Origin of the sequence: Microcoleus sp. Pol1C5 (genome assembly GCF_036701115.1) — a bacterium.
Lineage (GTDB): Bacteria > Cyanobacteriota > Cyanobacteriia > Cyanobacteriales > Microcoleaceae > Microcoleus.
In genome coordinates this window covers 125,899-183,569 of the sequence record NZ_JAUBQE010000006.1, presented here as the reverse complement: position 1 = coordinate 183,569, position 57,671 = coordinate 125,899, and the positions used below count along the sequence as shown (strand labels likewise).

The 57,671-nt window shown below is 42.5% G+C and carries 28 protein-coding genes and 1 pseudogene (2 of these 29 only partly in view); 8 read left to right on the top strand and 21 right to left on the bottom strand.

Going from position 1 to position 57,671, the window contains the following annotated elements:
* The 20 genes and pseudogenes from QUA23_RS05555 to QUA23_RS05460 form a co-directional block, all read right to left on the bottom strand.
* Positions 1-214, bottom strand: a pseudogene (locus QUA23_RS05555) (IS5 family transposase) (it extends 1,280 nt beyond the left edge of the window).
* Between the two features lie 217 nt (positions 215-431).
* Positions 432-4,514 (bottom strand): amino acid adenylation domain-containing protein, encoded by a 4,083-nt coding sequence (locus tag QUA23_RS05550; protein ID WP_333074639.1) that lies wholly within the window; start codon positions 4,512-4,514, stop codon positions 432-434.
* A gap of 174 nt (positions 4,515-4,688) precedes the next feature.
* The gene (locus QUA23_RS05545; protein ID WP_333074637.1) at positions 4,689-7,964 is read right to left on the bottom strand and encodes a beta-ketoacyl synthase N-terminal-like domain-containing protein; all 3,276 of its coding nucleotides are present in this window, start codon (positions 7,962-7,964) and stop codon (positions 4,689-4,691) included.
* 52 nt (positions 7,965-8,016) lie between these two features.
* Positions 8,017-8,790 (bottom strand): class I SAM-dependent methyltransferase, encoded by a 774-nt coding sequence (locus QUA23_RS05540; RefSeq protein ID WP_333074635.1) that lies wholly within the window; start codon positions 8,788-8,790, stop codon positions 8,017-8,019.
* 43 nt (positions 8,791-8,833) lie between these two features.
* Entirely contained in the window at positions 8,834-10,507 is a 1,674-nt protein-coding gene (gene panP / locus QUA23_RS05535) for a pyridoxal-dependent aspartate 1-decarboxylase PanP (RefSeq protein WP_333074634.1), read from the bottom strand.
* A 57-nt stretch (positions 10,508-10,564) separates the two neighbouring features.
* On the bottom strand, positions 10,565-15,835 hold the full coding sequence (locus QUA23_RS05530) for an amino acid adenylation domain-containing protein (protein WP_333074633.1): 5,271 nt from the start codon (positions 15,833-15,835) through the stop codon (positions 10,565-10,567).
* Between the two features lie 53 nt (positions 15,836-15,888).
* The gene (locus QUA23_RS05525) at positions 15,889-18,780 is read right to left on the bottom strand and encodes a type I polyketide synthase (RefSeq protein WP_333074632.1); all 2,892 of its coding nucleotides are present in this window, start codon (positions 18,778-18,780) and stop codon (positions 15,889-15,891) included.
* A 32-nt stretch (positions 18,781-18,812) separates the two neighbouring features.
* Complete coding sequence (locus QUA23_RS05520; RefSeq protein WP_333074630.1) at positions 18,813-22,187, bottom strand: amino acid adenylation domain-containing protein; 3,375 nt, start codon at positions 22,185-22,187, stop codon at positions 18,813-18,815.
* A gap of 52 nt (positions 22,188-22,239) precedes the next feature.
* Entirely contained in the window at positions 22,240-23,310 is a 1,071-nt protein-coding gene (locus QUA23_RS05515) for an HAD-IIIC family phosphatase (protein WP_333074628.1), read from the bottom strand.
* A 4-nt stretch (positions 23,311-23,314) separates the two neighbouring features.
* Positions 23,315-24,499, bottom strand: coding sequence for an acyl-CoA dehydrogenase family protein (locus QUA23_RS05510; RefSeq protein ID WP_333074627.1), 1,185 nt, complete (start codon positions 24,497-24,499; stop codon positions 23,315-23,317).
* Between the two features lie 46 nt (positions 24,500-24,545).
* The gene (locus QUA23_RS05505) at positions 24,546-24,797 is read right to left on the bottom strand and encodes a phosphopantetheine-binding protein (RefSeq protein ID WP_333074626.1); all 252 of its coding nucleotides are present in this window, start codon (positions 24,795-24,797) and stop codon (positions 24,546-24,548) included.
* Between the two features lie 19 nt (positions 24,798-24,816).
* Positions 24,817-25,692 carry a 3-hydroxyacyl-CoA dehydrogenase NAD-binding domain-containing protein gene (locus tag QUA23_RS05500; protein ID WP_333110314.1) on the bottom strand — a complete coding sequence of 292 codons (876 nt, stop codon included), beginning with the start codon at positions 25,690-25,692 and terminating at the stop codon, positions 24,817-24,819.
* A 17-nt stretch (positions 25,693-25,709) separates the two neighbouring features.
* Positions 25,710-30,386 carry an SDR family NAD(P)-dependent oxidoreductase gene (locus tag QUA23_RS05495; RefSeq protein ID WP_333074623.1) on the bottom strand — a complete coding sequence of 1,559 codons (4,677 nt, stop codon included), beginning with the start codon at positions 30,384-30,386 and terminating at the stop codon, positions 25,710-25,712.
* Positions 30,387-30,448: 62 nt separating this feature from the next.
* Positions 30,449-34,729 (bottom strand): amino acid adenylation domain-containing protein, encoded by a 4,281-nt coding sequence (locus tag QUA23_RS05490; protein WP_333074622.1) that lies wholly within the window; start codon positions 34,727-34,729, stop codon positions 30,449-30,451.
* Positions 34,726-39,516 (bottom strand): SDR family oxidoreductase, encoded by a 4,791-nt coding sequence (locus QUA23_RS05485; protein WP_333074621.1) that lies wholly within the window; start codon positions 39,514-39,516, stop codon positions 34,726-34,728. The genes QUA23_RS05490 and QUA23_RS05485 overlap by 4 nt, the downstream gene beginning before the upstream one ends.
* Before the next feature lie 37 nt (positions 39,517-39,553).
* Positions 39,554-43,015 (bottom strand): amino acid adenylation domain-containing protein, encoded by a 3,462-nt coding sequence (locus QUA23_RS05480; RefSeq protein ID WP_333074620.1) that lies wholly within the window; start codon positions 43,013-43,015, stop codon positions 39,554-39,556.
* Positions 43,016-43,073: 58 nt separating this feature from the next.
* The gene (locus tag QUA23_RS05475; protein WP_333074619.1) at positions 43,074-44,588 is read right to left on the bottom strand and encodes a 3-oxoacyl-[acyl-carrier-protein] synthase III C-terminal domain-containing protein; all 1,515 of its coding nucleotides are present in this window, start codon (positions 44,586-44,588) and stop codon (positions 43,074-43,076) included.
* 64 nt (positions 44,589-44,652) lie between these two features.
* Positions 44,653-46,011, bottom strand: coding sequence for a salicylate synthase (locus QUA23_RS05470; protein WP_333074618.1), 1,359 nt, complete (start codon positions 46,009-46,011; stop codon positions 44,653-44,655).
* Positions 46,011-47,552 (bottom strand): benzoate-CoA ligase family protein, encoded by a 1,542-nt coding sequence (locus QUA23_RS05465; protein WP_333074617.1) that lies wholly within the window; start codon positions 47,550-47,552, stop codon positions 46,011-46,013. The genes QUA23_RS05470 and QUA23_RS05465 overlap by 1 nt, the downstream gene beginning before the upstream one ends.
* Entirely contained in the window at positions 47,549-47,797 is a 249-nt protein-coding gene (locus tag QUA23_RS05460) for a phosphopantetheine-binding protein (protein WP_333074616.1), read from the bottom strand. The genes QUA23_RS05465 and QUA23_RS05460 overlap by 4 nt, the downstream gene beginning before the upstream one ends.
* A gap of 604 nt (positions 47,798-48,401) precedes the next feature.
* Here QUA23_RS05460 and QUA23_RS05455 point away from each other — a divergent pair.
* Positions 48,402-49,190: a thioesterase II family protein gene (locus QUA23_RS05455; protein WP_333074615.1), complete on the top strand. Its 789-nt coding sequence runs from the start codon at positions 48,402-48,404 to the stop codon at positions 49,188-49,190.
* Between the two features lie 2 nt (positions 49,191-49,192).
* Here the strand turns inward: QUA23_RS05455 and QUA23_RS05450 are convergent, their stop codons facing one another.
* A complete protein-coding gene (locus tag QUA23_RS05450; RefSeq protein WP_333074614.1) occupies positions 49,193-50,161 on the bottom strand; it encodes a DUF3102 domain-containing protein in 969 nt (322 codons plus the stop codon).
* A 555-nt stretch (positions 50,162-50,716) separates the two neighbouring features.
* Here QUA23_RS05450 and QUA23_RS05445 point away from each other — a divergent pair.
* From QUA23_RS05445 to QUA23_RS05415, 7 genes are all read left to right on the top strand, one after another.
* Positions 50,717-51,442 carry a VOC family protein gene (locus QUA23_RS05445; RefSeq protein WP_333074613.1) on the top strand — a complete coding sequence of 242 codons (726 nt, stop codon included), beginning with the start codon at positions 50,717-50,719 and terminating at the stop codon, positions 51,440-51,442.
* A gap of 254 nt (positions 51,443-51,696) precedes the next feature.
* Entirely contained in the window at positions 51,697-52,923 is a 1,227-nt protein-coding gene (locus QUA23_RS05440; protein ID WP_333110312.1) for an MFS transporter, read from the top strand.
* Between the two features lie 100 nt (positions 52,924-53,023).
* Positions 53,024-54,406, top strand: coding sequence for a cytochrome P450 (locus QUA23_RS05435; protein WP_333074610.1), 1,383 nt, complete (start codon positions 53,024-53,026; stop codon positions 54,404-54,406).
* Positions 54,407-54,448: 42 nt separating this feature from the next.
* Entirely contained in the window at positions 54,449-55,021 is a 573-nt protein-coding gene (locus QUA23_RS05430; protein WP_333074608.1) for a cytochrome P450, read from the top strand.
* A 36-nt stretch (positions 55,022-55,057) separates the two neighbouring features.
* A complete protein-coding gene (locus QUA23_RS05425) occupies positions 55,058-55,291 on the top strand; it encodes a cytochrome P450 (protein ID WP_445243467.1) in 234 nt (77 codons plus the stop codon).
* A gap of 53 nt (positions 55,292-55,344) precedes the next feature.
* Positions 55,345-56,712 (top strand): MATE family efflux transporter, encoded by a 1,368-nt coding sequence (locus QUA23_RS05420; RefSeq protein ID WP_333074607.1) that lies wholly within the window; start codon positions 55,345-55,347, stop codon positions 56,710-56,712.
* A 797-nt stretch (positions 56,713-57,509) separates the two neighbouring features.
* Positions 57,510-57,671: the 5' portion of a hypothetical protein gene (locus QUA23_RS05415; protein ID WP_333074606.1), read on the top strand. 78 nt of this gene lie beyond the right edge of the window; the window shows 162 of its 240 coding nt (coding positions 1-162); the start codon lies at positions 57,510-57,512; the stop codon falls past the right edge of the window.

Below are 57,671 nucleotides of genomic sequence, written 5' to 3'. Positions count from 1 at the left end.
TTTCTTTAATAATTAATGCCCCCAATGCCATCCTAAAGGATTTAGCAGGGGCCCCCCTTTCTGTGGGGAAGTTTTTAGCATATTCTGTTTCAAATTCTGACCACGGGATTAGTTCGGCCATTTTTACCCAACGGTTAAGGAGTGACAATTTTCCACATGAGGGGAGTTCAAAGTCGGAAGGTGAGGGGTGAGCAAGCTCAGATTTTTTGTACACGATCGCAGGTGGTGATGCACGGGTGTTGACCTATTTTACCTGTTAATCTTGCACTTTTTTCTCGCTCGCGCGATCGAAAACCCAGACCACGCAATATGCGAGCGATTATTCAGCAAACCCTAGCTAAAAATCATACTTAACGGGAAAAGTAAGGATTGCTTCCCCCACCGAAGGCATCCCTTTATTTTGGCACTCATAACACCTTTAGGTTAATTTGTCAATCCGTAACTCCTACATTTATTTGAGCGAGATAACATTTCAACTGTTGGGCTAATGTTTGCACGTGAGGTTCAGCGAACATCGAGAAATGATTTCCCGGAACTTCAATAACTTCGATCGCTTGCTGGGAACATTTGCCCCAACCTAACAATAAGTCATCGCTATGGAACTCCGAACTCTCAAAATCATGAGCAATTTTATCACTAGCTCGAAACAGCGTAATTTTGTGGGGATAAACCTGGGGAACGTAATCTCGCATGGCTTGAACGTGAGATTTAAAAACCTTGTAATCGCGAATATACTGCGACATCTCAGTGTCGCTGACGATGAAGTTGGCCTTTCTATTTAATAACTGAAATTGCTCATCCAACGGTAGCGATCGCATTTCGTCGTAGGAGACTGAAAAATCGATGCCGAACCAGTTTTTAATTGACTCAGCTAACCGGAGTAAAAATTTAGCATCATCATCCTTTGTTGGTTGAATAACTGTTTCTGGTAATATGGCATCAATTACCACTAGCAAGTCTACTTTTTGACCTTGTTTTTGTAGTTGTTGTGCCATCTCAAAAGCAACCACACCGCCAAAACACCAACCTCCTAAAAGATACGGTCCTTCCGGTTGCACTGCGCGAATTTCTTGGAGGTAATAAGCTGCTGTTTCTTCTACTGACTTAGCTTCAGTTTCTACGGAGCTGGGAGACTGTTCCAAGGCGTAAAATGGTTGCTCTCCACCAATTTTGTTTGCCAAGTTTATGTAAGCGAGAATGTCTCCTCCGGCGGCGTGTACGCAAAAGAAAGGAGTCCTCGAACCAGAAGAATTCAGGGCTACCAGCGGGGAACCAGAACTCAAATTTGTTGGCTGGCTGACAATTTTAGCGAGTTTTTCAATTGTCGGGTTTTCAAATAAAATAGATAAGGGAAGGTTGTGTCCGAACAACTCGTAAATTTGAGCCATTAAGCGTACAGCTAAAAAGGAGTGACCTCCCAACTCGAAGAAGTTATCTGTAACTCCAATTGAGTTAATAGCTAGAAGATTTTCCCAAATTTTTACCAAACCTAATTCGGAAATATTTCTGGGCGAAACGAAGGATTTTGTGGAATTCGATCGGATCAGATTATCAGTTGGAAGCGATCGCTTATCTACCTTGCCATTTGGTGTTAGCGGTATTGCATCTAGCATCACAAAAGCAGACGGTATCATGTAATCCGGTAGTTTATTTTGCAAATAACCATGCAATTGTGAAATTAAGTTTGGTTCATCTGTTACTATGTAAGCGATCGGATGCCGATCGCCTTGTGTATCATCGCGGATAATGACAACAGATTCTCGAATATCGGGATGTTGCAAGAGCGCACTTTCAATTTCGGCCAATTCTACTCGGAAACCTCGAATTTTTACTTGTTCGTCACGGCGACCTAAATATTCGAGATTGCCATCGTGCAAATAACGCGCTAGATCGCCAGTCTTATAGAGTTTTGACTTGGGAGTGAAAATAAACCGTTCATCAGTTAGTTCGGGACGGTTAAAATAACCTTTCGCCAATCCATCGCCACCGATGTACAATTCACCGCAGACTCCTACGGGAGTTGGTTGTAAATGACGATCGAATATGTAAACTTGAGTGTTATCAATTGGATGACCGATCGGAACGCTAGTTGCTTTTTCTGGTAATAAAGTCGTATCGTAGTAAGTAGCATTAGCAGAAACTTCAGATGAACCGTAAAGGTTAATCAATTTGGCAGATGGCAGCAATTTTTGGAACGATCGCGCTAAGCCGAGAGGTAGTGCTTCTCCACTGGTTATCCAAAGTTTCAACTTCGACAATTTCTTGGTTAAATTACCGTAAGTATCTAGAATTAAGCGCAGCAAGGAAGGAACAAGTATGACTCGCGTAACGTGATGGCGATCGAGGGTTTCTAGAAATAGTTTAGTGTCTTTGACAACTAGATCGGGAATGATAACGGTGGGAATTCCTTGGAGTAAGGGAGCAAAAACTTCCCAGACTGAATCTACAAAACTAATAGCTGTTTTCTGACAACAAATGTCTTCTCTTTCAAAGGGATAAGCTTTCCACAACCAGTGTAACCCATTAACTGTACCTCGGTGAGTGCCGAGAACGCCTTTGGGAGTTCCCGTCGAACCAGAAGTGTAGATCACATAAGCAAGATTGTCACTTCTCAATGTGTTGGCAGGATTTTCTTGACTTTCTCGATCGATAATTTCCCATTCTTCATCTAGACAAATAACCTGTATTTGTTGAAAGCGATCGCGTAATGATGAATGACTGATGACTAATGAAACTTGGGAATTAGAAACCATGAAAGAAAGACGATCGGTTGGATAATTTGGGTCGAGAGGAATGTAAGCACCGCCAGCTTTCAGGATCGCCAGAATTCCAACTATCATTTCCACCGATCGATCCAGACAAATCCCCACGAAACTTTCGGTTGTTACTCCCAATTTTTGTAAATAATGGGCAAGTTGATTGACCTTTTGGTTGAGTTCTCGATAGGTTACTTTTTCGGAGCGATCGATTAATGCTAAACTATTGGGAAAATGCTCTACTTGCCGTTCAAATAATTGATAAAGAGAGGTATCTTGCGGGTAAGTGGTTTGAGTATTATTCCACTCCAATAACAGTTGTTCTCGCTGTTTGGCAGTTAGAATGGGTAATTCAGAAATTTGGCAATCGGGATTAGCAACGATGCTTTCGAGTAAGGTTTGGAAATTATCGATGAGTCCTGTAATTGTTGCCGCATCAAATAAGTCGGTACTGTACTCTAAAAATCCAGTTAATCCTGCTTTGGATTCGCTGATTGACAGAAAAATGTCGAACTGAGATGTACCACTATCGAACTCCAAACTACGCAAAGTTAACCCCGCAATCTCTCGATCGGACTTAGGCGTATTTTGCAGTACAAACATGACCTGAAACAAAGGATTTCGGCTTAAATCTCGATCGGGTTGCAATTCCTCTACTAGCTTCTCGAAAGGCAAATCCTGATGTGCGTAAGCGTCGAGAGTCACCCCGCGTACCCGACTCAAAAGCGTCCGAAAACTTGGGTCACCGCTGAGGTCATTTCGCATCACCAATGTATTGACAAATAAGCCAAGGACTCCTTCTAGTTCTGCTTGATTTCGATTAGCAATTGAAGAACCTATAAGGATGTCTTCTTGCTCTGTATAGCGGTAAAGTAAAGTATTAAAACCCGCCAGTAAAGTCATAAATAAAGTGACTTCTTCCTCCTGACCTAATTTACTGAGTGCCTCTGTTAGGGTTTTGGGAAAAGTAAAGTATTGCTTTGCACCATTAAATGTGGTAATAGTCGGTCTGGAACGATCGACAGGCAGTTGCAATACAGGTAAATCACCGCCTAGTTGTTGCTTCCAGTAATTAAGTTGGGTAGCGAGTATTTCACCTTGCAAGCGATCGCGCTGCCAAATTGCAAAATCTGCATATTGGATGGGGAGTTCCGGTAATGACGGAGATTGACCTGTGGAGAACGCCGCGTACAGCGCTGCCAATTCCCCTGCGAACACTCCTATAGACCATCCATCGGAGACGATGTGGTGCATAGTCAAAAGGAAAATATGTTCTGTTTCGCCTAGACGCAGCAAAGTTGCCCGTACCAGAGGCGCTTGGGATAAATCAAAGGGTTTTTTAGATTCCTCGATCGCTATTTGTTGAACTTCAACATCCCAATTTTTTCCCGACAAATGTTCGAGGTTGACGATCGGTAATTCCCAGCTTGCTTCCGATGCGATCGCCTGAAACGGTTGCTTATCTACTATTACAAAACTCGTCCGCCAAGCTTCGTGACGCTTCATAATTTCGTTAAGACTTTGCTTAAGCGCCGTCACATCAAGCATTCCCTTTAAATGAATCGCTGTCGGAATATTATAGAAGGAACTTCCTTGATAAAGTCGATCGATAAACCAGAGTCTTTGCTGGGAAAAAGATAAGGGAATACGATTGGAGTGTGGTCGCTTAGGAATAGCAGAACTTTTAAATTTTCCTGTCTTCCATTTTTCCAGAAGGGCTTTTTTTGTTGCTGATAGATTAGAGGTTGAGTTTTCCATGATTTTAATTTAACCGTAGATAAAGAATAGATGAACGCAGATGTTTAGAAAGGTACGTAGTTGGGCTTTAGCCCTCTTATCCTGCTCATGCAGTAAATGAGGTAAGCGCCTAACAACTTCAATTACGAATTTACCAGTCATACCTTATATACCTGAGAAGGGCTGTATAGACTGTTATTGATTAGCCAAAAAAGCTTCAACTTCTTCGTCAGATAATTCGGCAATTTTTTCGAGGAGAAGTTGGTCGATCGTTTCGGCTTGTTTGGCGACAGTGGATGCTTGAAGTAGAAGGTCGCGCAGTGGTAGTTCAACTGGGAAGTTCGATCGCAATCGCGAAACTAATTGGGTGGCGATCAGTGAATCTCCTCCTAACTCAAAGAAATTATCGTGAATCCCGACTTGTTTAATACCGATAACTTCTTGCCACATTTCGACAATTTGTTCTTCTAATTCATTAGTGGGAGGAACATATGAATTACTGAGGCTGGGTCTTAAATAGCGTGGGGAGGGGTCTGTTTGCTGGGATGGTTTTGTATCAGGTATTAGTTCTGCCAGCAAAGCATCAATATCGTCTTGGTTTTGGGGATTAAGGGTATAAATTTCAGCGCTGAGTTTAGCAAATTGTTCTCCTAACTTTAACGTAATTACATTTTGACCTTTTTGTTCCAATTTATTAAGCAATTGGGAACCTGCACCAGATTCATCAACAAACACTAACCATCGATCTTTTTTGTCGGATGTTGTTGAGTTGTTACTCCCAGATAAGGATGGCGATTTGACATCAATCCAGTAACGTTGGCGCTCGAAAGGATAGGTCGGTAGGGGGAGACGATGACGCAATTCGTGGGTGGAAAAACCCGACCAATCTATCTTTACACCTGCCATCCAAAGCCGACCTAATGCGTTTAATAATAGGGCAACATCGGATTGTTGTTCTTGAGGATGGCGTAAGGAAGTTAGCACCAGATGTTTGGCACCTGGTTCTAAATGCCGCTTAGTTAACGAGCTTAACGTCCGTCCCGGCCCAACTTCCAAAAATATTGCTTCCGACTGTTTCAATAACTCGGAAATTCCGGCAGAAAATCTCACTGTTTGGCGCAGATGTTTGCTCCAATAGCTGGGATTTGTGGCTTCACTTTGTGTAATCCAGGTGCCAGTGGCGTTGGAAATAAAGGGAATTTGAGGCAGATTCAGCTTCACTTTTTTAATAGCAAGTGCAAACTGTTCCACAATCGGTTGCATCATCTCAGAATGGAAGGCATGAGATGTATGTAGGCGGCGACAGTCTCTAGCTTGGGAATTTAACTGATTTTGCAAGTTTTCGATCGCTTCTGTCGAGCCTGAAACGACGCACGAGGATGGCGCGTTAATTGCAGCTAAAGAAAGTTCTTTGCCCAAAAATGGCTGAACTTCCTGTTCTGAGAGGGGTACCGCAAGCATACTTCCAGAGGGCAATTTCTGCATCAATTGACCTCTAATTGCTACTAAAAACAAGGCATCTTCTAGGGAGAAAACACCTGCTAAAGTAGCAGCTACATACTCACCAATACTGTGTCCAATTAGCGCTACGGGATGCACTCCCCATTCTATCCACAACTTAGCGATCGCATATTCAACAACAAATATAGCTGGTTGGGTAATTGCTGTTTGTTGCAATTGCTGAGAAGCTGCTGCGGTTTGTGCTTCGCTGGGATAGAGAATTGAACGCAGATCGATACCTAAATGAGGTTTGAGAATTTCCGAACAGATATCTATTTGTTCTCTAAATGTTGGCTCAAGTTCGTAGAGTTCTCGCCCCATATTTACATATTGTGCACCTTGTCCAGAAAACATGAATACGATCGGACGGTGAGAGGGCTTTTGGTAGTGCGTAAAAGCTCGTTGCGAATCTAAATTAGTTAGCGCATTAAGGGCATCTTTAATATCATGACAAACTACCATTCGGCGATGTTCAAAAGTCCGACGACCGACTTGCAATGTGTAAGCAACATCAGCGATATTTAAATTGGGATGCTGTTGTAAATGTTTGGCTAAATTTACAGTTGCAGTTTCTAATGCTGTATTGGTTTTTGCTGAGAGTAGCAATAACTGCCAAGGACGTGAGGCACTAGAGACTTCAACATCCGGAGTTTCTTCGAGAATTACATGAGCATTTGTTCCACCAATTCCGAAAGAACTGACTCCAGCACGACGCGGATTGCCGTTAGTTTTCCATTCCGACAACGTAGTATTAACGTAAAAGGGACTATTGGCAAAATCTATCTGGGGATTGGGTTGTTGAAAATGCAAACTGGGAGGTATTTGTTTGTGTTTAAGTGCTTGGATAGTTTTGATTAAACCTGTTATCCCAGCGGCTGTATTCAAATGTCCAACATTAGTTTTAACTGAAGCGATCGCACAAAAACCATTCCGATTAGTTCTGGTACGAAAAGCTTGGGTGAGAGCTGCAATTTCGATCGGATCTCCCAATGAAGTTCCCGTTCCATGCGCCTCAATATAACTAATAGTTTCGGACTCCACTCCAGCTAAAGCAAGTGCTTCTAAAATCACCTCCCTTTGACCTTCTACGCTGGGGGCTGTGTAACCAACTTTTAAAGAACCGTCATTATTAATTGCGGAACCTTTAATGACCGCATGAATACAATCCCCGTCGGCTACAGCATCTTCTAAGCGTTTCAATACGACAATACCCAAACCGCTACCAAAAATTGTTCCTTGAGCATTTACATCGAAAGCTCGGCAATGTCCGTCAGGGGAATTTATTCCTCCTTCTTGATAGCGATAACCTGTTTTTTGTGGTACTTGAATTGAAACACCACCAGCCAACGCGATATCGCTTTCGCCATTCAGCAAACTTTGGCAAGCTAAGTGAACTGCAACTAATGATGTGGAACAGGTGGTTTGAACGTTAATGCTCGGTCCTTTGAGGTTTAATTTGTAAGAAGTTTGCGTGCAAAGGTGGTCTTTATCATTGCCAATTAACACTTGGAACGGATCGACCGATTCTATTAAATGGCGATTAGGATACAGGTTAGAAAATAAATAACTGCTCAGAGTTACACCTGCAAACAAACTGATTTGACCGGGGTAAGTTTCCGCATCGTAGCCAGCATTTTCTAGTGCTTCCCAAGCACATTCTAGAAAAAGACGCTGTTGGGGATCTGCGATTTCAGCTTCTCTGGGTGTAAAGCCGAAAAATGCCGCATCAAATAGTTCTATGTCTTCCAGTACGGTGCCTGCTTTGACATATTTGGGGTCATTGAATACGGCTGGGTCTGTACCTGTAGAGATGAGTTCTTCGTCTGTGAAAAAAGAAATTGATTCTACGCCATCTCGCAAGTTTTGCCAAAAATCATCAACATTTTTAGCACCAGGAAAACGCCCCGCCATGCCGACGACAGCGATTTCATCCTTTCCATCAAAACGATTAAATTCAGTTGAACTATTCATCGGCATTACTGTTCCTCATTATCCAAGTAAACTTGGCAAACATGGCCTGAAGCTAGGGCTTACGAAAAACGTAGACTATCCTTGAGTCTTGGACTATATCTATTGGAATGTCTTTGGTTACATCGTAGATTGTAACTTTTTTAAACCCTACCTTTTCTAGAGCTGATTGAACTTCGGAGCGAGAATAACCTCGTTGTGCAAAATTTACCTGTGAACGTTCCCAGTTTCCATTCAGTAATCGGAATGTGACGTGCTTGACTTGGCATGATTTACCATCGTTCGAATGACTGGAATGCTGAAGCCAAACATAATCATCTGCTATTTCGCCAGTAAATTCATCTTCAACTGAATTACTAGGGTTTGAAGCTCGTTCTCCCTCACTCAAATCGAACCCAAACCAGCCGTTTTTTCCAAGTGACGAAAAAACGTTTTGGAAAGCCTTTGTCAAATCTTCCAGAGTCAATATGTAGCTGAATACATTATTTGATGAAACAACTGCATCAAAGTTAGAGGGCAATTTACAGAAGCGGATGTCATCTCGGATAAATTGACCATTAGGTACATTCTCGCGAGCATAACGTAACATTTCCTCGGAGATATCTAATCCGGTTACTTGATAACCTTTTTCAATCAGAATTTTTACTATTTCTCCCTTTCCACAGCCAATGTCTAAAAGGTGCGCTTCCTGTGGAAGATGCTTGAGGATATGTTCCTGCATAAAATCTAGCCAAAGTTCTATCCCCTCTTTGCTTACTGGGTAAGCAAAAGCCCAACTATTATAAAGAGAGCGAGAATTTTCTGCCAAAGATGAACTTGCTGAAGACATAAGTTGATTGGTGTTCTATTTGGAATGAATTTTCAAACAATTTCTAGGCTACATTTTCTGTACTTTCTAGAGAATTAGACATCGAAATCTCTAAAGCAATCTCGATCTGGTCGTTTAAAACAGCATCGATATCATCTTCAGTGGTAAGTGGATTAGCAATCACCGCCCTCAATGCGATCATCGGAATTTCTTTTCCAGAACAAATTGTGCTTTTAGTTGTCCGCGAAATAAAAGTACGACCTGCTTGGCGCTGGGCTTTTTGAAGTCGTTCGTTAAATCGATCGATCAGTTGATTTTCACTTTCAGTTAACTGATTTTTAGCCACACTCTCTCTCAATGACTCCGGTATATAACGGTAAATTAACAGGTTAATATCCGGTTCTGCTAACAACTCAAATTCAGCTAGACTGCGGATGCGGTCGGCCATATATTGAGTTTTCCGAATTCCTTCATCAATCAAGAATTCATATCCTTTTACCCCAATTAAGTTGAGCCCAGCATGAAGGAATAATGCCATTCCCGGTCGGGAACCTTCCAAAGCGCGTTTACCTAAATCGAAAGAACCTTTACGCATGGTATAACTGGCATTTTTTTCGATTGCTTGTGCCATGATCGGATCGCGCAAAAAGAGCATCCCAATCCCCATTGGCAAGTACATTTGTTTATGTCCATCAATCGTCACTGAATCAGCGCGTTCGATCCCAACAATTTTAGATCGATGCTGTTGGGAAAAGATCAGTGGCCCACCCCAAGCGGCATCGACATGGAAGTGAACGTTCGCTTCTTTTGCAATGTCCGCCATATCGGAAAGAGAATCGACTCCACCTGAGTCTGTAGTACCAGCAACGCCCACGATCGCGATAATATGTTTGTTTTGGTCGCGACAATCTGCGACAGCTTGACGAAGCGCACAGATGTCTATCCGATTGTTGCGATCGCTCTTAATTTTAATCAAACCTCGCGTACCAATACCTAACAAGTCGGTGGCTTTTTCAAATGAGTAGTGCATTAAGTCCGAACCGATTACTACCGCACCTTTGTAGCCATAATAATCTAAGGCGGCTGTTAAACCTTCCTTTTCTATACCGGGAAAGTCATCTTTTGGCCCTAATGAAGTATTTCTGGCACACCAAAGTGCCGTGATATTCGCTGTAGTACCTCCAGAAACCAAAATTCCTAATGTACTCTCGCTGTTTTGAATATGCTGGGCGTAAAAGCGATCGCCCAAGTTGTAAATTAGTTGATGAATCATCGCCAAAGCTTGACGTTCATAAGGACTGAAAGCTTTAGCAGTTTCTATTTTAACGGCGTTTTGATTCATCGCCGTCATCAGTTTAGCTAGAGGCTGCACGAAATGGGGAAGTGCGGCGGTCATGTGACCGATAAATCGTGGCGATGATGTGTGGATAGAATGGCTAATTACGTTGCTGGATAAATATTCCAGGTAGCTTTCAAAATTAGCGGGTTCAATGGGAATTTTACTCTCACAAAAGTTTTTTGTTAACGCTTGAAAATCAATGTCGCTGCTGGTTTTTATGTTTGCTAAGAAATCGCGAGTTACAGCGTTAATTTGCATCTCTATCGTTTCTTCTAGAGAGGCAGTGTGAGTGGATGGAGCAAATAGCTCGATTGTTTTTTGTTCAATAGTATATTGGCTCGTGTTGTCGGAGTTGAATGAAGTTTTAATTTTCAGCATTTCTTGTTGGTTTAACATCATTTTTCCTACTTTATTGGGGTTGAAAGATATTGGAAATCCGCCATCTAAAATTAGCTGTTAAGGCTGCTCTCTTCTTTGTCTTGCCGCTCGATGTTCTTGTCTGACTTGTCGGCGGCGGTTGATGGAATCTGTCGGGGTTATTGATGGTTGAGAATGATTTGCATACGATCGCTGCTTGTTTTCCTCCTGAATTAAATATTCAGCTAAGTAGCCGATGGTTGGATATTGAAACATTCCAACTAAAGAAAACTCCCGCTGAAATATTTTTTGCATTTGGCTGTGAACGCGAACTAAGAGCAATGAATCACCACCCAAATCGAAGAAGTTATCGTGAATACCTACTTCCTCTAAATGAAGGTATTCTTGCCAAATAGCACCAATGGTTTGCTCTATTTCCGTTCGGGGTGCTTGATAGGCTGCTTCCAATTTGGGACGCGCTTGTTCTGGTGCTGGTAGCGATCGACGGTCTACTTTACCATTGGGTAACAATGGCAGAGTTTCTAACATCACAAAGGCGGATGGTATCATATAGTTAGGCAGCTTTTCTTGCAGCAGGCGATGAAGTTCGCTGGCTGCGATCTTCTGTTCTGAATCGGATACGATATAAGCCACCAATTGCGGATTATTTGGTTCATTTTCCTTACCCAAAACTATTACTTGTCGCACAGATGGATGTTGAGCTAGTACCGCTTCAATTTCTCCTAATTCTATTCGGAAACCGCGAATTTTGACTTGATTATCGATCCGTCCGAGAAATTCCAAATTGCCATCTGGTAAATAGCGAACTAAATCACCAGTTTTGTATAGTTTTGTCGATCGTTCGCGATCGACGAGCGCTAATGGATTAGAAATGAATTTCTCAGATGTTAATTCGGGACGATTGAGATAACCTCGCGCCAATCCTGCGCCACCGACGTACAATTCACCAGGTACGCCAATGGGAACAGGTTGTAAGTTTCGGTCGAGGACGTAGATTTGAGTGTTAGCGATCGCACGGCCGATAGAAACGTGCGAATTAGCTCGATCTTGCGGGCTGCTACTGTAGCAAGTGACATCAGCAGAAACTTCTGAGGAACCGTAAAGATTTAACAGCATACTATCAGGTAAAATCTGCCGAAACTGTTGCAGTAAATCTACCGAAAGCGCTTCTCCACTTGTTACCCAAAACTTCAAGGTCGGTAGCCGTTTTTGCAAGTCAGCAAACGTATCTAAAAGTAATCGCAGCAAAGAGGGAACCAAGACAAGTCGCGTCACTTTATTGTTCGCGAGAGTTTCGACGAACTGGTGAGGGTCTTTGAGAATGCGATCGGGTACAATAATCGTCGGTATTCCTTGCAGTAACGGCCCAAAAATCTCCCAAACAGAATCTACAAAGTTTAACGAGGTTTTCTGACAACAAACTTCTTCTCCTTTAAAAGGATAAGTTTGCCACATCCACTGAAAGCGATTGACAGCGCCTCTATGCAGACCCAAAACTCCTTTAGGTTTCCCCGTCGAACCAGAGGTATAAATGACATAAGCGACATTATCAATTGTAGAATGACTTACAGGATTTTCTCGGTTTTCTTTCGGGATAATTTCCCAATCAGTATCCAAGCAGATAACCGTCATTTGTGCAAAGTTTTTCAATAATGACGAATGAGTAATCACCACGGACAATTGAGTATCCGATAACATGAAAGCCAGTCGTTCTTGGGGATAATTTGGATCGAGGGGTAGGTATGTGCCACCTGCTTTGAGAATACCCAAAATCCCGACGATCGGATCGAGCGATCGCTCTAAACAAATCCCCACCATTACTTCTGAATTTACCCCCAATTTTTGCAGGTGATGCGCTAGTTGATTAGCTTTAGTATTGAGTTCCAGATAAGTCAAATTCTGGTCTCCAAACATCACAGCCACAGCATGCGGCGTGCGTTCCACTTGCGCTTCAAAAAGTTCGTGAATGCAGTGATACTGAGAATAGTCAGTTTGGGTATCATTCCATTCCACCAACAACTGTTTTAGTTCGGCTGACTTTAGTAAAGGTAAATCCCAAACTCGCTGTTCTGGATTAGCAATAATGCTTTCTAACAAAGTTTGCCAATGTTTCATCCACCGTTCAATAGTTTGCGAGTCAAATAAGTCGGTGTTGTATTCACAATCGACTACAAGTTCGTCATTTTGTTGGTGAATATCCAGAAAAATATCCGAGATGGAAGAATTGGTGGGATTTCTGACCAATTCGAATTTTTGGCTAAAAGACTCTGAGGTAGCCAGAGGTCTGTCCAAATTAAACAGTATTGTCACTAAAGGTGGACGACTGGTATCTCTTGGCAGGTTTAAGTTCTTAACCAACCTAATAAACGGATAAATTTGATGATCGTAAGCATCGGATAACACCTGTTTTATTGAACTTAAATATTCTGTGAATGTTTGGTTTTTCACAACTTGACTGCGGATTGGCAATAAATTCACATAGTGACCGACAAGATATTCACCTTCGACAGACAATTGTCCGGCTGAAGGGATACCAATCACGATATCTTCCTGACCCGTCAATCGGTGCAGTAATGCCAAAAATCCAGCCAAAGCTGTTGTAAATAAGGTGCTTTTAAACTTGATACTTGCGTTTTTCAAAGCGCCATAAAAAGATGTATCCAGTATGAAACTTTGTCTAGTACCGACATAGCGATTAACTGATGGTCGCGGACGATCGGTTGGCAATTCTAATACCGGAACTGAACTGGAAAATTGCTGCAACCAATAAGCCTCAGCTTTTGCCATTTCTGGACTTTCCTGCTGGCTTGCTTCCCATTGAACGTATTCGCTTAACTGCATTGGTTGTGGGAGTTGATGCTCGATCGCTTGACATTCGGCTGTGTAAATTGCAGCTAGTTCTTGTTGCAAAACTCCTAAAGACCAACCATCAGCAATAATATGATGAACTGTAAGAACTAAAAGATGATGTTGTTCTTCTAATTTGACGATATGGGTGCGGACTAAAGGCCCCGTTTCAAAATTGAAAGTTTCTCGTGCTTCTCTTGCTAAAAATTCCGCTAAATGTGTTTCGCGAGCGCTGTTATCTAAAGTCGAGAAATCCACTACCGGAATGTTGATAGTCAGAGTCGAATTAATTTGTTGATAATCTCCGGACGGACTAAAGGTTGCTCGCAATGCTTCGTGGCGATCGACTACTTCTTGAATTGCTTTACGCGCTGCTGCCAAATTGAACGAACCGCGCAGATGAATTGTCGTTGATTGGTTATAGGCGCGGGAGACATTTTCTCCCATTTGTGCCATTACCCAAAGTTCTTTTTGCGCTTCTGTTAGAGGAACTGAAGACTGGCGATCGGCGATCGGCGATCGGGAAGATTTTTCTCCATTACCCACTCCAGACTCCCCTGGTAAAAACCCACCTTCTTGCATTTCGCTGATACTTTCCTTGACTGCTTGAATCATCCGATCGATATCTGCATCAGTATGAGCGGTAGATAAGAAAAGTCTCCGGTTTTCTAAAGCAAAGATTCCCTTTTCTAACAGGTGATAGAAAAATAAATCCATCCAATTGAGGGTGGGAGAATAAGCAAAGCGGAATAGAGAACCAAAATGAACTACCTGAATCGGTAACTGTTTTTGCTCGAAGTAAGTATTGAGCGTATTGGCTAATTTTGTAGTTTTAACCGTTAACTCTTCTTGCAGTTTCTCGCCGCTATTCTTAATGTGGGTGAGTGCCGCCAAAGTAGCAGCCATCACGAGAGGATGCTTGAAAAAAGTACCTGCAAAGTGAGTAACTTCAACTTCAGGATAAGACGCATCTCCATACCTCCAAAATCCACCATCTAATGCGTCCAGAAAAGCAGCCTTACCAGCGATTACTCCGATCGGGAAACCACCACCAACTGCTTTACCGTAAGTTGTGATATCGGCTCGAATATTCCACAAAGATTGCATCCCGCCGTGGTGCATCCGAAATCCGGTAATCACTTCATCAAAAATTAAAACAATTCCCGTTTCTTGAGTTAATTGTCTCAATTCATGCAAGAATTCTTTAGGTTGCAAATCCGGTTTGGCGCTTTGGATGGGCTCTACCAAAACAGCAGCTAATTCACTAGCGTGAGCTCTGATAATATCTAGCGATTTGGGATTTCCGTAATCTAGAACTATTACTTGTTCGACTTTATGTTGCGGAATACCAGGAGCGATCGCGATCGAACGCAAATTTCCCTCTTCACTCGGTACTCCGGCAACCAAAACTTCATCCAAAGTTCCGTGATAGGAACCTGCAAAAAAAGCAATCTTTTCGCGCCCTGTAATGGCGCGAGCGATGCGAATTGCTCCCATTACCGCTTCGCTGCCGTCATTACAAAAAGAAGCCCTTTCTTGACCTGTTAATTCGCAAACTAACTGAGCAGCTTTACCGGCCATCGCTGATTGCGGACCATGTTGTATTCCTTGGTGAACCTGGTCTTGAATTGCATCAATAATAAAAGATGGAGAATGACCGAATAAAAGTGCGCCAAATCCCATTGACATATCTATATATTCATTACCATCAATATCCCAAATTCTCGCACCCGAACTTTTTTGGGGATAGATGGGATATACCATTTCTTTGATTGAGGGACGAAATCCCAATACCGATCTGGGATTAGCATGATGAATGCGATCGTTTTGCGTCAAGTTTTTCGATGCTTGAGTGCGTTTGATAACTCGTGCCATTAATGCGTCTAAATGTTCTTGTTGGCGTGGAGTTAAATTGGCGGAACTGGGGGATTTTTGGATTTTGGATTTTGGATTTTGGATGGGAATTTCTTCCAGGCGTTCCTGTTCGATCGTTTCGGTAGGTATGCGTGTAGGTTGTTTCTGCTTTGGTGAAATGTTTTCGCGCAGAAAGTCCAGTTGTTTGGACATCACCTCAAGTTGCTGCGCCATCAAACGTTTGATAGCTGTATTATCGGTTTGTCGATCGAGATGATTTTCTGGCAATAGCGACTCTTTTTTCTTAGGTTTTGAGTTATTTGTTTCGGGCCGAGCCGGGGTTAATGTTGGCTCTATCGGCGGGATTTGCTGAGATATGTATACGGCTAATTCGTTAATCGTAGAGCTATTTTCAATTAATAATTTTAAAGAAATATTGAGACCAAATGCTTTTTTAATTGCGCCATTTATTTGGAGTAATTGCACGGACTCAAAACCGAGTTCTAGAAAATTATTTTTATCGTCTATTTCAGAGGAGCTTACTCCCATTGCTTTACCGACAATTTCTTTTAAAACTGACAGGATTTTGTCAGTCTGCGAGGGATGTATTGATAAATTCAGTTTTTGGTTTAGTTGAGAGTCAAACATTGGAATTTCCTTAATTATTAGTCATTACTTAGATAAACAATGAAGCATGAAAGCTAGCCATACATTCTCAGTATCTCCAATTGTTGAGACATGATCTCCATTTGTTGAGCCATGATCTCTTCAATCTCGCGATCTGCTACATTTTCCTCCTCGATTGTGTTATCTATTTCTGTGAATTTATTGTCATGAACTGCTGGATTAGAATGTTCAATCCAATATCTTTTTCGCTCAAAAGGATAAGTGGGTAAAGGAATGCGATCGCGTCGCTCGTGACGATAAAATTCCGACCAATTAACCGACACGCCAGCTAGCCAAAGTCTTCCCAATGCTTTCAGCAAGAATTCTATATCCGACAGTCGATCTTTCGGGTGACGCAACGAAGAAAGTACAATTGTTTGAGTATTTTCCTCCAAACAATCTCTAGCAAAGGTACTCAAAGTGCGTCCAGGGCCAACTTCCAACAGGATTCGCTTTGGTTCTTTTAGCAACTCAGCAATCCCGTCAGCAAAACGCACCGTTTGGCGTAGATGTTTCCCCCAATAATTCGGATCTGTTGCTTCCATTTCAGTAATCCAAGTGCCAGTTACATTGGATATGAAAGGAATTTGAGGAGCCTTTAGCTTGACTTTTCTAACTTCAGCGATGAAAGGCTCAATAATGGGTTCCATCATGTCAGAATGAAAAGCATGAGAAGTATGCAAACGACGACAATCTAAACCTGTCTCCATCAAACGCTTTTGCAGCTCGTCAACAGCTTTTATAGAGCCAGAAACTACACACAAAGATGGTGCATTAATTACAGCCAGAGAAAGTTCTTCACTTAGTTCGATTTCCTTTTCCGATAGAGGTACAGCCAGCATTGCACCAGGAGGAAGTTGCTGCATCAATCTGCCGCGAGTAGCAACTAATATCAACGCATCTTCCAGGGAAAACACACCAGCAAGAGTTGCTGCAACGTACTCTCCAATACTGTGACCGATCGCAGCTTCAGGAAGTACGCCCCAGGACATCCACAACTGAGCTAAAGCGTACTCAATTATAAATAATACTGGCTGAGTAATATAAGTTTGTTTCAGTTGTTGTGCGGCTTCTTCTTCCCCTACTTCACTTGGATACAAAACGGTACGCAAGTCTATTCCCAAGTGCGGTATTAGGAGTTCGCAACAATCATCAATAGCACGAGTAAAAGTAGATTCAGTCTGGTAAAGTTCCTGCGCCATGTTCGCGTACTGCACCCCTTGACCGGAAAACATAAACACGACAGGGCGATTACCAGACTCCTCATGATGAGAGTGGCTAATGTCGGTAATTAATATTTTTTTATTTCCGTTTTCCTCACTTTTTATAGCCAGCGCTTGTACAGCATCGTCAATATTTTGACATACTAACATTCGGCGATAATCGAATACTTTACGACCGACTTGCAGGGTGTAAGCCACATCAGCTAAATTGAGTTCGGGATGCTGTTTTAAATGTGCAGCTAAATTTGCTGTTGCTGTTTCTAAAGCCGAACTTGTTTTAGCAGAAAGAACCAACAATTGATACTTTCTCTCTTTCTCTCCTGCTACCTTTCTCCCTCGCTCTAGATTTGGAGCTTCTTCCAAAACAACATGAGCATTAGTACCGCCAATTCCGAAAGAACTGACTCCCGCACGACGTGGCATTCCCTCTGTTTTCCATTCACGGAGGGTGGTATTGACATAAAACGGACTATTGGAAAAATCAATTTCGGGATTGGGTTTTTCAAAGTGCAAACTGGCTGGTATTTTCTGATGTTTTAGCGCCAAAATTGTTTTGATTAATCCCGTTATTCCGGCGGCTGTATTCAAATGACTGACATTAGTTTTTACAGACCCGATCGCACAAAAACCCTTTTTCTTAGTTTGCGATTCAAACACTTCTTGCAGGGCTCTAATTTCGATCGGATCTCCCAAAGAAGTACCAGTTCCGTGAGTTTCGATATAGGTGATGGTTTCAGGAGCGAAATGAGCGATCGCTTGCGCCTGAGCAATTACCTTAGCTTGACCCGACACACTGGGTGCTGTATAGCTAACTTTCGCCGAACCATCATTATTAATAGCTGAACCTTTAATAACCGCATAAATGCGATCACCATCCGCCAAAGCATCTTCTAATCTTTTAAGCACAACAATACCCAGCCCATTGCCAAAAGTAGTTCCTCCTGCTTTGGCATCAAAAGCACGAGTGCGAGCATCGGGAGAAAATATCCCACTTTCTTGATAAAAATAACCTTGTTTTTGAGGAACTTGAATTGAAACACCACCAGCTAGAGCTAAATCGCATTCGTAACTCAACAATCCCCGACAAGCCGAATGAACGGCAACTAATGATGTAGAACAAGCCGTATTAACATTAATACTCGGTCCTTGCAAATTCAATTTATAAGAAATTCGAGTCGCTAAAAAATCTTGATTATTGCCAATTCCAATCGGTAAATAACCCAATGATTGCAATAAATCCCGATTAGAAATAATATTATTCAGCAGGTACGTACTCAGGTTAGCACCCGCATAAACACCAGCCAAACCTGCGTATCGTTCCGGGTCATACCCCGCATTTTCCAAAGCTTCCCAAGCACACTCTAAGAAAAGACGATGTTGCGGATCTGTAATTTCAGCTTCTTTTGCCAGCATACCAAAAAACGAAGCATCAAACATATCGATATCATCCAATACGAACCCAGCTTTCACATAGTTCGAGTCATTTAGCGAACTCCCTTCTATCCCCTCATCCATCAATTCTTCATCACTAAACGATGAAATAGACTCCACTCCATCACACAAATTTCGCCAAAACTCATCAACATTTTTAGCCCCAGGAAAACGACCAGCCATTCCAATAATAGCAATTGGTTCTAACACACTTTCTCCTTCCCATTTATCTATTTGCATTTCTCCTAACAATCCATCTATATCTGTGTTCATTTGTCTTTTATATGGTAAACAAAATATTTATATTACCGATTCCTAGCTTGTTTAAACATTTCTTTTTGTCTGGCTACCGCTTCTTCCTGCTTTCTGACATAGCGATTAACTTCTTCAAACATCGGTTGCTCCCCATCGTGTTTTCGAGTCAAATATTCCGCCAACATTTTTATACTAGGGTACTTAAATAATTCGATTGCAGAAATATCGCGATCGAATACATCATGCAATTTTGCTTGCACCTTCACCAAAAGTAAAGAATGCCCGCCTATTTCAAAAAAGTTATCATTAATACCCACTTTTTCCAATTGCAATATCTCTTGCCAAACCTCAGCAATCAGTTGCTCTGCTTCAGTTTGAGGCATCACGTAATCCAGTTTCAAATCACGGCGATTTTCCGGGACTGGTAGGGCGCGATAGTCTACTTTACCGTTAGGTGTTAAAGGTAATGCCTCCAACTGTACAAAAACTGATGGCACCATATAATCTGGCAACTTTTCTGTTACAAAACTGCGTAGTTCAAGGCTCATATTATCTGAGACAATATAAGCAACTAAGCGCTTCTTATCTACTTCATCTTCTCTAAGAATAACCACAGCTTGCTTTACTGCTGGATGTTGGTTAAGTACATTTTCAATCTCCCCTAATTCAATGCGAAAACCGCGAAGTTTGATTTGGCGATCGCTACGTCCCAAATACTCAATCTCCCCATTAAATCGATAACGACCGATGTCTCCACTCCGATAAAGATAAGCGCCATCTTCACTGCTAAAAGGATTGGGAATAAACTTTTCGGCTGTTAGTTCTGGGCGATTGAGATAGCCTCGTGCTAAACCATCGCCGCCAATACAAAGTTCGCCGGGAACGCCGATCGGAACGGGTTGCAGGTGCGCGTCCAGCACGTATACTTGCATATTGGAAATGGGACGACCGATCGGAATTGAAGAAAGAGATTGGTTTTTGCTCGTCTCGTACCAAGTCACATCTGCGGATACTTCGGAGGAGCCATAAAGGTTAATTAAAATACTTTGAGGCATCCTTTCTTGGAAGCGCTGACATAGTTCCACGGATAAAGTTTCTCCACTGCTAACCCAATACTTGAGTTTGGGAAGTCGGCTTTGTAAATCGGGAAAAGTTTCTAATAACACGCGCAACAATGATGGGACTAACACAAGGCGCGTAATCTGTTGCTGAGATAAAGTTTTAACCAACCGATAAGGGTCTTTTACTATTTCATCAGAAATGATTACAGTTCGCAGTCCGTGCAGCAATGGGGCAAAAATTTCCCAAACTGAATCTATAAAATTTAATGATGTTTTTTGACAGCAAATCTCTCCTTGTTCAAAAGGATAAGGATTCCAATTCAAGCGATTAACCGCGCTGCGATGACGACCCAGTACGCCTTTGGGTGTCCCGGTAGAACCTGAAGTGTAGAGGACGTAGGCGAGGTGGTCAGACAATTTTGGATTTTGGATTTTGGATTTTGGATTAGAGCTCGTGTCCCATTCGCGATCGAAATAAACAACTACTGGAGTTACGTTTGCACTCAAAGCTGGTAGTTCTTTAATTAAAGTTTCGCGAGTTAATAATACTGAAACTTGAGCGTCAGATAATATGAAAGCCAGACGCTCTTGGGGATAGGCGGGATCTAACGGTACGTAAGCTCCACCAGCCTTGAGAATGCCTAAAAGTCCGACTACCATTTCGATCGATCGCTCTACACAAATTCCTACCAAAACTTCCGATCGCACTCCTAACTGTCTCAGATAATCCGCCAATCTATCGGCTTGTTGATTTAATTCTTGATACGTTAGCTGTCGATCTTCAAATACGATCGCTACAGCATCTGGACTTTTTTCTACTTGCGCTTCAAATAGCTGGTGAATACAAACATCTTTGGGGTAATCTGTTTGAGTGCAACTCCAATCTAACAACTGCTGTTTTTCAGATGATGTTAATAGTGGTAATTCATTCACTCGCCGATCGGGATTGGCGACAATTCCTGCGAGTAACTGCTGGAAATGCTCGCTGGTTCTGGCGATCGTAGCTGCCTCGAATATGTCTGTATTATATTCTATAGTTGCGATCGGTTCTTCTCCTCTTTCTTCGATATACAAACTCAAATCAAATTTCGCAGTATTGTTGTTGCTCTCTAGGCTACTTACGGTCAACCCCGATAACTCTAACGCTGGCATTGGAGTATTTTGAAGTGCAAACATTACCTGAAATAAAGGCGTGTAACTCAAAGATCGTTGCGGTTGCAGTGTCTCTACCAACTTTTCAAATGGCACATCGCAATGAGCGTATGCTCCTACACACACTTGACGTACTCGACTTAACAATTCCCGAAAAGTAGGATTGCCAGATAAGTCAGTTCGCAGCACTAAAGTATTAACAAAACAACCAATTAATTGTTCTATTTCGCTCATGTTGCGGTTAGCAATGGGGGAACCGATCGCGATATCTTCAATTCCTGTGTAGCGATAGAGCAAGATTTTGAAAGCTGCTAACAAGGTCATGAAAAAAGTCGCATTTTCGTTCTGACTTAGCGCTTTGAGCGCTTTAGTTAATTCCGCCGTCAGAGAGAAGCTTTTCCTCGCACCTCTGAAGGTTTGTACGGCTGGTCGAGGATAATCTGTTGGTAATTGTAGCACGGGAGGAGTTTTACCCAACTGCTGCTTCCAATAGGCGATTTGTGTTTCCAGCGCCTCTCCTTTTAGGGACTGTTGCTGCCATAAAGCAAAGTCGGCATACTGGATGGGTAATTCGCTAAGAGGGGATGATTTGCTATTAGAAAATGCTTCGTAAAGTGCTGCTAATTCGCGCATCAGTACGCCATAAGACCAGCCATCATAAATAATGTGGTGCATGGTAACTAGCAGCACGTAGTCTTGTTGACCAATTTGTAATAGCATCCAACGCAATAATGGCCCTTGAGCTAAGTCAAAGGGTGATTGGGTTTGTTCTAGCGCAACTCGCTGGATTTGGTTTTTTTGTTCTGATAAAGGCAAGTCGGATAAATTGACTGTTGGTAACTTTATAGTTAGAGATGGACAAATGATTTGGACTGGTTGTCCTTCAATCATTTTGAAAGTAGTTCGCAGGGATTCGTGCCGTTCTATAATTTCGTTTAGACTGCGCTCTAGTGCTGCTACATTAAGTGAACCTGTCAGTTGTATTGCTCCGTGTTCGTTGTAAGCAGAATTGTCGCGATCGATTTGTTGGAGTAACCACAGCCTTTGTTGAGGAAAGGATAGCGGTGCAGAGTCGGTACTGTCGCGTCTGGGAATAAGGTTTATGGGGGAATTAGACTGAATTTCACCCCGCAACCGTTTGGCGAGAAGTGCTTGTTTGCTGGGGGAAAGTTGATAGCGTCTTGCTAGTATTTGTTGTTTGTTTAAATCCATTTTTTATAATCTCCTGGTATACTTTTTTGACCGCAGATGAATGTTGATTTTTCTAATTGATGATTTCGATGTTCATATACTTGGGGTAAGGTTGAATTGTTTTTAGATCGTTTTCGAGAATTACCAGAGCGCCGTTGTTGTCTATTTCTTTGAATCCAGAAAATTTATAAGCGATGTACATCATTCGATTTCGATTGTTTGAAAGGAATTCTGCACGCAATCGAACGTTATTGTCTTTAGCGAGTTCGAGCAGATAATTTAGCATAACTGTGCCGACACCTCTAGACATGACGCGACAAGACATCAGGAAGAGTTTTAGAGTCCAGAAGCTGTCGGAATATTCGACCAGAGCTAAGCCGATTTTCCCATAATTTCCATACTTATCATTTAAACTGGCGATTAGCAGTTTGTGTTTATCCGAGCGACTAAATATACTCAGTTCGTCATAGGAATATGTATAACCTGTTGTGTTTAGTTGATTGGTGCGTACTGTTAGTTCTTCGGCTCGCTGTAAATCTTCTTCTTTAGCTGAAGAAATTGTCAAGTGCATATTTAGGGTAGCTAAGAATTCTTCTTGCGAACCGATGAATTCTGATTCAGCTTGATTTCGCTGGATATCGCTGATATACATCTGCCTTCTTTTTTGAGAATCCTCTGTGATGAAACGAGGATTCATTTCTGGCATTTCTAGTAGATCTTCTAGGCGATCGACATTAATACAAAGGACTTCAGGAAGTGAAAAATTTACTTCTTCGAGTTCAAAAATTTGGTCGTCAACGAAAGCGATCGCATCCGTGCCAATATTAATTGATTTTGCAATTTCTTTAATCGAAGAAACCTTAGAATTCCAATGGATCTGAGGATAGATAAAATACTCGCGCAATCCTAGTTCTTCAAGTTTCTCGATCGCACTACTATATTCATTCTTGCTAGCGATGGATTGTAAGATTCCGCGACTATCCAAAGTTTTGATGATGTCGAGTATATCGGGTCGCAAGCAAACTCGATCTCCTTCTAACAATATGCCGTTCCAAATGGTGTTATCTAAATCCCAAACGACACATTTGATGGAGCGTGTTTTTTCTTTTTTGTTGTCCGTTGGCGCAGAATTTAAACTAATCATTTTTTCACGTCCTTGCTACTAATTCTTGAGCTATTGAACTGCGATTTTGTGAGAATTTATATTCCTGATAACCGTACTCAGCGATGGTTATTTGTTGAATTTGGGTAGTACCTTCGATGATTTCCATGATTTTTGCATCCCGTAAATACCGTTGAACTGGGTATTCGTTGCTGCAACCATTTCCCCCGTGAATTTGGACGGCATCATTGGCTACTTTGGTTGCGATCGTAGAAGCAAAATATTTGGCTATCGAGGTTTCCATAATTGAGTTGGGGTCGCCAATATCTTTGAGATAACCTGCTTGATAACATAGTAATCTGGCGGCTTTGATATTCGCGATCGCCTCAGTAATCATTTGTCGAATTAGTTGATGCTCTTTGAGATAAACATCAAATTGCTTGCGTTTACTTGTATATTCAATGCAGGCTTCTAAGCAAGCTTGAGCGATTCCTACACAACCGCAGGCGACACTGTATCGTCCCAAATCAAGTGCAGAAGATGCTACGTGAGAGAAACCAAAACCTTGCCTGCATACTAGATTTTCTTGGGGAATTCGACAATTATTTAGGTGCAGTTCTGCTAACATCGAACCTCTGACACCTAACATTCCAAAAATTGGTTTAATGGAGAGTCCCGGACTGTTTTTTTCCACTAAAAAAGCAGAGGGTTTACCTTCCCACTTGGCAAAAACTAAGAAAACATCGGCAATTTGTCCGTAAGTAATCCATTTTTTTTGCCCGTTTAAGATATAAGAGTTGCCAGAAAGTGTTGCTGTCGTCTCTACGGCTTTGGCATCGCTACCTACGTTAGGTTCGCTCAATGCGAAGGCTGCGATCACATCGCCGGATGCTAATTTAGTCAGCCAATGCTCTTTTTGAAATTTACTTCCCCATTTGAGAATAGCATGAGCGACCATAGAATGAACTGTTAGCAAACACCTTAGCGAAGAACATCCCCGTCCGATTTCCTCGTTTAGGAGACCGTAGGCGATCGCATCTATGCCCATACCGCCCCAATCTTTGGGTAAGACAGCTCCTAAATATCCTTTTTGAGCTAACTTGTGGATGATTTCGGGCGGCGTTCTTTCTTCGCGATCGATGCGATCGGCATGAGGAACTATTTCTTCATCTACGAAAGCTCTAAAAGTGGATTGATTGTCTTTTTGCTGAAAACTTAATTCTAGTTTCATTGTATCACTTAATTACTCCAAATTTTGACATTAAATCCCAATTTTTTTACTCTTTCGCCAGTACGGTAGTTTTCCGTTCTACTAACGACACCATAGAGTTGATACTCCTGAAATTGGCAAATTCCAGGTCTTCGTTTTCGATCGTGATTTCAAACTCTTTTTCTATAAACAACACCAATTGCATGGCAAACATGGAATTGACGAATCCCAAAGCAAAGATGTCTTCATCATCCTGCAAGTCATAGTTGCCGAAAAACTGAGAAAGAAATTTTTTGATTTTGTCTTTAGCTGCTTTCATGTTCTGTAATTTATAATGACTAATGATTGTAGGTATAGAAACCTTTTCCGCTTTTTCGCCCGTGCAATCCAGCATCTACCATTTTTTTGAGTAAAGGACAGGGGCGATATTTACTGTCATTGAAGCTTTCGTACAAGACTTCGATCGAGAAAAGAATTGTATCTAAACCGATTAAATCTGCTGTTTCTAATGGCCCCATTTTGTGACCGAAACAGGATTTAAAAATTTTATCAACCTGTTCGGCTGAAGCTACTCCATCTTGCAGCAGAAATATTGCTTCGTTAACGGTTAACATTAGCACCCGATTGGAAACAAAACCAGGTGAATCGTTAACTAAGATAGATTCTTTTCCCATCTGAGTTAATAATTCATTTGCGGTTTGGATCGTCGGCTCAGAAGTATGATATCCGCGAATCATTTCCACCATCGGCTTCATCGGTACTGGGTTCATGAAATGAATGCCAATCACTCGATCGGCCCTCTTGGTAGCAGAAGCGATCCGAGTAATGGAAATGGCGGATGTGTTGGCGGCAAAAATAGTTTCTGGCGGGCAAATCGCGTCTATTTTACTGTATACCTCCTTTTTAATATCCCATTTTTCAGTAACATTTTCAACTACGAACTCCGCTTTTTCGAGTAACTGATAGTTACTGGAAAAAGTAATTTTATCCAAAATATCATTTGGACTATCGGCTTTCTCATTTTTGTTGAAAAACCCTTGAAAACGGATATTATTTTTGATTTCCTGTTTCGCTCGTTCCAGAATATCATCTGAAATATCTAAAAGCACCGCATGATGTCCGGTTTGGGCTAGATTTTGCGCTACCCCAACTCCCATAACACCTGCTCCGATTACACCGACTGTTTGAATGTTCATACTTAATCCATTGGTCATTGGTCATTGGTCATTGGTCATATCATGGAATTAACTGGTACAAGTTCGCGAACTTCATCTTCAGTTAATCTCTCTAATTCGTTGATGATGATTTCCTCAATAACAAAAGCTAATTCAGCTACAGATGGTGACTGAAAAAGGGAAGGAATAGATAGTTCTATCTGGAAGTCTTGGCGAAGCCGAGAAATTAACTGAATCCCGATCAAAGAGTTACCGCCTAAGTCGAAAAAGCTGTCATTTATGCCTACGCGATCGATTCCCAGCAACTCTTGATAAATGCCAGCAATTCTGTACTCAGTATCATTGCTAGGTTCGACGTAGGCAGTTTTTAGAAGCGGTCGTTTGTGCGTTGATTTGGTACGAGAAGTTTCTAACTTTTCCAGTACATTTGCTAGCGTTGAAATCTGGTCGTGTTCGATAACAGTTTGAAGATTTCGCGTTGAGACAATGACTTGAGGAAATGTATTAGACAAAATATAGTCTAACGCTTTTACACCTTCTTGAGAGGTAATGCTGTATTTCTCTCGCGCCTGCTTAATCTGAAGTTGTACTTCTGGAGGCAATGATGAAAGCCATTCATCTTGCAAGTTATTTTCTTGCCAACCATCCCAATTAATAGAAACTGTCAGCATTTCGCGCCTGAAAAAATTATAATGGGCAAAAGCATCGAGAAAAGAACTTGCTGCACAGTAATCGGCCTGACCTAATCCACCAACAATTGAAGAAATTGAAGAAAATAGAACTAAAAAATCTAGCTTTTCATCCTTCAACACCTCATTTATTACTAATGTTCCTTTCACTTTAGGTGCAAAAACACTTTTGGCTGCTTCGGGATTTTTCTGCTGAATAAAACTGGCACTGGCAGTTCCGGCGGCGTGAATTACTCCATTAATTTTACCAAATCGATCGCGTACCTGATTCACCATCGCTTGCATTTGTTCAAAGTTGGAAACATCTGCTTTGATCGTGAGAATTTCTGCGCCCAATTTTTCTAAAAACTTAACCTTTTCAACCTTCAATCTGTTTTGTTCGTCATGTTGCCATTCAGCTTTTGAGGGTAATTCCGAGCGACCAATTAATACTAACTTAGCTTGGGCGGTTTTTGCCAAGTATTCTGCTACAATTAGTCCGAGTTTTCCCAATCCTCCTGTGATTACATATACTCCTCCTTTCCGTAATCTAACTGTAGGTAGAGTTTGACTTTTCATAGGTACAGCTTTAAAGTCTTGTACCCAGCGATGATTGCCGCGATAAGCGATAACGCGATCGGGAGTTTCCGCAGTCAATTCTACTAACAATTGGTTTATTAATTGCTGCCATTTCCGAGTTTCCGTTCCGGGAAGCGTGATGTCAATGCTACGACAGGTAAGGTTTGAATATTCCTGGGAAATTACTTTGCATATTCCTAAACTCGTCGCTTTTTCAGGATACAACTCCTCTTCGTCAAATACCTCCTGCATATTATTGGAAATCGCATAAAGTTGCAGAGAGTCAGTCAGATTACGTTCTCCCAGTGCTTTTGCCAAAAACAGCAAACTATAGAAACCAAACTTTTGAAAGTTATCAAACTCATCAAGTCTTTTAGGGATGCGATCGCTCGGTGTTACGTTCCATAAATGAGCAATATTTTGCGGAAGTTCACCCAAGCTTTGAATCTCATTCAATAAAGTATCATAATCTTCTTTCTTTTCAGGGTTAATCGTGTATTCGCGATCGCCTATCTTATCGAATTGCTCGCCACTTCTTACCATTATTACATCTTGATTCTGGCGCTCAAGTCTTTCTACGAGTTGAGAGCCTACCCCACAGCGATCGATAAACACCAGCCACGATTGTTTTTGAGCAATCAATTTATCGGTTTGCAACGAGATCGATAACGGAGATTGTTTCCAAGATGGAATATAAAACCAATCGGAAATATCAAGTTTGTGTTCTAAATCTTTCCGAACGTGATGGAGATTTGGCGTATTTTTGGGAGGTTCAATCCAGTAACGCTGACGCTCGAACGGATAAGTCGGTAACGGAATCCGATTATGGCGATCGTGGGTATAAAATCCCGACCAATCTATCTTGATTCCTGAAAGCCAAAGCTGACCCAAAGTGTTGAACAAGAAAGCCAAATCAGACTGTTGATTGTAAGCATCTCGCAGCGAAGCTAACGCGACTTTATCCGCGATCGCAACATTTTCTAAACACTGTAATCCTAAGCTACACAAGGTCTGTCCCGGCCCAACTTCTAATAGAATCGGTTTGTGCTTTTTCCACAACTCTTGCATCCCATCAGCAAATAACACGGGTTGACACAAATGCTTCGTCCAATAATTAGGATCGGTAGCTTGTTCGACGGTAATCCAAGTTCCAGTGACGTTTGATATATAAGGAATCTTTGGTGCTTGAAGATTGACGGTTTTCACTAATTCGGTGAAAGATTCAGCGATCGCTTCCATCATCTGAGAATGAAAAGCATGAGAACTTTGCAAGCGCCGACAAGCTAAACCTTTTTCAGTTAGTTGAGCAGCCAATTCATCTACAGCGTTTGTCGTTCCCGCTACTACGCAAAAAGCCGAACCATTAATTGCAGATAAAGAGAGGTTTTTATTCAGCAAAGGACGCACCTTTTCCTCACCCAAAGGAACCGCTAACATGGCTCCATTTGGTAACTCTTGAATCATCTGCGCTCTTTTGGCGACGAGAGTCAGTGCATCTTCCAGAGATAACACTTCTGCTAGCGTTGCGGCGACATATTCACCGATGCTGTAACCGATGGTCGCTACAGGATGAATTCCCCAGGAAATCCACAACTTAGCTAAAGCATATTCAATAACAAAAATAGCGGGTTGGGTGAGACAAGTTTGATTCAGTTTTTGAGTTGTTTCATCCGCCTGTTGTTCGCCGCGACCGAGCATTTTTCGCAGATCTAAACCTGATGGAGAGGCGGTTTGCGGAGCGTTGCGATCGCCATACATTACATCTCGCAGATCCAAACCCAGCAGAGGTTGGAGGATTTCGCAACAGCGATCGACTGTCTGTTGAAATGTCGGTTCAACTTGGTATAATTCCCAACCCATGTTGACATATTGAGTTCCCAGTCCTGTAAACATAAAAGCGACGGGACGTTCGATTCCATCCTGAATATTATTGAGAACTCGTTTGGGATTTTGAAGCGCAGCGATCGCATCTTGAATATCTTTGCACACCACCGTTCGGCGATGCTCAAAAGATCGACGGCCAACTTGCAAGGTGTAAGCGACATCAGCTAAGTTGAGGTCGGGATGCTGTTGTAAATGTTGGGCTAAATTTGCCGTCGCCGTTTCCAAAGCCGAGTTAGTTTTGGCAGATAACATTAGTAATTGCCAAGTACGAGAGGTTTCAGAAGTTTGAGCAGGCGGCGCTTCTTCGAGAATTACATGAGCATTCGTCCCTCCAATTCCTAAAGAACTAACCCCAGCACGGCGAGGATTTTGGTGCGTTTCCCACGGTAAAAGTTTGGTATTGACGTAAAACGGACTGTTAGCAAAATCAATCTTGGAATTTGGTTCTTCAAAATGCAAACTCGGTGGAATTAATTGATGTTTGATAGCTAAAACTGTTTTAATTAAACCTGCTACGCCAGCAGCAGCACCGAGATGTCCGAAATTAGTTTTAACGGAACCAACTGCACAGAAAGCTTTTTGAGCAGTACGACTTTGAAAAACTTGAGTCAGCGCGGCAATTTCGATCGGATCTCCTAAAGGTGTTCCGCTTCCGTGAGCTTCAATATAATTTATTGTTTCAGGTTCAATTCCCGCGATCGCTTGAGCTTCAGAAATCACGGCTGATTGACCATCTGGACTGGGAGCAGTATAACCAGCTTTCAACGCGCCGTCATTATTAATTGCCGAACCTTTGATAATTGCTTGAATGGAATCTCCATCTGCGATCGCATCTGTTAATCGCTTGAGAACCACCACTCCTACACCGCTACCGAAAATACTTCCCCGCGCTTTAGCATCAAAGGATCGGCAATGTCCGTCGGGAGAAGCAAATCCCTCTTGAGACAAATACCCAACCTTCTGTGGAACGCGAACTGCAACACCACCAGCCAAAGATATATCGCATTCGCCATTCAATAAACTTTGGCAAGCGATATGAATAGCCACCAGTGAAGTAGAACAGGCGGTTTGAACGCTGACACTCGGCCCTTTGAGGTTCAACTTATAAGAAACTCTGGAAGATAGATAATCTTTATCATTTCCTAGCAGCGTTTGTAAATCTGATAGACCAAAATTAGGATAGATATTGTTGAGCAGATAAGTGTTAGTTTCTACACCCGCATATACACCGATCGAACCTTGGTAAGTTTCCGAATCGTAACCTGCATTTTCGAGTGCTTCCCAAGCAGATTCCAGAAATAATCGATGTTGCGGATCTAAAATTTCAGCTTCTTTCGGACTGAAGCCGAAGAACTCAGCGTCAAATCGATCTGCGTCTGACAGGACGGCATTAGCTTTGACGTAATTAGGGTTGTTCAACAAAGTTGAGTCTACACCTGAAGAGAGTAGTTCTTCATATGAAAAAAATGCAATTGACTCTACACCGTCTCGCAGATTATGCCAGAAAACCTCGATATCTTTTGCGCCAGGGAAACGACCTGCCATTCCGATAATGGCTATTTCCGACCCATTCATATCATTCTGTAAATCCACTGCGCTCATCTAATTCAAACTCCTTTGATTATTGACAATTAGTTAGTAATTTAAAATCCCAACTTCAAAATCTAAAATTTCTTCCCCCGATGCTTCTGTCTTGATTGTTGTTGTTGACCTCGTAACGTTTGGCGGTCGCTCCGTATTGAGCCTCGCTCTTGACCTTGTTCGGTCGAGGTTTTTGTAGTTTCATTTTGATTTAAATATTTGAGCAAAGAAGAAATAGTTGGGGCTTTAAACATATCAACTATCGGTATTTTTTTACCCAATATTTCTTGCAATTTGAGTTGTGTCTTGACCATGAGTAACGAATTACCCCCCAACTCAAAGAAATTGTCATGAATTCCCACTTTTTCGAGTTGAAGTACCTGTTGCCAAACCCCTGCAATTAGTTGTTCGGAATCTGTAACTGGCTCAACGTAAGCCGCACTCTGCTCGGGAAGCAGACTTTCTAGCGCAGACAAGGCAAGGCGATCGATCTTACCATTCCGTGTTAATGGTAAAGCGTCTAGTAGCACATAAGCAGAAGGCACCATATATTCGGGAAGTTTCTGCTGTAAGAAATCGCGTAACTCATCATTTAGTGATTCTGACTGATGATTCTGAAATGTTGCAAGTTTTTCCTCCAACCACTGCTTAGTCCAATTTGGATCTATTGCTCCGCCTACCATGTTGTGAAGTAAAATTTGACTGGATTCGAGTGCAAATAAATCTCGCAATTGTTCAAATTCTATCGAACCTATAGGACACAAACCAATTTCATATTTTGGCGCGGTTTCCATCAGTAACTGACTGATATAACCCGCTTCCAACATACAAAAATCTCGCGTTACTTCTCCATACATCGGAGCTATCGCACTCAGTTGACCAATTAGAAATAGAGAAAAAGCCGATTCCTCAAAAATTAGGTGATTTTTTTGATATATCCTGCTGTTAATTTCACTACCAGCACTCAGAAACACCAAACGGTGGTAAGTAGGATTGTAATAGTAAAATCCACTTTCTAACCCTTCCACTCGGTTGGGCTTAATATACAAATATGCCTGCACGGGGTAGAGACCACCAGCGGAAGCATAGCGATATTTAGGTAACGGGGAACTATCCAGCGTTATTGGTAGCAGGCAACTTAAAAACTCACCTAACTGTTTCAAAGAAATGGCTCTATCTAAAAATTGCCGATAACTCTGACGCTGCAAATAAGCCTGGTTCATAATTTCATCAAACTCAGGTTTTGGCAACTCAATACTGGTTTGAGTGGGTTGAAGCTGTCGCAATCCTAGTTGTTTGAACTTAAATTCAATGCGTTCTACAGGATCGATTAACACTCCTTCAAGTTGACCAGGTTCATAAGCTTCAGCCAGCTTATTTTCGTCGGTAGAAATTTTATGTTTGGGAACGATGTAAGCCACCAAGCGCTGTTGGTTAGACTCGTTACCCACAACTGTAACTACAGAAGCTTTTACATTGGGATGTTGGGTTAATGCTGCTTCGATTTCTCCGGTTTCAATGCGCTGTCCTCGAATCTTAATTTGAAAGTCTACTCGTCCTAAAAACTCAATGTTGCTATCTGGTAAATAGCGACCTAAATCTCCCGTGCGGTAAATCCGTTCTCCCGTGCGCGGATGAGTGATGAAATTAGCTTTAGTCTTTTCTTCATCCTGCCAGTAACCTTTGGCTAATTGTACGCCAGCGCAGTACATTTGACCGGGAACCCACACCGGACAATCTTCTAAAGATTCGTTCAAAATGTAATATTTGGCGTTAACCATCGGTTGACCGTAAGGAATACTCTTCCAGTTTGGATCGAATTCTTCTATGAGATAACCGATGTTCCAAATTGTAGTTTCAGTCGGGCCGCCAATACTGAGGATTTGGATATTTGGCAGTAAAGATTTTAGTCGAGCGGGCAAAGAAGTCGGTAGCCAATCTCCACCTAAAATTGCCAAACGCAAACTTAAAGGAATAGTTGCCGATTGGTGTTCAACATAACTAACTAACATCTCCATCATCGCCGGGACTGAATTCCATAAAGTCACTTTTTCTCGCACCATCAAATCTACCCAGTGCGATGGATCTTTGACAGCTTCAGCATCTGGCATAACAATGCTACCGCCAGCACTTAAAATTCCAAAAATGTCGTAAACAGATAAGTCGTGATTGAGCGCGGTTACAGCTAGGATAGAGTCTTGGTAACTGACATTAAAGCGTCTATTGGTGTGGATAACCACATTCACCACGTTGCGATGAGTAATCATCACGCCTTTGGGTTTGCCTGTGGAACCAGAGGTGTAAATTACATAAGCTAAATCGTCTGGTTTTTGAACTGGATCTAATGCTTCTTTGCTTTCTTGTACTAAGTCTTCATTATCTAAACATAGTAGTTGAATTCCTTCACAGCCAGCAAGTTTTTCTTTTAACCGAGATTGAGTCAAAACAATTTCAACTTGGCTGTTTTCTAAGAGATAAAACAAGCGTTCTTCAGGCAATCCTGGGTCAATGGGAACGTAAGCAGCACCGGCAGCTAAAATACCCATAACTGCAACAATTTGTTCCCATCCTTTGTCCATTACTATGGCGACTAACCGATCGGGAAGAACTCCTAATTGGCGCAGTCGATGACCGACTTGATTGGAGCGATCGAATAATTCCTGGTAGGTTAAGCTGCTAGTGGAAGTTACCACAGCCGTTTTTTCCGGTCGCTGTTTAACTTGAGTTGCAAACAAACTGTGAAGTAACGTATCTGATATTTCAGCCGCAGTATTGTTGATGGCTGCGCGTTGTTCTAATTGTGCGGATGGTATTAATTGTGGCGCTGTTTCTTGCCAAGTATTTTCTTCATCAGCTAAGCGTTGCAGGAGACTACAAGCTGCGTCGAACATATCATTTATCATCCCTGCTGGGAATAGTTCGTCAACGACTTGCCAAGTGTAGGTTAAAGAGCCATCCGACTCCACAAAATAAATATTATCTATCCAAATTTGCGGGGTTTGGTAGACGTTATAAACCACTTTTCCCAGAGGTATATCTCCGATCGCATTACTACCATCCACATTTTGAGGAGTTGTCGTAAATACGATCGGCATTGTGGCTCCTCCCGCCTTGCCTTGAACTTTAGCTAATTCGCGCAGGACTCGCACTCCAGTTACATAGTCGTGTTCTAAATCCTGCCAAAGTTGCGACTGAATGTGCTGCGATCGCGCTTCAAATGATTCCTTTCCTGAGTTGTCTATTTCTAGAAGAGTAAATGATACTAATTCTCCCATAATGTCGTTGACTTGAGGATGTAATGGTAGGCGATTGAATCGCGGCACATTGATAGTAAATTTCTGGTTCTTACTCCACCGTCCTATCACTTCTGCATAGACAGCAAGCAAGGTTCCAGCTAAGGTTAAACTTCCTTTAGCGGCTCTATTTGTTAGCCTTTGTACCGTTTGAGGTTCTAATTTGTATTTTAGACTAACAAATCGAGGGTTTTTGAGATTGCTGGGATTTTGTGCCAGGGGTAATTCCGGTGCTGGTGGCAATGTAGGGATACGAGATAGCCAATACTTTAAACATTTTTGATAGAGAGGTGAATTTTCGAGATCTACCACAGCTAGAACGTAGTCTCGGAATGAAAGTTCTAAGGTTGGGAGGAAGCGATCCGGATATTCGTAGAGTTCTTTTAACTCTCGGAATAAAAGCTGCAAACTTCTACCATCAAGACACCAGCCATCGATGCTAATATAAAGCCTGCTGCTATTTCCATCTAAATGAGATGCGATGATTTCAAATTGAGGCCACTGTTCGAGAGGTAACATTTGGTGCGAGAGGCGATCGCGAATTATTTCTATTTGAAAAGCTACAGCGTCAGCGTCTTTTCCCCGCAGATCTAATACCTGAATTTCATAAGGCGGTACTTGCGGCAAAATTTGCTGCTGTCCATCTGGCAAAACGATCGCTCGCAACATATCGTGACGGTTAATTAACTTCTGCCAAGCTAAGTTTAGTCGGTCTATATTTAGATCGGTAATCTCGATTTCTGTATAGCTGTGGATGGACACATTCCCCATATCAAAAGAATCCGTTCTGCCGATCCAGTAAGCCTGCTGCATATCGTTGAGCGGGAAAGGCTGATACCGATTTTTTAGGTCTGGTGAAATTAAAGGCAATGTTTGGTCTTGAATACTAGAATGTTCGCTAAATTTATTGAGAAATGCCAAGATTTCAGTTTTGCGCTCGCTCAATTGTTCGCGCAATGAATCTGTCAAAATTTCCTTGGGAGCATTGCAGCGCAGGCGAGCGTTATCTACCCAAAGTTTGATACCGAGTTCGCTGAGGTTGAATAAAAATTCATCAATAGATAGTTTCATAATTCGATCTCCGTTCTGTCATCTAATTTGGTGTTAACAGGCGCTTGGAATTGTTGAGTAGTCAAACGAATCTTCTCGATGTACTGGGAAATTTCGGCTACAGTCGGTGTATCAAACAGGATGCTTAACGGCAAATCCATCTCGATAGCTAGGCGCATCTGAGCAATAATTTGGGTGGCTAATAAGGAATGTCCGCCTAATTCAAAAAAGTTGTCATGTATACCCACTTGCTTAACACCTAGAAACTTTTGCCAAATGTTAGCGATTGTTTTTTCTATCTCGTTGAGAGGAGCAATATAAGCATTACTCAGTTCTGGTCGAGGGTGTGCTGCTTGGGATAAATTAGTCTTTTGTCCGGTTTCTGAGAAATTTAGTAGGCTATCCGAATTATCGCGTTCGATTAAGCTTGTAAAATCGTGAGTTGATACTAAAACTTGGGGCAATTTACTCTCTAAAATCCGTCTGAAAACCTTGAGACCTTCTGAGGGTAATAATCCATCTTTGAGGATTTTTTTTGATGAGAATCCTTGTGCAGGTAACTGGGGATTGGGAGGAGCTAATACGTTATATTTTTCCTTTCCTGCTAAGCTAGGAGAGGAGATAGTTAAAGAGACGTTTTGGCTTTCCGAACTTGCAGAACTTTGGTTGTGCCGATCGCTCTTTATCATATCATTTTTTGTTGTTTCAAACAAAGGCTGTTCTACCGAACTTAATTTTTCTTGAGCAATATCGGGAGTTATACCGAACTGCTCGATCGCTGACGCTGCCATTCCCACTTCTTGCCAAGCATCCCAGTTAATACAAGTAGTGAACGTGCTATTTGTAGAGCTTTTATAGTGAGAAAAAGCATCCATAAAAGCATTAGCTCCAGCATAATCTACTTGTCCAACTCCGCCTATCACCGAAGCGAGAGAAGAGAACAAGACAAAGAAATCTAACTCGACATCTTTGAGTATAAAATCAAGCACCAAAGTACCTGTTACTTTAGGAGCTAAAATACGTTCAGCTTCCTCCCGCGTTTTGCGTTGAATTACACCGCCTCCAGGAACCCCAGCAGCGTGAATCACGCCATCTATCTGACCGAATTGTTTCTGAGCAAGAGCGATCGCAACCTGCATTTGTTCTAAATTAGTAACATCAGCGGTAGCTACTAAAACCTCTGCACCTGACTCTTCTATTTCGAGTAGTTTGCGGATCTTACGACTGACACTATCTTGCTCATTGTGAGTAGCTAACCATTGCGATCGCTCGTTGCGATCGGGAAACGCAGAACGTCCTACTAAAACCAGTTTTGCTCTGACAGTTTTAGCCAAATTTTCTGCTAAAACCAGACCAATTCCCCCCATTCCACCTGTTATTAAATAAACTCCTCCTTCCCTCAAAACTGGTGTTTCTTCCAGCGCTTCATTTAGTTGAACTGGCTCAAAAGTTTGTAACCAGCGATTATTCCCACGGTAAGCCACGATCGCATCATTCGATTTTGGATTGTCAGCTACGATCTCTGTCAATAGTTGGTCTAGGAGTTTTTCTGACCAACTTCCAGAAGCTGGAAGCACAACATCAATGCTGCGACAATTGATATTTGGATATTCTTGCGCGATCGCTTTCACAGTTCCCAGCAAAGTTGCTTTTTCGGGACAGAGTAATTCCTCTCCAGTTACTTCTTGTATGTTATTAGAAATAACCACAATTTGCAACTCATCATTTAAATTATTCTCCCCCAATGCTTGCGCCAGAAATAGTAGACTATAAAATCCTGTTTCTTGCGATCTGTCAATCCATTCCCAGCCATATTTTTGAGTTTCGCCCGTAACAGTCCACAAATGCGCGATCGTGTTTGGAATCTTCTCTCGGTCAAAAAGTGCTTTAACCAAAGCTTTGTAGTCCTCGGGTTGTTGAGGATTGACAGTATAAACATCTTCCCCAATTTTTGCAAATTCTGACCCGATTTTGACGGTAATCACTTCTTGATTTTGCCGTTCCAATCGTTTCAATAATTCGAGTCCCAAACCGCATTCATCGATAAATACCAGATAACATGACTCAACTTGTATGGTATTCGATTTAGGCGTTGAGAGAATAGAACGTTTCCACGATGGAATATAAAACCAATCTGCAATATCTGGTTTTCGCTCCAATGCTACTTGACGATTACTAGCTGATTCCTGTGGTGGATCGATCCAATAACGTTGGCGCTCAAAGGCATAAGTTGGTAGGGGGATGCGATCGCGTTTTTCATCTGCATAAAATCCCGACCAATCTACCCGCACTCCTGCTAGCCAAAGTTTACCCAGAGTATTCAGTGAAAATCCTGAATCTGACTCTTTATCTTTGGGATGAGGTAGCGAAGAAAGTACGATTCGTTCGGATGCTTGCTGTTTAGTCAGCGTAGTTAATGTTCTTCCAGGCCCAACTTCGAGGAAAATGAGTTGAGAATCTTTAACTAACTCGGAAATTCCTTCAGAAAATCGCACGCGCTCGCGCAAATGTCGCGCCCAATAATTTGGATCGGTAGCTTCATCAGCGGTAATCCAAGTACCAGTAAGGTTGGAGATCAAGGGAATTTGAGGAGGATTGAGTTTTACTTGTTTAAGTTCTAGCAAAAACGGTTTGATAATCGAATCCATCATTGCGGAATGAAACGCATGAGAGGTATGCAATTGGCGATATTCTATCCCCTTTTCTGCTAGTTGCCGCTCGAGGTTTTCTACCGCTTCTCTCGTTCCTGAAACTACACTCAGAGATGGACTATTACTTGCTGCTAGAGAGAGATTTTCATTCAAAAATAATTGTACTTCTTCCGCCGATAAACTGATGGAAATCATCGTCCCCGAAGGTAGTTGCTGCATCATTTTTCCGCGAGTAGCTACCAGCGACAAAGCATCTTCGAGAGAGAACACGCCAGCGAGACAAGCTGCTACATATTCGCCAATGCTGTGACCGATTATCGATTGGGGTTGTACTCCCCAGGATATCAGTAATTTAGCGATCGCATATTCAATAACAAATAGTGCTGGTTGAGTAATAGCAGTTTGCTGTAATTGTTGGGTTGCTTTTTCGGTTCCTTCGTTACTTGGATAAATCAACGAGCACAAATCTAACCCTAAATGGGATTGAAGTAATTTAAAACAGCGATTGCACTCTTCTCGAAATATTGATTCGCTTTGATAAAGTTCCCGCGCCATATTCACATATTGCGATCCTTGTCCTGTAAACATGAAAACTACGGGGCGATCGTTTGATTCGATAAAATTAGTAAATACTCTTTGGGGATTGCCTGATTTGAGATTTTTTACTGCATCCTCTAGGTTGTCTGCTACAATCATCCGGCGATAATTAAATCCTCGACGACCAACTTGCATAGTGTAAGCTACATCGGCAAGATTGACATCGGAATGCTGCTCTAAATAGTTCACTAAATTAGCGGTAGCTGTGTCTAATCCCGAATTAGTTTTGGCTGAAAGTATTAATAATTGTTTGGCGCCAGCAAGACTAGACGCTTCGGGTGTAGGAGCTTCTTCGAGAATTAGATGAGCATTAGTACCGCCAATCCCAAAAGAACTCACTCCAGCACGGCGAGGATTACCGTTAGCTTTCCATTCCGAAAGTTCACTGTTGACATAAAACGGACTATTCTCAAAATCTATCTGCGGATTGGGTGTCTCGAAATTGATACTGGGAGGTAGTAATTTGTGGTGGAGTGATAGAACTGTTTTGATTAAACCCGTAATTCCAGCAGCAGCATCTAAATGCCCGACATTTGTTTTGACCGAGCCGATCGCACAATAACATTTTTTATCAGTATTGACTCGAAAAGCTTGTGTCAGCGCAGCGATTTCGATCGGATCGCCTAAAGGAGTTCCGGTTCCGTGAGCTTCTATATAACTGATTGTTTCTGGCTCAACTTCTGCCATAATTTGAGCCGCTCGAATTACTCTCGCTTGACCCTCTTCACTGGGAGCAGTATAGCCAATTTTTAATCCACCATCATTATTAATAGCCGATCCTTTAATAACAGCATAAATGCAATCTCTATCCGCGATCGCATCATCCAACCGCTTGAGAACAACCACTCCTATTCCGTTACCGCCAATTGTGCCGTTTGCTTTCGCATCAAAAGCTCTACACTTGCCATCAGGAGAAATAATTCCTTCTGGAGATAGTGTTAGTTCGTTTTGAGGAACTTTGACAGCAACACCAGCCGCCAAAGCCATATCGCATTCGCCACTTAATAAGCTTTGACAAGCTAAATGAACTGCCACTAATGAACTAGAACAAGCTGTTCCTACACTAACACTCGGCCCTTTCAGATTCAATTTGTAGGAGACGCGAGTTGGAACGTAATCTTTATCGACTCCAACCAGAGTTTGCAAGAAACTCATAGAATCCATCAATTCTCGGTTGGGATGAAGGTTATAAAGCAAGTAAGTGCTAATTCCCGTTCCTGCATAAACACCGATCGGCCTTTGTTCGATTTCCGAGTCATACCCAGCATTTTCTAACGCTTCCCAAGCACACTCTAAAAACATTCTGTGTTGGGGGTCCATCGTTTCTGCTTCTCTAGGATTAAAGCCAAAGAAAGAAGCATCGAATTGTTCTACATCATCGAGAACAGAGCCTACTTTTGTTTGGCGATCGCCTAATTTACTTGGTGTTGAATTAGCAAAGGTTGAAGTTAAATTTACTCCTGCTTTCAAATTCTCCCAAAAGTCATCAATGCTTTTACTACCTGGAAACTTTCCAGACATACCTACGATCGCAATTTCTAATCCATTTATCTTGTTCATGGTTGATTGTCATTGACTAATGAATGATGAATGATAACTAATTATTAACCAATCTGGATTTTTGGAATCTTTGTTGGAGGCGATTTTTTCCTTGTTGGAATTTCTCTTCAGCTTCAGCTTTTGGAGCGTGCAATGAGGAAACTGATTTGTGGTTTAAATGCTTTGCTAAAGCACTAATTGTTGAGTATCTAAACAAATCAGTTAATGCAATATATTGTACCATGTCTGGCAACAAATCTCCCAGCCTCCTGTAAAATTTTGTCAGAAGTAAGGAATTTCCACCCAAGTCAAAGAAATTATCATTAATGCCTACCTTTTCCAGTCCCAAAATCTCTCGCACAGCGGTAGCAATTGTTTTTTCAATTTCGTTTTTTGGGGGGACATAAGCAACTTCTACTTTTTGGAAAATACTATCTTGAATCAGAATAGAATTGCGGTCTACTTTCCCATTAGCAGAAAGGGGTAAAGCATCCAGGAATGTAAAGGCTGATGGCATCATGTAATTGGGTAACTTCTTTTTAAGAAATTCGCTAATTTCTTCAATAGTAGGGTTTGGTTTTCGATCGGCAACCAGGTATGCTACCAACTGCTGTTTGTTCTGTTCTCCAATTGCTGCAACCACCGCAGCTTTCACATTGGGATGCTGTGTCAAAGCCGCCTCAATTTCTCCAACTTCAATGCGCTGGCCCCGGATCTTGATCTGGAAATCAACTCGTCCTAAAAATTCAATGTTGCCATCAGGATGGTAACAACCTAAGTCTCCTGTCCGATACAAACGCTCTCCCGTGCGCGGATGAGTAATAAAACTGTCGCGTGTCTTTTCTTCATTGCGCCAATAGCCTTTTGCTAACTGCACTCCAGCACAATACATTTGTCCCGGAACCCACATCGGACAGTCTTCTAAAGCATCATTCAAAATATAATATTTCGAGTTCGCCATCGGTTGACCGTAGGGAATACTCTTGCAATTTGGATCTACTTTTTCAATGAGATAGCCAATATTCCAAATAGTTGTTTCAGTCGGCCCACCAATGCTGAGAATTTGGGTATTTGGCGCTAGGGATTTTATGCGATCGGGTAAAGAAATCGGCAGCCAATCTCCTCCTAATATTACCAAACGCAAGCTATTAAAAATTGCATCGTTTGCATAATCTACCAACATTTCCATCATCGCCGGAACTGAGTTCCATAATGTCACCCTTTCTCTCACCATTAAATCTACCCAATGACGGGGATCTTTCACAGCAACAGCATCCGGCAAAACGATCGCGCCGCCAGCACTCAAAATACCGAAGATATCGTAAACTGACAAATCGTGATTGAGAGCGGTCAAAGCTAAAATTCGGTCTTGCGAAGTAACATTAAAACGCTGATTCGTATAAACAACAACATTCGCCACATTGCGATGAGTAATCATTACCCCTTTCGGCAATCCCGTAGACCCAGAAGTATAGATAACATAAGCTAAATCGTCGGGGGTTTGAACTGGATTTAATGCTTGCTTGCTTTCTACAGCTAAGTCTTCATTGTCTACGCATATTAGTTGAATTTCCGATCGCCAACTAAGCTTTTCTTTCAACCGAGATTGAGTTAGAACTATCTGAACTTCACTATTTTCTAACAAATAAGATAAGCGTTCTTCAGGTAATCCTGGATCGATGGGGACGTAAGCAGCACCGGAAGCTAAAATACCCATAACTGCGACAATTTGTTCCCATCCTTTCTCCATTACTATAGCGACTAACTGATTGGGAATAACCCCTAATTGGCGCAGTCGATGACCGACTTGATTCGAGCGCTCGAATAATTCCTGATAAGTTAATGTTCGTGCGGATGAAATCACTGCAACTTCATTTCCTCTATCCCGGACTTGTGCGGCAAATAAACTATGCAGTAAATCGTCTGGAATCGATGCGTCTGTAGAATTAATCGCATTCCTTTGGGCTAATTGCGCCGGAGGTAGGAGTTGCCGTGTCGTTTCCACCCAGGCAGATTCAGAAGTAGCAAGTTGCTCGATAAAACGGCAATATGCCTCAAACATATCTGCGATCGCACCTTCCGGGAAAAGTTCTTCAACTACATCCCAATTAAATGTCAAGGTTTCTTTTTCTTCCCAAACCTGAATATCCATCCAAGCTTGGGAAGCTTGACTAATTCCATATACTAATTCGCCAAAGTGACTGAATGTTAAAGTTTCTTGTCCCAGGGAACGGAAGCCGATCGTGCTGGTAAAAACAATTGGCATCGCGCTAGGAGTTGTACCTCTCCGGCGAGCTAATTCTCGCGTCACGCTGACTCCACTAAAATAGCGATGTTCTAAATCCTGCCACAGTTGTTTCTGAAGGCGGACGGCTCGATCGCTAAAGGACTCGCGAGCGGAATTGTCTACTGCTAAAAGGGTGACGGAGGTAAAGTCTCCTAAGATGTCATTGACTTGAGGATGTAGCGGTAGACGATTAAATAAAGCCAGATTAATTGTAAATTTTTGGCTTTTACTCCAAAGTGCGATGATTTCAGCAAAAGCTGCCAGTAATAGTCCAGAAGGAGTCACACCCGCTTGAGCCGATCGCAACTTTAACTGTTGCCAGTCAGTTCGTTCCAGTCCGCTTTCGTAGCGCCTGTTGCGATGCTCTTTGAGTTCTTTAGGATTTTTGGCCAGAGGTAAGTCCGGTGCTAGAGATAGAGTCTCCAGACGACTCAACCAATATTCGTGCGATCGCCTATATAATTCCGTATCTTGCAAAGCTTGTTCTGCCAAAACATAATCGCGAAATGTTATTTCCAACGGTGGCAATAGCGCATCAGGATTTTGATACAGTTGAAACCATTCATCAAATAAACGAAACAAGCTCCACGCATCAAATACTTGCAAATCGTAGCTGATATGCAGCCGAACTATATCCCCATTTAACCGCGTTGCTCTAAACTCAAACAAAGGCCATTGGTCAGCAGGTAAAACTTGATGGGATAGGCGATCGCGAATTGCTTCAATCTCAGAGTTTACAACTTCTTTCTCCTGTCCCCTCAGATCCAAAACCTCCATTTGATATGCAGGAACTTGTTTGAGAACTTGTTGCTGACCGTCTGGCAATACTACTGCCCTCAGCATATCGTGGCGATCGATTAATTTCGGCAACGCCCCGTTCAATTTCTCCAAGTCTAAGCCTTGACATTCAATCTCGTAGTAACCGTGATTGGCAACATTTCCTAAGTCTAATACTCCACTACGCCCTACCCAAAATGCGTGCTGCATATCAGTCAAGGGAAAAGGTTCGTAGCGCAAATCAGGTGCTGGCTTAATTACAGGCAAAGAAGTAGAACTAGCACTCATGCTGTTCTGGCGCAATAACAGGATAAGTTCTGCTTTATGTTCAATTAATGAGTTACGCAATTCTGGAGTAATTGCTCCTTTCGGCGCATCTATTTCTAGCGAACTTCCATTAGTAGAAAGTTTGATGCCTTGGTTAGATAAAGTGTTTAAAAGTAAATGCAGATTCATATTTTTAGATTGAAATTAGTAGTGCACAAATTGACGATTGTTTATTTATTCGTCGTTCTCAAATACTTAATATTTCCCTTTCTTCTTCTGCTGCCTTGAATTCGGTAATGAAAACCGATTCGGATGCGGTTAAGTTCGCCAAAGCTAATTGATTAAGCACGAGTTCGGCTAATTGAGTTATGTTGTTGTCGCCAAAGAATCTTTCTATTGGCACTCGCACTTGGAGATCCGTCTCGATTCGACTCCTGAGTTCAAAAGCCATTAAGGAATCAAGCAGTAAAGCCAGGGAATGCTGCGGATTTAGGCTATCGAAAGGCAATTGTAAACAATTGGTTAGCCATTCTATGAGATAGGTTTCCAATATTTGCTGCTGTTCTGTTGGTGCAGCGGCGAAGAGTTTTTCCTTGGATAGAAAAGCTTTTTTGACATCGACGAAAAGATTGACTGCGCTCTTTTCTGCTTCTCGATTAACATTAATTGGGGGAGCAGGAGGCGTTCCTAGCGCCACATCACCCCAGCGCATTACTGTTGCAGCCGCAGTTGCAGCCGCGCCGTTGGTGTAAACGAGAACTAAGTCGTTTTCGCGAATTTTACCTGCAAGAGCGGCATGGTATAAATTGGCGATCGCAAATACGGAACCGATATTCGCATACCAAGGATAAAGATCGATCGTGCGTTCTGGATCGATGCCCAATGCCCTAGCACAAAGCCTCGCATACCACGCTGTCGGAGTATTGAAGGCAAAAAAGTCAATTTGTTCGAGAGTCACGCCAGCCGCCGCCACAGCCCCCTCACAGCAAGTCCGAACGAACTCCACACTTGTTTCGGCGAAGCTGCTGGCGTTCTCACCTGTCCGAGTACGCATTCGAGGCTTACCTTGCGCGTCTGCGATCAATTCGTGTAAATACGCATCACAAGTAGCCGCAGTGTTAATTATTTTACTGCCCAAAACTCCGCGATCGCGTTTGAGCGAATCCACCACAAAAGCTCCAGCAGCGTCTCCCATAGACCACGATAGAGTATCTTCCTCATCCACAGAGTTAGATTCGATGTGAGAGACTACCACCAAAACATTGCGATACTCTCCCGTTTGCACCAACGCACGCGCATTTTGCAGCGCAACTAACGCACTCGAACAAGTCGATTCCAGATTCCACGCCGGACATTGCAGTTGCAGTTCGCGTGCGAGGTAGGAGGCATTACCAGGAACAAGTTGTTCGGGGAAAATAGAAGCAACGATCGCTAATTCTACTTCATGGGGAGAAAGTTTTGCGGCATCCAGCGCCTCCCTAGCAGCGCGACATTCCAGCATCAGCGACGACTCACCTGCACCCAGCACCCGTCGCTCGACGTTACCCCGAAAAGGGTCTGATAAATATGGTGCTACTTCTTGCGACCAAATAGCAAATCCATCATCGTCGGAGGTGAATTCATTAGACTGAGATAACCTCGTTCTTCTTGGCGAAGTTACAGCAAACAAATGAGGGAACTTTTCCAGCCAATAATCATTAGTCCGAATTTGGCTGGGAAAACTGAGAGCAAGCGATCGAATACCGACTGAAAGATTCATCATAACTATCAAGACGAGGAGCTGATTCTTATGTACGTTGTGGCGCTTTAGCGCTAAGTTGCGTAAGTCATGGAGATTTCAACACTAAATTGGTTAACATAGTGTTCATTTTGTTAACGGACTCCACGTATTCGTTTTCGGGAATAGATTCTGCCACAATTCCTGCGCCAGCATTTAAGTAAACCCGATCGCCATACTGGTAAGCCGAGCGAATTGCGATCGCAATATCTGCCATACCATTGCTATTCACCCAACCGATACCACCAGCATAAATTCCCCTGGGTTCTTTTTCTAGGTTCTCGATCCATTTGAGAGCTTTGTGTTTGTCAATTCCGGATACTGTGACACCAGGAAATAACACTTTCAAAGCATCCCATAAAGTTTTTTCTCCTTTTAGTTGACCGCCAATTCGCGATGATAGATGCTGGACGCATCTGTATTGTTTCACCTGCATGAAGTCAAAAATCCGAAGACTTTCTGGTAGACAAACAGCAGCCATTTCACTTTGTGCCAGCCAGATTGAAAGCGCGTGTTCCTTTACCTCTTTAGCATCGGTAAATAACTCACTTTCCAATTGTACATCTTCTGACAAATTTTCCGATCTCGGTCTAGTACCAGCCAATGGATTAGTAACTACAAAGCCATCCGCACTAACTTCCATTAAAATTTCAGGACTGAAGCCTACCGCACTTACTTCGCCAACCCGCAAACAATACGATCGCGCACAATTGTTGTTTTTCGCTCCTAAAACATAAGTTCCGAACAGATCCATATCCCCTTTTACTTTCACGGAACGGGAAATAATCGCTTTATGTAAATCGCCGCTTTGGATGGCTTGAATCAGCTCGCCCACCTGGTTTTGATACTCTTCTTTATCGGCGAAATCAACAACTGGTGGTGTCGCTACATAGTCTTTCAATTTATTATCAAGTGATAACGCTTCCAGAATTTTGGTAGGCGACTTGATGTTTCTGATATGAACTCCTCTAGGAGTGATAAAAAGTTCGGTTTCTGGAACCAAAAAATAGAGCAGCGGTTGTTCAATTGCCTTGGAGTAGGAAGAGTAGAAGCGAGCCACATCAAAGCCTACGTAACCATAAGCAGTCCAATTCTCGATCGGCAAAGACGCTAATGCTAATTCTACTTGTTTGAGCGGATCTGCGACCGGTTCTGACTTAATCTCACCCATAAAGGCGATCGAAACATCGTGAGAACTTACTGATATTTCCGCTAAAGCATTCCCAGCAATACGTACTTCATTCTCACTTTGGTACATCACATAGTTAGAAAAAATCCCAGCATCTAATAGATTCTGCAACAGAATGAGAGGATCTCTCTGACCTGGTAGAAATAGTTCGTGATAAGTTAATAAGTTGCTTGCTACCTGATACATGGGGTCAAAACTTGGGTGAAGGAAGTTAAACATTAATGGCTTTTCAGCAGTGATTTGCGATGAATTTTTCCGGTTGGCGTCCGCGGTAATGTTTCCAAAAAGTGGATTTTTTTAGGAGCCTTAAAATGGGGTAATCGAGCCCTAGCTAATTGCCGAATCTTCTCTTCTAAATCGGGAGATTTCTCAAAGCCGGGTTTAAGGCTGATGTAAGCGATAATCTCAGTTAATTGTTCGCCGCGATCGCATTCTGGAACTACCGCCGCATCAAGAACTCCTTCGTGCTGGAGTAAGACATCTTCCACTTCAAACGGTGATACCCACATCCCATTTACTTTGAAGAAATCATCCTTACGTCCCATAAACCAGAAATAACCATCTGCATCGCGCAGATACTTATCCCCCGTTCGCATCGCGTTCCCGTAAAGAGCTTGTCGCGTTTCCCGCAGGCGATTCCAATACCCCAGCATCAGACTTTCTCCACTCACCTCTAGGTCGCCAATTTCCCCCGCCGGAACTGGGAAACCCTTTTCATCAACCACTCGCACATCATAACCGGAAAGGGGACGACCAGAACTGCCGGGACGACATTCTCCCTCTGCATTAGATAGAAAGATATGCAGCAATTCTGTCGTACCAATACCCTCATAAATCTCAATTCCGTAAGTGTCTCGCCACTTATACCAAATAGTTTTTGGTAGTTGTTCGGCTGCTGATAAGCACAACCTTAAAGAGGAAGTATTTAGAGGCGCAATTTCATGTACTGAAAGAATGCTGGCATATATGCTGGGTATGCCAAATAAAATTGTCGGTCGGTAGCGATCGATGTCCGCGATAATATCAAAAGCATTGTTGGCATCTGATAATATTGTCGCTGCACCAACTGCCATCGGCATATATAAACTATTCCCTAAACCGTAGGCAAAAGGCATCTTAGCTACTGAATAGGTGATGTCATCTTGATGCAAACCGAGTTTAGCTTTACCGTACAGTTCTGCACACACAACCATACTTTGGTGGTTGTGAACTACGCCTTTGGGTTTACCCGTACTACCAGAAGTGTAAAGCCAAAAAGCAGGTTCGTCGCCAGATGTTTCGGCGTAAGGTAGCTGTTCGTCTGTCTGCTGAGTAAGCAGAGACAAAAATGGTTTTTCTCCGTCTTTAAGGAGAATTTTTTGCAAGAACTGAGAGTGGATGGGAGTCAGTTTTTCTTGCCACTCTTGGTTAGTCACCAAGACTTTGGCGCGTGAATCTTGCAGGATATAGTGGATGTCATCAATCGTACAAGCCGTATTGATCGGAACTGGTACTGCGCCTAACCAAATAGCTCCCCAGAAAGCAAATACTGACTCTGGAGTGTCGGGCAAAAGAATGGCGATCCGGTTTTCTCGCGCCAATCCTAACTCAGATAATAATCTAGCTGCACGTCGGACAAAGCTATTTACTTGGGCATAAGTATAAGTCCGAGCCTGATAGTAAAACGCTACTTTCTCGCTACGTCCTTCTTGTGGCAGATTGGTTTCCAAAAAGTGAGCTGCAACGTTAAAAATGGTAGGTAACTGTTCAGAAATACTCATTGATGTTCTGCTGGCATCGCCGTTTCGATCTCATTACAGATTTGAGCTAATGTCATATCTTGGCGGGTTCCAAGTTTCAGGTTAACCCCCAACCTCCGTTTCAATTCCAGCGCAATTTGTACTGTTTCAACAGAGTCAAGTTGTAAATTCCCGTGCAGTAAAGTGTCTTGATGAAGGGACTCTTCAGGAATACCTAAATTAGTCAGTATTGCCTTCAGTGTATCCATCGCCTTTTGACTTCTCATGAAATAAACGATCCTTTTGACTTCTCATGAAATAGATGAGAGTGCTGTTTTGACTTAATTTTCCTGGCTTTCACTTAAAAATGTTGATTCGTTCAGCGAACCGATCGTTAACCGCAAGGACAGCGTGTATCAGTTGTGCTGACTTTGTTTGCTAGATTGTTGAGAAGACATTTCAATAAGCTACACGGATTGTAGTACCTATGCTCGATTCTTGGCAAGCCCTAATCAGGAAAGTTTTGTAAAGTTTTATTAAAAGACACAAACGGTTACGTATTAGATATGGACCGGGTTTAGATTTTTATTCATACAGGGCAAGGGTTTGAGATTTTTTTTCGGAGCTATTTATTCAGGCTGACGGGGTGACAATGCCTCTCTCACTTCGATCTGCCAAGCGTTGAGGCTCCTTAACCTCGAAAAGGATCGCAGCTTCTTGACAGAATTATTGATAATAATTATAGGTAGCAATCGCCGAGATGCTTATTGTCTGTTATCCAAACCCGAAAAAGTCGCGTGTAGTCAGCCGCAGGCATCGCCCGCACATATCTTTTTTGAGATAGATTAACTCAAACCCTTGCTGCGTCAAGTCTTTCAACAGTATTAATTTATGAACGCTACCATAACTGCAAACTCCTGGATTACCTATCCGAAACCCAATCCTGAAGCCAAGTTGCGACTATTCTGCTTCCACTATGCCGGGGGTGGGGCTTTGAGCTATCGTGCTTTTCCAGGGAACCTACCGTCAGATGTAGAGGTTTGTCCGATCGAACTTCCCGGACGTGGATTTCGACTGCTGGAAACTCCTTTCACCGAGATCGAGCCTCTAATTGAGACTCTTGCTCTTACCATCCTCAGCAGCCTTAACAAACCTTTTGCTTTCTTCGGTCACAGTATGGGCGCATTGGTGAGCTTTGAACTGGCGCGACTACTCCGCAAAGAGTATAACCAAAGTCCACTGCACCTATTTGTATCAGGACATCGCGCTCCTCAAATTCCCGATCGCGACCCGCCCATTCATGCTCTACCAGAAACAGAATTTCTACGACAATTGTGCCGTTATAACGGTACTCCCAAAGCCGTGCTAGAAAACGCCGAACTGATGGAACTGCTACTTCCTACTCTGCGAGCCGATTTTGCTGTGGTTGAAACTTACGCCTACTCGCAGTCACCGCCTTTAGATTGTCCGATCGCGACTTTTGGTGGATTAGAGGATTGGAAAGTCGGTATCGAAGACCTAGAAGCATGGCGAAAGCAGACAAGCTCTGCCTTTTCGCTGGAGATGTTTCCCGGAGATCATTTCTACCTGCACTCAGCCCAAACACTTCTGCTACAACGCCTTTCACAATTACTGAATCAGATTGTCGTTCAATTGAGTCCTCAGTCACACAGGATCTAATTTCACAGGTTAATCGGTTCAACTAAGAGTTGGGAATGCGCGATCGCTTGTCTGCATTTCTCTGGGTTCGGATCTCCGGCGAAAATTTTCCTTTCTAGTTTATGGGCGACCGCCAACATTGCTGAGTCCGGCAACCAAGGGAAAATCACGGTTTCTCCAGGTGTAGAAAACATGGACAGCAGGCTAGAGAGCATTTGCTCCTTGAGGCTGGATTCAGGAAAGATAATTACGGTTTTTGCCCGTTCGATTAGCCAATCGTGATCCCAGTCATCACCAGTAATCGCGATCGCCAGCGCTGACTGCGGTATGCGTTCTACAAATTTCGGTGAAGCCGTATCACCACAAAACAGTAGATGTTGCTGCTCTAACATATACCAACCGGACTCAACCTTAATCTGACTGGCAACAGCAGCAGAAGGTATATCTAGCGCAGTAACTTCTACAACTGAGTTCTTGGCTTCCACCAAAGCCTTTGGTTTGAGCGCCACAATTTCCGGCTTTGGCGGTTGGGGCTTTTCTACAGCAGGAGAGAATTGTGACTTCTCTTCTTTGATGACTTGGCGGATTTCTTTATAGGTTACGGGTTCGCCTTCTTTTGCTCGTTGCAGAACTTCATCGCGGAGTTCTTGTGAAGTTGATGGTGCTGCTAAGAGGTAGAGGGCCGATGTCGCAATATTAATCTGTGCAAAGTTTGCACGTTCGGGAAAGGCTTCGTAAACGTTGATGAAATTGTAAGCAGTACGCCGACTCCAGCCAAACTCAGCTTTCAACCAGACATCGAACTGACCGTGCTTGAGGTGCGATCGCACATCCGCAAGCTTTTGGCCGATTTCCCAAATATCTTGGGCCGATCGCTGCAAACGTTCTTTAATTTCCCCAGTTCGTTGCTGGACAACAATCCGTTCTTGGGATTCTAAAATTTCATAGTCAAACGTAATAACCAAGTTGAGCCGTTTTTGTGAGTTACCCATATCCGATTTTTGCCTAATTAATTCAAAATTTGATACTCTCACGACTTATATCGTTGGCTTCCTCTCCGATTTTTAGCAATCCTAAATCTTTATTAAATATTTACAATTATCTAGGATAGCCGAAACAAGCGGGGGATGTCCATTAGGGCCAACCGCTGTGGATACTTTTCTCTAAAAATTTGCCTAAACCTAGTTGACATATCAATCTATTTGTTGCCTAATAATTAAGAACTTATTGCAAATTATTTTTATTAAACTCATGAAAAACTACTTGTCTAGAGCCTTAATGTTCGCGCGATCGGTCAAACCTCTATCCAACATCTCTCCTGCTCTTGAGAGGCTTTGAATTCTCCCCCAACCCTAGCTAAGGAGCCTGGGAGGTTAGGTCTAGGGTTGATTGTCTAGAGCTAGTATCTCCATCTCTGTCTGTCTAAAAAGCTACCGGCATAGAGATAGAAGTTTTCAGTTACTCCCCTCGGCACGAAACGGATCGGCACGGATGCACGGATAGAAAAATCTGTGTGTTTTAGCAAACACAAGTGAAAAATAATACTCATGTCAACTCAATCACTACTGGTGCGTCCCGATAATTTTTTACTGGAAATCGATCACCTTTTTATCTTTGTTACAGAAGGGCGAGCGGCAGTTTCCTTTCTTCAAGATTTCGGCCTTTACTGCTCCGAACGAGTAGTGCGGCGTGTAGAGCAAGGAACAATCTCGACGATTTTCTTCTTCGAGAATACATACCTCGAATTAATCTGGATCGAAGACGAAAAAGCAGCCCAACAGCATACGGCACGAACGGGGATAGACGTTTTAGCACGGGCGCGTTGGCCGCAAACGGGAGCATCTCCCTTTGGAATTGGTTTGCGCTCTTTACCTGAGATGACAACTCAGATTCCGGGATCTAGAAAACACTGGGCAGAGTGGATGCACCCAGATACGTTTATTAAATTTTCACCGCAAAATATTGCGAATGCGGCAGAGCCTATATGCTTGGCTATTCCTAACGATATTGCTCTAACAACTTGGCTCGATCGCTCTTGTGAAAGGCATCAGCAGTTAATTACTCATCCGCTGGGGGTAAAAAAGCTAACCAGTGTCAAAATCGCAGTCGATCGCGACAAAGAACTGAGTGAAGCTGTTTCTCTGCTCGATCGCAATGGCGTGGTAGCGATCGAACGTGGCACCTCTCCTCTATTGGAATTAACCTTTGATGGTGGTATTAAAGGAAAAATAGTGGATGCACGACCGACACTACCTATGCGGCTCCTGTATTGATGAGCCAGTATCCAGAGGCTAACAAAGGTACTCAGATTTAAGGCACAGCTACTTGACAAAGACATTTATCTAGCCTATATCTATTGAGAGTATTTCTCAACTTTTTGCTGAACATCCAGTATCCTAAATCGAGATCGACTTCCGTACTGTCAAGACAGAGTTTTTTGATAAAGCTGGGTCGGCAGCAGCAATTTTTATGAAAAGCACAGAAATAAAGCCCCGTGATTAAACCAAAAAGCCTAAAGAAATTCGGATTGCTTGGCAGCTTATACGTATCGCAGTTTATCCCGATCGCGTGTCTGTACGAAGCTTTGCCCGTATTAATGCGCCAGCGTGGGGCTTCTTTAGAAGCGATCGGTTTCTTGCCCCTATTAACCTTACCCTGGATGTTAAAATTCCTCTGGTCGCCCTTGATCGATCGCTACGGCTTCACCCGTTGGGGACACTATAGGTTTTGGATTATCTGCTTTCAACTGATCGCAGCTTGTACTGTAGCCACCTTCGCCTTCATTGATATCCAAAGTCAGCTTTCAGTTGCATATATCTGTCTGGCGATCATCTGTTTCGTTTGCGCCAGCCAAGATGTTGCCACCGATGCCCTGGCAGTAGGATTGTTAGAACCCCAAGAGCGGGGCATTGGCAATGGAGTGCAGAGTGCGGGGAACTACGTGGGTGCAATTATCGGCGGCGGTGGGATGCTACTAGCGATCAATAGTTGGGGATGGAAAGCGAGTATGCTGACTTTGGCGCTATTTGTAGTTGTTGCACTTATTCCTCTTTTGCTGTACAAAGAACCCAGCAGCAAGCATCAGGAATCTGCAAGCGCTCAGTCCAACTCCCAAAAACCTGCAAATTTTTTCACGGATATTGCTAAGTTCTTTCGTAGTCCCGGAATATGGCATTGGCTGCTGATTCTGAGCTTGTATACACCTGGCCCTTATATGGCATCCCGGATGTTTCGTCCGCTGTTGGTAGATATCGGGTTGTCTTTGGCAGAAATTGGCTTGATGTTGGGAGTCGTCAGTTACAGCGTCGGGATATTAGGTGCCATCGTCGGAGGTTTGCTGATTGCGCCCTTGGGACGGAAGCGATCGCTAATTTTCTTTGGCTTACTTCAGGTTTTGATGATGTTAACCTACTTATTGCCAGCATTCGGTATTGCCCATTTAGCTATTCTTTATACGATCGCTATCGGTACTCAATTCGTGAGTAGTATGGCGGTGACAGTCTTATACACGATCATGATGGACAAAAGCCGATTAGAGGCGGCTGGCACGGACTACACACTACAATCTTCAACTACTTTCTTTTTTGGGATTATTGCTGCAGCGATCGGCGGTGTAATTGCACAATCACTCGGCTATCGGGGAGTATTTGTCGTCGCTATTACCATTAGTCTCATCGGCATTATCCTCGTTGCCAAGACTTTTAATCCAGAGCTGCCAGAGTTACTACCAATGCGCGATCGTGTCTCATCTTAATATTTCCGCGCTCTTTTTTGAAACCGCTCTAGGCGCAGAGAATGCAGAAAAGAAAAGAAAAATAAATAACTCCGATTACAACAAATATAGTCAGATAAAAATGAACCTACCTTCAGGTCCAAAAGCTCCCATCTGGTGGCAATATATTAAAATCGCTACCAATCCTATTCGCTACATGGACGATCTCGCCAAACGCTACGGTGACATTTTTACCATCACGTTTGGGTCTATTCCCGTATTATTTGTCAGCAATCCCCAAGGAATAGAGCAAATTTTTACCAATACAAAACAGATTCCAGCTTCTGGAGAGTTGAACGGAGATATGGCCCTAATTACGGGGAACCAAGGAATACTCCAACTCGACGGACTGCGCCACAAACATCGCCGTCAGTTGATGATGCCAGCTTTTCACGGTGCGAGGTTGCGTTTCTACGGGCAGCGAATCTGCGATCTGACAGAGAAAATTATTAGTCAGCATTCGAGCGGCCAAGTTTTTGTCGCTTACCCATCGATCGAAGACATTACCTTACAAATAAGCATTCAGATTGTATTGGGTTTAAGCGAGGGAAAACGCTACGAAAGACTCAGGCAACTGCTTCCGGCAATCATAAATTTGATGCGGACTCCTTTAATTCAAGCTGCCAACATTCTGCCCTTTTTGCAACGAGATTTAGGCCGCTGGAGCCCTTGGGGGAAACTGCTTCAACTCCGGCAAGAGCTTTACCAACTGCTGGAAGCGGAAGTGAAAGAACGCCGGCAGCAAGCCGATCCCTCTCGCAAGGATATCCTATCCGATTTGATGTTTGCTCGCGATGAAGCGGGTGAGATGATGACAGATGAAGAGTTGCGAGATTTGGTAATTTCGCCTTTATTCGCGGCTCAAGATGCCTCTGCCACTGCGATCGCTTGGGCATTATATTGGATTCACCATTTACCGACAGTACGCGATCGATTGGTGACAGAACTCGATGGTCTTGGCGACTCGCCAGATCCGATGAGTATTGTGGGACTACCCTATCTCACCGCTGTTTGTAATGAAGCCTTGCGAATTTATCCCACTCAGTTATTCACATTTCCAAGATTGGTAGAATCGCCGATCGAATTAATGGGTTATCAATTGAGTCCTGGTACGCTACTCAGAGTTAATATTTGTCTGACTCATCGGCGCGAGGACTTATATCCAGAACCTAACAAATTTAAGCCAGAGCGCTTTTTAGAAAGAAAATTTTCTCCTTATGAATTTCTGCCTTTTGGCGGGGGGACTCGTACCTGTATAGGTGCAACTTTAGCTTTATTTGAGATGAAGCTAATATTGGCAACTATACTTTCACGCTATCAATTAGAACTAGCGGATAGCAAACCGGAACAACCTAAGTTTGAAGGACTACTTTGTTACCCTGTCAGTGGCGTAAAAATGGTAGTAAAAGGTCAGCGTCAAACTCAAAAACAACCGCAGCAGCTAGTATCTAATTTGCCTAATTAGTAATAGCTGATTTCAATTATCAATTACCCATTCTTCATTGCTATGAAACTACCTCCAGGGCCGAAAACCCCCACCTGGTTACTGAACATTCAATTTGCATCTGACCCCTTTGGCTATATGGATAGTGTGGCCAAACGCTATGGTGACATCTTCACCATTATGTTTGGTTCTACACCAGTAGTATTTGTTAGTAATCCACAGGGAATTAAGCAAATTTTTACCCAAACAAAAGAAATCGTAGCTGCGGGGAATTTAAACGAAGATGCCGCCCCATTGGTGGGCAATAATGGACTACTACTGCTTGATGGCTTACGCCATAAAAATCGACGCCAGCTTTTAATGCCTCCCCTGCACGGTACTCGCATCCAAAGTTATGGAAAGCATATTTGTGAAATCGCAGAAAGGTTAATAAGTCAGCAAACTGTTGGCAAAGAATTTCTAGCTTATCGTACAATGCAAGCTATTACTTTGGAGGTAATTTTAGAAGTTTTATTTGGATTGCGTGAGGGCGATCGCTACCAAAAATTCAGAGACTTGCTTCCTCGCCTGATGGGTTTGGCACGGTCTTCCTGGTTAGAAATTAGCTTTTCTTTCTCTTTTTTGCAACGAAATTAGCGTTTTCTGGAAAAACAATTCTCAAATTATGAATTTATGCCCTTTGGCGGCGGTACTCGTCGCTGTCCTGGCGAGGCTCTAGCTTTATTTGAAATGAAGCTAGTATTGGCAACGATTCTTTCACGCTATCAACTAGGGCTAGTTGACAAACGATTGGAACGACCAAAACCTCAAGGTGTTAACTATCCTCCTGCTAGTGGTTTAAAGATGGTGATGCTAGGTCAGCGTCAGCGTCAAGAGCGCTATTCCTCCGCAACGCTGGCCCGATAGTAGCACCTTTTTAGTCAATTCACTACTCTATCAAACCCCAGATTACATTAATAATGACTTCACAACAGCAAACCAAAGTAGCAGATGAAATCCTGCAAGGCAATCTGATTCAACTAATGTTGAAATTATCAGCTCCCGGTATTCTGGGAATGTTGCTCATTGCCTTAAACTCTTTTCTTGATGCTTTATTCGCAGGACGACTGATTGGCGAAAGTGCTTTGGCAGCCATATCCCTCGCACTGCCGCTGACGACGATTGTAATTGGATGTGCCTTATCAGTTGGGATAGGTTCTGCTTCGGTTCTCAGCCGCGCTATTGGTGCGGGAGATATCAACACTCAGTCTAAGATATTTGGCACTTTTACAGTGATGAGTTTGATTATCTCCTTTTTTATTACTATTATAGGTTACGGTTTTGGCGATCAATTAATCTCTTTTATGGGGGCAGAGGGGGAAATTGCCTCATTAGGAGCAGAATATTTTAAGACTTATATACTGGGAGCGGTATTTTTGGTTTTAGCGGTAGGTTCTAGCCAGCTAATCAAATCTGAAGGTAGAATCGGTTTAGCCACCGGTTTTGCTGCCATTTCCGTTCTGACTAATACAATTTTAAATCCGATATTTGTTGCTGTTTTTCACTGGGGAATTCGAGGAATAGCTTTGGCAACAGTTGTTTCTTCAATCGTTTATGCGAGCGTAATTTTAACCTATTTTATTTGCGGTAAAAGTTCTACTCCGGTTCAACTTAAAAAGTTAACTTTGTCAGTGGATTTAGCGAAACCAATTGTATCAGTTGGTCTATCGGTGCTAATCATGGACTTAATGGGAATCGTTCAGCAAATCGTGATTTTTAGGTCGATAGCCTACTATGGAACCGATACTGATATTGCCTTCGCCGGAGCAACATTGAACCTGTATTCTTTAGCAGTAACTCCTGTCTATGGCTTCGTATATGCTTTACAGCCAGTAATTGGAATAAATTATGGAGCAGGAAATTATCACAGAATGAAGAAATCATACTTAATTTTTGGCATTGGCGGTACTATTCTGTTAAGCATAATCTGGTTGCCTCTACAATTATTTCCAGCAACTTTTCTGAGTTTGTTGCTACCGAAGGTTGCTTTCATTGCTAACGATCTGTTAAACTTTCGCATTATCACTATATTGCTACCCCTAATGTCTTTTGTATTCTGTAGCATTACCTTATTCCAATCCATAGGCAACGGTAAAATTGCGGGAATCATAGTTGTGGCAAGACAAGTATTTCTGTTTATACCAGTAGTGTTAATATTGCCGCTCTTCATTGGAATAAATGGGATTTATTATAGCTTAATTGCTGTGGATATTTTAGTTTCCCTAGTTGTCGCTTTCTTTACTTGGAAGGAATTTGATCGATTCCAATTTAGAATGTCAGCAAAATAAGGGACTTCCAACAAATAATCCAAAACAGAGATGTTAAAGATTGATAATTGTACCAGGGTAAGCCCATCTTAAATGCTATTGACAAGCGGGTTGAGAGATATCATCATGTGGGAATAAACAAGCAACGAGGCCAATCATTGTGGTTATGTAAAGTTGGTAATTGAGAAATAGGAACACACTAACAGGAGCATTTTTTAATCCGAGGGGAACCTTTATCTACCGGTCGATCCTAACTATGGATAATACCTTCAAACCCTTGAGATAAGTGTTGGTCAAACCAATCTTTCACTTGTCCGTGAAGTGTAGGATGATGACCTTTAAACGCTAAGCTCTAATCAGATAAATGCGTTAAAATTTTAAGATGAAATCGCTATTTTCTTAGCCATTGCATCAACCGTCATAATACATCCAGCCATGTCTAATAACTCTAATAAGGCAGGCATTGCAGTAATTTAATTCGCTCGATTTGCTACTTTAACTTGCCCTAAAAGAAGACGATATTCACTGTACTATAGAGACAAATTTATTTTGGTGCACGCTTATTATAAAAGTAAAAAAAATCATGTTTAAAGTCATCCCGTGGCAAAGTCTAATCAACAGTTAAATTCATACAATACATACACAATAAATACAAACATCGGAGAATTATCTTGATTGGGGATGAGTTTTTTTTTGTCAATTGGGAGAAATTAAAGACTGTTTACCTGTGGGAAATCGCGACCAAAAACCTAATAATTTGTCAGTTACTTGTATTATTTGCTCCTAATGCTCCCACTCAAAAGTCAGAAAGGTTTAATTTGCCCAATTCTGATTGCGGTGCGGCTTTACCTGCTACTTATGTCAGTGGAGTTGATGTTGCTAGCTTCAGGGAAGCCATCGCTTCAATAAAAAGTGCTGGAAGCGGTAGCTACAATACAATTGGTTCTTATATCTGCAATTTTGGCGATCGCAATTGTAGC

Excerpts from the sequence above, each read along its gene's own strand:
- QUA23_RS05550 (WP_333074639.1), bottom strand. The coding sequence starts at position 4,514 with ATGGAAAACTCAACCTCTAATCTATCAGCAACAAAAAAAGCCCTTCTG.
- QUA23_RS05545 (WP_333074637.1), bottom strand. The coding sequence starts at position 7,964 with ATGAATAGTTCAACTGAATTTAATCGTTTTGATGGAAAGGATGAAATC.
- QUA23_RS05540 (WP_333074635.1), bottom strand. The coding sequence starts at position 8,790 with ATGTCTTCAGCAAGTTCATCTTTGGCAGAAAATTCTCGCTCTCTTTAT.
- panP (WP_333074634.1), bottom strand. The coding sequence starts at position 10,507 with ATGATGTTAAACCAACAAGAAATGCTGAAAATTAAAACTTCATTCAAC.
- QUA23_RS05530 (WP_333074633.1), bottom strand. The coding sequence starts at position 15,835 with ATGTTTGACTCTCAACTAAACCAAAAACTGAATTTATCAATACATCCC.
- QUA23_RS05525 (WP_333074632.1), bottom strand. The coding sequence starts at position 18,780 with ATGAACACAGATATAGATGGATTGTTAGGAGAAATGCAAATAGATAAA.
- QUA23_RS05520 (WP_333074630.1), bottom strand. The coding sequence starts at position 22,187 with ATGGATTTAAACAAACAACAAATACTAGCAAGACGCTATCAACTTTCC.
- QUA23_RS05515 (WP_333074628.1), bottom strand. The coding sequence starts at position 23,310 with ATGATTAGTTTAAATTCTGCGCCAACGGACAACAAAAAAGAAAAAACA.
- QUA23_RS05510 (WP_333074627.1), bottom strand. The coding sequence starts at position 24,499 with ATGAAACTAGAATTAAGTTTTCAGCAAAAAGACAATCAATCCACTTTT.
- QUA23_RS05505 (WP_333074626.1), bottom strand. The coding sequence starts at position 24,797 with ATGAAAGCAGCTAAAGACAAAATCAAAAAATTTCTTTCTCAGTTTTTC.
- QUA23_RS05500 (WP_333110314.1), bottom strand. The coding sequence starts at position 25,692 with ATGACCAATGGATTAAGTATGAACATTCAAACAGTCGGTGTAATCGGA.
- QUA23_RS05495 (WP_333074623.1), bottom strand. The coding sequence starts at position 30,386 with ATGAGCGCAGTGGATTTACAGAATGATATGAATGGGTCGGAAATAGCC.
- QUA23_RS05490 (WP_333074622.1), bottom strand. The coding sequence starts at position 34,729 with ATGAAACTATCTATTGATGAATTTTTATTCAACCTCAGCGAACTCGGT.
- QUA23_RS05485 (WP_333074621.1), bottom strand. The coding sequence starts at position 39,516 with ATGAACAAGATAAATGGATTAGAAATTGCGATCGTAGGTATGTCTGGA.
- QUA23_RS05480 (WP_333074620.1), bottom strand. The coding sequence starts at position 43,015 with ATGAATCTGCATTTACTTTTAAACACTTTATCTAACCAAGGCATCAAA.
- QUA23_RS05475 (WP_333074619.1), bottom strand. The coding sequence starts at position 44,588 with ATGATGAATCTTTCAGTCGGTATTCGATCGCTTGCTCTCAGTTTTCCC.
- QUA23_RS05470 (WP_333074618.1), bottom strand. The coding sequence starts at position 46,011 with ATGTTTAACTTCCTTCACCCAAGTTTTGACCCCATGTATCAGGTAGCA.
- QUA23_RS05465 (WP_333074617.1), bottom strand. The coding sequence starts at position 47,552 with ATGAGTATTTCTGAACAGTTACCTACCATTTTTAACGTTGCAGCTCAC.
- QUA23_RS05460 (WP_333074616.1), bottom strand. The coding sequence starts at position 47,797 with ATGAGAAGTCAAAAGGCGATGGATACACTGAAGGCAATACTGACTAAT.
- QUA23_RS05455 (WP_333074615.1), top strand. The coding sequence starts at position 48,402 with ATGAACGCTACCATAACTGCAAACTCCTGGATTACCTATCCGAAACCC.
- QUA23_RS05450 (WP_333074614.1), bottom strand. The coding sequence starts at position 50,161 with ATGGGTAACTCACAAAAACGGCTCAACTTGGTTATTACGTTTGACTAT.
- QUA23_RS05445 (WP_333074613.1), top strand. The coding sequence starts at position 50,717 with ATGTCAACTCAATCACTACTGGTGCGTCCCGATAATTTTTTACTGGAA.
- QUA23_RS05435 (WP_333074610.1), top strand. The coding sequence starts at position 53,024 with ATGAACCTACCTTCAGGTCCAAAAGCTCCCATCTGGTGGCAATATATT.
- QUA23_RS05430 (WP_333074608.1), top strand. The coding sequence starts at position 54,449 with ATGAAACTACCTCCAGGGCCGAAAACCCCCACCTGGTTACTGAACATT.
- QUA23_RS05425 (WP_445243467.1), top strand. The coding sequence starts at position 55,058 with ATGCCCTTTGGCGGCGGTACTCGTCGCTGTCCTGGCGAGGCTCTAGCT.
- QUA23_RS05420 (WP_333074607.1), top strand. The coding sequence starts at position 55,345 with ATGACTTCACAACAGCAAACCAAAGTAGCAGATGAAATCCTGCAAGGC.